General features: G+C 71.3%; 49 protein-coding genes (2 of these 49 only partly in view). 24 read left to right on the top strand and 25 right to left on the bottom strand.

Annotated elements, in window-relative coordinates; all coding sequences use genetic code 11:
- Together U9R90_RS02895 and U9R90_RS02890 are read left to right on the top strand one after the other, a co-directional pair.
- Window positions 1–604, top strand: partial view of an ABC transporter ATP-binding protein gene (locus U9R90_RS02895; protein ID WP_411054774.1) — the 3' end only. 1,148 nt of this gene lie to the left of the window's left edge; the window shows 604 of its 1,752 coding nt (coding positions 1,149–1,752); its start codon lies off the left edge, out of view; the stop codon is at window positions 602–604.
- Complete coding sequence (locus U9R90_RS02890) at window positions 601–2,409, top strand: ATP-binding cassette domain-containing protein (protein ID WP_411054773.1); 1,809 nt, start codon at window positions 601–603, stop codon at window positions 2,407–2,409. Before U9R90_RS02895 ends, U9R90_RS02890 begins: the two co-directional genes overlap by 4 nt.
- Before the next feature lie 106 nt (window positions 2,410–2,515).
- Here the strand turns inward: U9R90_RS02890 and adh are convergent, their stop codons facing one another.
- From adh to xylB, 4 genes are all read right to left on the bottom strand, one after another.
- Window positions 2,516–4,039 carry an aldehyde dehydrogenase gene (gene adh, locus U9R90_RS02885; protein WP_411054772.1) on the bottom strand — a complete coding sequence of 508 codons (1,524 nt, stop codon included), beginning with the start codon at window positions 4,037–4,039 and terminating at the stop codon, window positions 2,516–2,518.
- Window positions 4,040–4,094: 55 nt separating this feature from the next.
- Complete coding sequence (locus U9R90_RS02880) at window positions 4,095–5,381, bottom strand: GAF domain-containing protein (protein WP_411054771.1); 1,287 nt, start codon at window positions 5,379–5,381, stop codon at window positions 4,095–4,097.
- 199 nt (window positions 5,382–5,580) lie between these two features.
- On the bottom strand, window positions 5,581–6,867 hold the full coding sequence (locus U9R90_RS02875; RefSeq protein ID WP_411054770.1) for an ROK family protein: 1,287 nt from the start codon (window positions 6,865–6,867) through the stop codon (window positions 5,581–5,583).
- Complete coding sequence (xylB, locus tag U9R90_RS02870) at window positions 6,864–8,324, bottom strand: xylulokinase (protein WP_411054769.1); 1,461 nt, start codon at window positions 8,322–8,324, stop codon at window positions 6,864–6,866. Before xylB ends, U9R90_RS02875 begins: the two co-directional genes overlap by 4 nt.
- 111 nt (window positions 8,325–8,435) lie before the next feature.
- On the opposite strand from xylB, the gene xylA reads away from it, so the two are divergent.
- Both xylA and U9R90_RS02860 read left to right on the top strand, forming a co-directional pair.
- Window positions 8,436–9,602, top strand: a complete 1,167-nt coding sequence (gene xylA / locus U9R90_RS02865) for a xylose isomerase (RefSeq protein ID WP_411054768.1) — start codon at window positions 8,436–8,438, stop codon at window positions 9,600–9,602.
- A gap of 131 nt (window positions 9,603–9,733) precedes the next feature.
- Window positions 9,734–10,159, top strand: coding sequence for a hypothetical protein (locus U9R90_RS02860; protein WP_411054767.1), 426 nt, complete (start codon window positions 9,734–9,736; stop codon window positions 10,157–10,159).
- A 114-nt stretch (window positions 10,160–10,273) separates the two neighbouring features.
- Here the strand turns inward: U9R90_RS02860 and U9R90_RS02855 are convergent, their stop codons facing one another.
- Window positions 10,274–11,653, bottom strand: coding sequence for an SWF or SNF family helicase (locus tag U9R90_RS02855; RefSeq protein WP_411054766.1), 1,380 nt, complete (start codon window positions 11,651–11,653; stop codon window positions 10,274–10,276).
- Window positions 11,650–14,607 (bottom strand): SNF2-related protein, encoded by a 2,958-nt coding sequence (locus U9R90_RS02850; protein WP_411054765.1) that lies wholly within the window; start codon window positions 14,605–14,607, stop codon window positions 11,650–11,652. The genes U9R90_RS02855 and U9R90_RS02850 overlap by 4 nt, the downstream gene beginning before the upstream one ends.
- Before the next feature lie 234 nt (window positions 14,608–14,841).
- Between U9R90_RS02850 and U9R90_RS02845 the strand changes: the two genes are divergently transcribed.
- Both U9R90_RS02845 and U9R90_RS02840 read left to right on the top strand, forming a co-directional pair.
- Window positions 14,842–15,900, top strand: a complete 1,059-nt coding sequence (locus tag U9R90_RS02845) for a fatty acid desaturase family protein (RefSeq protein WP_411054764.1) — start codon at window positions 14,842–14,844, stop codon at window positions 15,898–15,900.
- A gap of 105 nt (window positions 15,901–16,005) precedes the next feature.
- Window positions 16,006–16,188, top strand: a complete 183-nt coding sequence (locus tag U9R90_RS02840; RefSeq protein ID WP_411054763.1) for a hypothetical protein — start codon at window positions 16,006–16,008, stop codon at window positions 16,186–16,188.
- Between the two features lie 27 nt (window positions 16,189–16,215).
- On the opposite strand, the gene U9R90_RS02835 is transcribed toward U9R90_RS02840, so the two are convergent.
- Window positions 16,216–17,064 carry a hypothetical protein gene (locus U9R90_RS02835; RefSeq protein WP_411054762.1) on the bottom strand — a complete coding sequence of 283 codons (849 nt, stop codon included), beginning with the start codon at window positions 17,062–17,064 and terminating at the stop codon, window positions 16,216–16,218.
- Window positions 17,065–17,219: 155 nt separating this feature from the next.
- Between U9R90_RS02835 and U9R90_RS02830 the strand changes: the two genes are divergently transcribed.
- A complete protein-coding gene (locus U9R90_RS02830) occupies window positions 17,220–17,345 on the top strand; it encodes a hypothetical protein (protein WP_411054761.1) in 126 nt (41 codons plus the stop codon).
- A gap of 434 nt (window positions 17,346–17,779) precedes the next feature.
- Here the strand turns inward: U9R90_RS02830 and U9R90_RS02825 are convergent, their stop codons facing one another.
- Window positions 17,780–18,103 carry a hypothetical protein gene (locus U9R90_RS02825; protein WP_411054760.1) on the bottom strand — a complete coding sequence of 108 codons (324 nt, stop codon included), beginning with the start codon at window positions 18,101–18,103 and terminating at the stop codon, window positions 17,780–17,782.
- Between the two features lie 87 nt (window positions 18,104–18,190).
- Entirely contained in the window at window positions 18,191–18,790 is a 600-nt protein-coding gene (locus U9R90_RS02820) for a class I SAM-dependent methyltransferase (RefSeq protein ID WP_411054759.1), read from the bottom strand.
- Window positions 18,791–18,983: 193 nt separating this feature from the next.
- Here U9R90_RS02820 and U9R90_RS02815 point away from each other — a divergent pair, with 193 nt between their 5' ends.
- The 5 genes from U9R90_RS02815 to U9R90_RS02795 all read left to right on the top strand — a co-directional run bounded on the left by U9R90_RS02815 (window position 18,984) and on the right by U9R90_RS02795 (window position 23,879).
- Window positions 18,984–19,757: an MHYT domain-containing protein gene (locus tag U9R90_RS02815; RefSeq protein WP_411054758.1), complete on the top strand. Its 774-nt coding sequence runs from the start codon at window positions 18,984–18,986 to the stop codon at window positions 19,755–19,757.
- A 72-nt stretch (window positions 19,758–19,829) separates the two neighbouring features.
- Window positions 19,830–22,397, top strand: a complete 2,568-nt coding sequence (locus tag U9R90_RS02810) for a nitrate- and nitrite sensing domain-containing protein (protein WP_411054757.1) — start codon at window positions 19,830–19,832, stop codon at window positions 22,395–22,397.
- Window positions 22,394–22,831, top strand: coding sequence for a roadblock/LC7 domain-containing protein (locus tag U9R90_RS02805; RefSeq protein ID WP_411054756.1), 438 nt, complete (start codon window positions 22,394–22,396; stop codon window positions 22,829–22,831). The genes U9R90_RS02810 and U9R90_RS02805 overlap by 4 nt, the downstream gene beginning before the upstream one ends.
- Before the next feature lie 39 nt (window positions 22,832–22,870).
- Window positions 22,871–23,293: a DUF742 domain-containing protein gene (locus U9R90_RS02800; protein ID WP_411054755.1), complete on the top strand. Its 423-nt coding sequence runs from the start codon at window positions 22,871–22,873 to the stop codon at window positions 23,291–23,293.
- Window positions 23,274–23,879: a GTP-binding protein gene (locus U9R90_RS02795; RefSeq protein ID WP_411054754.1), complete on the top strand. Its 606-nt coding sequence runs from the start codon at window positions 23,274–23,276 to the stop codon at window positions 23,877–23,879. The genes U9R90_RS02800 and U9R90_RS02795 overlap by 20 nt, the downstream gene beginning before the upstream one ends.
- 109 nt (window positions 23,880–23,988) lie before the next feature.
- Here the strand turns inward: U9R90_RS02795 and U9R90_RS02790 are convergent, their stop codons facing one another.
- Window positions 23,989–24,417: a PPOX class F420-dependent oxidoreductase gene (locus tag U9R90_RS02790; protein WP_411054753.1), complete on the bottom strand. Its 429-nt coding sequence runs from the start codon at window positions 24,415–24,417 to the stop codon at window positions 23,989–23,991.
- A gap of 153 nt (window positions 24,418–24,570) precedes the next feature.
- Between U9R90_RS02790 and U9R90_RS02785 the strand changes: the two genes are divergently transcribed.
- Window positions 24,571–25,512 (top strand): DUF6397 family protein, encoded by a 942-nt coding sequence (locus tag U9R90_RS02785; RefSeq protein WP_411054752.1) that lies wholly within the window; start codon window positions 24,571–24,573, stop codon window positions 25,510–25,512.
- Between the two features lie 125 nt (window positions 25,513–25,637).
- Window positions 25,638–26,858 (top strand): D-alanyl-D-alanine carboxypeptidase family protein, encoded by a 1,221-nt coding sequence (locus U9R90_RS02780; protein ID WP_411054751.1) that lies wholly within the window; start codon window positions 25,638–25,640, stop codon window positions 26,856–26,858.
- Window positions 26,859–26,875: 17 nt separating this feature from the next.
- On the opposite strand, the gene U9R90_RS02775 is transcribed toward U9R90_RS02780, so the two are convergent.
- The gene (locus tag U9R90_RS02775; RefSeq protein ID WP_411054750.1) at window positions 26,876–27,535 is read right to left on the bottom strand and encodes a TetR/AcrR family transcriptional regulator; all 660 of its coding nucleotides are present in this window, start codon (window positions 27,533–27,535) and stop codon (window positions 26,876–26,878) included.
- 60 nt (window positions 27,536–27,595) lie between these two features.
- Here U9R90_RS02775 and U9R90_RS02770 point away from each other — a divergent pair, with 60 nt between their 5' ends.
- Window positions 27,596–27,997, top strand: coding sequence for a DUF1992 domain-containing protein (locus U9R90_RS02770; protein ID WP_411054749.1), 402 nt, complete (start codon window positions 27,596–27,598; stop codon window positions 27,995–27,997).
- Window positions 27,998–28,088: 91 nt separating this feature from the next.
- Here the strand turns inward: U9R90_RS02770 and U9R90_RS02765 are convergent, their stop codons facing one another.
- The 3 genes from U9R90_RS02765 to U9R90_RS02755 all read right to left on the bottom strand — a co-directional run bounded on the left by U9R90_RS02765 (window position 28,089) and on the right by U9R90_RS02755 (window position 32,465).
- Complete coding sequence (locus U9R90_RS02765; RefSeq protein ID WP_411054748.1) at window positions 28,089–28,892, bottom strand: aminoglycoside 3'-phosphotransferase; 804 nt, start codon at window positions 28,890–28,892, stop codon at window positions 28,089–28,091.
- A 43-nt stretch (window positions 28,893–28,935) separates the two neighbouring features.
- Complete coding sequence (locus U9R90_RS02760; RefSeq protein WP_411054747.1) at window positions 28,936–29,829, bottom strand: acyl-CoA thioesterase; 894 nt, start codon at window positions 29,827–29,829, stop codon at window positions 28,936–28,938.
- Between the two features lie 62 nt (window positions 29,830–29,891).
- Window positions 29,892–32,465 (bottom strand): DEAD/DEAH box helicase, encoded by a 2,574-nt coding sequence (locus tag U9R90_RS02755; protein WP_411054746.1) that lies wholly within the window; start codon window positions 32,463–32,465, stop codon window positions 29,892–29,894.
- 82 nt (window positions 32,466–32,547) lie between these two features.
- On the opposite strand from U9R90_RS02755, the gene U9R90_RS02750 reads away from it, so the two are divergent.
- Window positions 32,548–33,342: a metal-dependent hydrolase gene (locus U9R90_RS02750; RefSeq protein WP_411054745.1), complete on the top strand. Its 795-nt coding sequence runs from the start codon at window positions 32,548–32,550 to the stop codon at window positions 33,340–33,342.
- 68 nt (window positions 33,343–33,410) lie between these two features.
- Here the strand turns inward: U9R90_RS02750 and U9R90_RS02745 are convergent, their stop codons facing one another.
- Complete coding sequence (locus U9R90_RS02745) at window positions 33,411–35,192, bottom strand: ABC transporter ATP-binding protein (RefSeq protein ID WP_411054744.1); 1,782 nt, start codon at window positions 35,190–35,192, stop codon at window positions 33,411–33,413.
- Window positions 35,189–37,153: an ABC transporter transmembrane domain-containing protein gene (locus tag U9R90_RS02740; protein ID WP_411057614.1), complete on the bottom strand. Its 1,965-nt coding sequence runs from the start codon at window positions 37,151–37,153 to the stop codon at window positions 35,189–35,191. Before U9R90_RS02740 ends, U9R90_RS02745 begins: the two co-directional genes overlap by 4 nt.
- 212 nt (window positions 37,154–37,365) lie before the next feature.
- On the opposite strand from U9R90_RS02740, the gene U9R90_RS02735 reads away from it, so the two are divergent.
- Window positions 37,366–38,148 carry a L,D-transpeptidase family protein gene (locus U9R90_RS02735; protein ID WP_411054743.1) on the top strand — a complete coding sequence of 261 codons (783 nt, stop codon included), beginning with the start codon at window positions 37,366–37,368 and terminating at the stop codon, window positions 38,146–38,148.
- Window positions 38,149–38,570: 422 nt separating this feature from the next.
- On the opposite strand, the gene U9R90_RS02730 is transcribed toward U9R90_RS02735, so the two are convergent.
- Window positions 38,571–40,025 (bottom strand): Gfo/Idh/MocA family protein, encoded by a 1,455-nt coding sequence (locus tag U9R90_RS02730; protein ID WP_411054742.1) that lies wholly within the window; start codon window positions 40,023–40,025, stop codon window positions 38,571–38,573.
- Window positions 40,026–40,259: 234 nt separating this feature from the next.
- On the opposite strand from U9R90_RS02730, the gene hemC reads away from it, so the two are divergent.
- Window positions 40,260–41,195 carry a hydroxymethylbilane synthase gene (gene hemC, locus U9R90_RS02725; protein ID WP_411054741.1) on the top strand — a complete coding sequence of 312 codons (936 nt, stop codon included), beginning with the start codon at window positions 40,260–40,262 and terminating at the stop codon, window positions 41,193–41,195.
- 58 nt (window positions 41,196–41,253) lie between these two features.
- Here the strand turns inward: hemC and U9R90_RS02720 are convergent, their stop codons facing one another.
- Entirely contained in the window at window positions 41,254–44,193 is a 2,940-nt protein-coding gene (locus U9R90_RS02720) for an FAD-binding and (Fe-S)-binding domain-containing protein (RefSeq protein ID WP_411054740.1), read from the bottom strand.
- A gap of 166 nt (window positions 44,194–44,359) precedes the next feature.
- The gene (locus U9R90_RS02715; RefSeq protein ID WP_411054739.1) at window positions 44,360–44,821 is read right to left on the bottom strand and encodes a MarR family winged helix-turn-helix transcriptional regulator; all 462 of its coding nucleotides are present in this window, start codon (window positions 44,819–44,821) and stop codon (window positions 44,360–44,362) included.
- 141 nt (window positions 44,822–44,962) lie between these two features.
- Here U9R90_RS02715 and U9R90_RS02710 point away from each other — a divergent pair, with 141 nt between their 5' ends.
- Both U9R90_RS02710 and mltG read left to right on the top strand, forming a co-directional pair.
- A complete protein-coding gene (locus U9R90_RS02710; RefSeq protein ID WP_411054738.1) occupies window positions 44,963–46,765 on the top strand; it encodes an ABC transporter ATP-binding protein in 1,803 nt (600 codons plus the stop codon).
- Window positions 46,766–46,808: 43 nt separating this feature from the next.
- Window positions 46,809–47,672 (top strand): endolytic transglycosylase MltG, encoded by an 864-nt coding sequence (gene mltG, locus U9R90_RS02705; RefSeq protein ID WP_411054737.1) that lies wholly within the window; start codon window positions 46,809–46,811, stop codon window positions 47,670–47,672.
- A gap of 130 nt (window positions 47,673–47,802) precedes the next feature.
- On the opposite strand, the gene U9R90_RS02700 is transcribed toward mltG, so the two are convergent.
- Window positions 47,803–48,924, bottom strand: coding sequence for an NAD(P)-binding domain-containing protein (locus tag U9R90_RS02700; protein WP_411057613.1), 1,122 nt, complete (start codon window positions 48,922–48,924; stop codon window positions 47,803–47,805).
- Between the two features lie 105 nt (window positions 48,925–49,029).
- Between U9R90_RS02700 and U9R90_RS02695 the strand changes: the two genes are divergently transcribed.
- Complete coding sequence (locus U9R90_RS02695; protein WP_411054736.1) at window positions 49,030–49,452, top strand: secondary thiamine-phosphate synthase enzyme YjbQ; 423 nt, start codon at window positions 49,030–49,032, stop codon at window positions 49,450–49,452.
- Window positions 49,453–49,504: 52 nt separating this feature from the next.
- Here U9R90_RS02695 and U9R90_RS02690 read toward each other — a convergent pair whose 3' ends face one another.
- The 3 genes from U9R90_RS02690 to U9R90_RS02680 form a co-directional block, all read right to left on the bottom strand.
- Window positions 49,505–49,678 (bottom strand): CsbD family protein, encoded by a 174-nt coding sequence (locus U9R90_RS02690; protein WP_411054735.1) that lies wholly within the window; start codon window positions 49,676–49,678, stop codon window positions 49,505–49,507.
- Window positions 49,679–49,759: 81 nt separating this feature from the next.
- Window positions 49,760–49,927, bottom strand: coding sequence for a hydrophobic protein (locus U9R90_RS02685; RefSeq protein ID WP_411054734.1), 168 nt, complete (start codon window positions 49,925–49,927; stop codon window positions 49,760–49,762).
- Window positions 49,928–50,043: 116 nt separating this feature from the next.
- A complete protein-coding gene (locus tag U9R90_RS02680; RefSeq protein WP_411054733.1) occupies window positions 50,044–50,256 on the bottom strand; it encodes a hypothetical protein in 213 nt (70 codons plus the stop codon).
- A 382-nt stretch (window positions 50,257–50,638) separates the two neighbouring features.
- Between U9R90_RS02680 and U9R90_RS02675 the strand changes: the two genes are divergently transcribed.
- Entirely contained in the window at window positions 50,639–50,911 is a 273-nt protein-coding gene (locus tag U9R90_RS02675) for a hypothetical protein (RefSeq protein WP_411054732.1), read from the top strand.
- A 53-nt stretch (window positions 50,912–50,964) separates the two neighbouring features.
- On the opposite strand, the gene U9R90_RS02670 is transcribed toward U9R90_RS02675, so the two are convergent.
- Both U9R90_RS02670 and U9R90_RS02665 read right to left on the bottom strand, forming a co-directional pair.
- Entirely contained in the window at window positions 50,965–51,312 is a 348-nt protein-coding gene (locus U9R90_RS02670) for a hypothetical protein (RefSeq protein ID WP_411054731.1), read from the bottom strand.
- Window positions 51,313–51,364: 52 nt separating this feature from the next.
- On the bottom strand, window positions 51,365–51,889 hold the full coding sequence (locus U9R90_RS02665) for a DUF5994 family protein (protein ID WP_411054730.1): 525 nt from the start codon (window positions 51,887–51,889) through the stop codon (window positions 51,365–51,367).
- 319 nt (window positions 51,890–52,208) lie between these two features.
- Between U9R90_RS02665 and U9R90_RS02660 the strand changes: the two genes are divergently transcribed.
- Together U9R90_RS02660 and U9R90_RS02655 are read left to right on the top strand one after the other, a co-directional pair.
- On the top strand, window positions 52,209–53,573 hold the full coding sequence (locus U9R90_RS02660; protein WP_411054729.1) for an FAD-dependent oxidoreductase: 1,365 nt from the start codon (window positions 52,209–52,211) through the stop codon (window positions 53,571–53,573).
- Between the two features lie 391 nt (window positions 53,574–53,964).
- Window positions 53,965–56,483, top strand: the 5' portion of a protein-coding gene (locus tag U9R90_RS02655) for an Ig-like domain-containing protein (RefSeq protein ID WP_411054728.1). Its footprint extends 847 nt past the window's final position; 2,519 of the gene's 3,366 nt are visible here — the first part of the coding sequence; its start codon is at window positions 53,965–53,967; the stop codon falls past the right edge of the window.

Genomic DNA, 56,483 nt, shown 5'->3' with positions numbered 1-56,483 from the left:
CCAAGGCACGGTCCTGCTCGACGGCGTCGATGTCACCGCGATGGATCTCGACGAGCTCCGCGGCCAGATCGCCTACGCGTTTGAACGACCGGCGCTGATCGGGGACACCGTCGCCGACGCCATCGCCTACGCCCACCCGGCAGCGACCCGGGCCCACGTGGAGCGTGCAGCGGGCACGGCTCGCGCCGACACCTTCATCCGGCGGCTGCCCCAGGGCTATGACACTCCGCTGTCGAGCACACCGCTCTCCGGCGGCGAGGCGCAACGTCTCGGCCTGGCCAGGGCTGCCGCTCAGAACGCGCGGGTACTGGTGCTCGACGACGCCACGTCCAGCCTCGACACGGTCACCGAGGCGCAGGTGACCCGTGCGCTCACCGGCCACTTCCGCGGCCGTACCCGGGTCATCGTCGCCCACCGTGCCGTCACAGCCGCCCGCGCCGACTTGGTCGCCTGGCTGGAGGACGGCCGCATCCGCAGCGTCGCCCCGCACGAGCGCCTCTGGCAGCACCCGGAATACCGCGCCGTTTTCGACATGGCCGACGCGCTCACGACAACCGACCCCGTTGCGACAACCGAACCCCTTACGACAGTGGAGGACCGATGAACCGCAGCGGCTGGCACCTGCTCGTCGAGCACGTGCGACGACAGCGCAGCACCACGGTCCGACTCGCCGGGTGGTCGGCGCTCGAGGCGCTGCCCGCGATGGCCTCCGGTGCGCTGCTCGCCCGTGCGCTGGACCAGGGCTTCCTCGCCCAGCGGCCACTGGCCGGCCTCGGTTGGCTCACCGGGTTCGCCCTGACCATGCTGATCGGAGCCTTTGCAACGCGCCAGATGTTCCCCCACCTCGCCGCGACTGTGGAGCCGCTCCGTGACGCCCTGCTTCACCGTCTGGTCGATGCCCGGCTGACCACCGCAGTGGCTCATCCGGACGGCACCGACGCCGCCGACGCCGCCAGGCTGACCAACCTCGCCGAGGACACCCGCAGACTCGTGACAGCGCTACTGCGGACCCTGCGCCCCCTCGTCTTCAAGCTGCTCGCGGCCCTGATCGGAGTCACGGCGCTCGCTCCCGCCGTCGCTCTGCTGACCCTGCCTCCCCTGCTGCTGGCACTGATGCTCAGCACGGCCCTGCTGAGCGCCGCTGCCCGGCGTCAGCGCGCAGTCCTCCTCGGGGAGGAGGAGATCGCCCGCATAGCGGGAACCACTGTGGCGAGCATCCGGGACGTCCTCGCCTGCGCCGCCGACCAGCGTGCCTTGGCGCATATCGACCGGGCCATCGAGGCGCACGCCCGCAGCGCGGCCCGCCTGGCCTGGTTCGTCTCCCTGCGCACCCTGATCATCACCATCGGCGGACACCTTCCGCCCTTGGCCCTGCTGGCCGCTGCCCCCTGGCTGGTCAGCCACCACAGCCTGACCACAGGCCAGATCATCGGCGCGTTGAGCTATCTCAGCGCCACGCTGGTCCCCGCTCTGAGCTCGCTGGTCGCTACGATCGGCTCGCGCGGCCTGGAACTGGGCGTCGTCCTGCGTCGCATCTCCGAAGCGACCCCCTCGACCGCCGAATGCAACTCCGAGGCCCCCTCCGAGCGCTCTCGCGGCCTGCATGCTCCGGACCTGTCGCTCCACGACCTGACCTTTGCCTACGGGCCCCATGCCGCACCTGTGCTTCAGCACGTGGACCTGAAGGTGCCCCACGGCGACCACCTGGCGATCGTCGGTGCCAGCGGCATCGGAAAGTCCACCCTGGCTCAACTGCTCGCCGGCACCCAGCGCCCGCAGAGCGGGCACGTCCTCCTGGGCGGCACCGCGCTCACCGAGCTGCCCGCGCACACGGTGCGCACCGCCATCGCCGTGATCCCGCAACAGGCCTACGTCTTCTCAGGGACCCTGCGCGAGAACATCACCTACCTCAATCCCCAGGCACCTGAGCCGGACATCGCGGCCAGCGTCGACGCGGTCGGCCTGCGCCCCCTGGTGGAGCGTATTGGGGGATACGACGTCCAGCTCGGCCCGGAGGGCCATCAACTCTCCAGCGGCGAACGTCAGTTGATCACGCTGGCCAGAGCGCACCTGTCCCCGGCGAGCATCGTCATTCTCGATGAGGCGACCTGTCACCTGGATCCGCTCGCGGAGGCTCGCGCGGAACGGGCCTTCGCCGCCCGCCCGGGAACGCTGATCGTCATCGCCCACCGCCTCACATCCGCGGCCCGCGCCCGGCGGGTGCTGGTGCTGTCGGAGGGCTCGTACGCGTTCGGCACCCACGCCCAACTCGTACGAGACAGCGCGCACTACGCCGACCTGGTCGGTCATTTCGATGCGGCCCACATGCGAAAGGAAGCGGCAGTGAGCCCCTGTCAACCTGCGGTTTGCGCTGTCCAGGAGCCTTCGGTTGCACTTGGGAAGTCGTGATCAGTTGTTTGCGCCCTCCCAGCGGACCGGTAGGTCGTGGGAACCATGGGGGCAGTGCCGCAGGTCAGATCACGGATTGTCAGTGCGGTGCCATCGCCAAGTGCCTCTAGAAGAAGCCGAGCTTCTTCGGCGAGTACGACACCAGAAGGTTCTTCGTCTGCTGGTAGTGGTCCAGCATCATCTTGTGGTTCTCGCGGCCGATGCCGGACTGCTTGTAGCCGCCGAAGGCCGCGTGGGCCGGGTAGGCGTGGTAGCAGTTGGTCCAGACGCGGCCCGCCTGGATCGAACGGCCCGCCCGGTAGGCGGTGTTCATGTCGCGGGTCCAGACTCCGGCGCCCAGGCCGTACAGCGTGTCGTTGGCGATTTTGATGGCGTCGTCGAAGTCGTTGAACGACGTCACCGAGACGACCGGGCCGAAGATCTCCTCCTGGAAGATCCGCATCCGGTTGTTGCCCTCGAAGATCGTGGGCTGGACGTAGTAGCCGCCCGCCAGCTCGCCGTCGTACTCGATGCGCTGGCCGCCGGTGAGGACCTTGGCGCCCTCGCGCTGGCCGATGTCCAGGTAGGAGAGGATCTTCTCCAGCTGGTCGTTGGAGGACTGGGCGCCGATCATCGTGTCGGTGTCCAGCGGGTGGCCCGGAAGGATCTGCTCGGTGCGGGCGATCGCCGCGTCCAGGAACTCGCTGTAGTGGCCGCGTTGGATCAGTGCGCGGGAGGGGCAGGTGCACACCTCGCCCTGGTTGAGGGCGAACATGGTGAAGCCTTCGAGCGCCTTGTCGCGGAAGTCGTCGTTGGCGGACCAGACGTCGTCGAAGAAGATGTTGGGGGACTTGCCGCCCAGCTCCAGGGTGACCGGCTTGATGTTCTCGGAGGCGTACTGCATGATCAGCCGCCCCGTCGTGGTCTCCCCGGTGAAGGCGACCTTCGCCACGCGCGGGCTGGAGGCGAGCGGCTTGCCCGCCTCGGCGCCGAAGCCGTTGACGATGTTGACCACGCCCGGTGGCAGCAGATCGGCGACCAGGCTCAGCCAGACGTGCACCGACGCCGGCGTCTGCTCGGCGGGCTTGAGGACGACCGCGTTGCCCGCCGCGAGGGCGGGGGCCAGCTTCCAGACCGCCATCAGGATGGGGAAGTTCCACGGGATGATCTGGGCGACCACGCCGAGCGGCTCGTGGAAGTGGTACGCGACGGTGTCGCCGTCGATCTCGCCGAGCGTCCCCTCCTGGGCGCGGATCGCGCCCGCGAAGTAGCGGAAGTGGTCGATGGCCAGCGGGATGTCGGCGGCCAGGGTCTCGCGGATCGGCTTGCCGTTCTCCCAGGCCTCGGCGACCGCGAGGAGTTCGAGGTTGGCCTCCATCCGGTCGGCGATCTTGTTGAGGATGCCGGCGCGGTCGGTGGTGGAGGTGGCGCCCCAGCCGGGGGCGGCGGCATGCGCGGCGTCCAGAGCGCGTTCCACGTCCTCGGCGGTGCCGCGGGCGATCTCGGTGAAGGGGCGGCCGTTGACCGGGCTGGGGTTCTCGAAGTACTGGCCGCGGGCGGGTGGGACGTACTCCCCGCCGATGAAGTGGTCGTAGCGCGACTCGTAGGAGACTAGTGCGCCGTCGGTTCCGGGTGCGGCGTAACGGGTCATCTCTGCTGGCCTCCCGAGGATGGCTGCCCGCCGTTGGGCAACGCTCGCGGGGAGGCTAGGAGCGCGGAGGTTGCAACCACGTTGCGGCCGACTGCTCCTCGTCGAGGGCGCGGGTGACGGCCTCGGCCGGGGCCCGTTCTGGTGCGCCGTGCTCGGTCGCGGCCACCAGCGCCCGCCAGATGTCGAGGTCATCGCCGCCCCACGGGCTGTGCGCCCAGTCCGCCAGCAGCTGCGGGTCGCCGCGGTCGATCAGGGCGCCGCGCAGCGCGCACGACAGGCGGTCGCGCACTCTGGCCACCTCGGGAGCCTGGGAACAGGGCAGCAGCGGGCCGTTGTACGCGCTCATCGCACCGGACACCGCGCCTGCTGCGAGCCGCCGCTGTACGAGGGTGAAGTCCGCGTCGACGGGTTGCGTGAGCCGGTAGGGGCGTGAGGCGAGCAACTCGGCGCCGAGCAGCACCCGGAGCCGGGACAGTTCCGCGCGCAGCGTCACGGGGGACATCGACTCGTCCTCGTACAGGCCGACCAGCAACTGGTCACCGGTCAAGCCCTCGGGATGGCCCGCGAGCAGGACCACGATCTCGCTGTGGCGGCGGCTGAGGCGCATCTTGCGGCCGTGCGCGACGAGCAGCGCCTCGTTCCTGCCCAGGGCGTGCAGGGCGACGCCTGTGTCCGGGGTCCGGCCGCGGTCCAGGGCGAGTTGGGCCTCGGCCGCGCGGGCCACGGCCTGTACGAAGGCGAGGCTGTGCGGGTGGGCGAGGCGGTCGCCGCCGGTGATGTCGACGGCGCCGAGCAGCCGTCCGGTGTGCGGATCGTGCACCGGCGCCGCGGCGCAGGTCCAGGGCTGGACGGGCCTGCTGAAGTGCTCGGTCGCGAAGACCTGTACGGGGCGGCCGACCGCGACCGCGGTGCCGGGGGCGTTGGTGCCCATCGCGGACTCCGCCCAGCGGGCGCCCGGTACGAAGTTCATCTGCCCGGCACGGGTACGGGTCCCGGTGTGGCCCTCCACCCACAGCAGCCTGCCGTGCGCGTCGCACACCGCCAGGAGGTGCTCGCCGTCCATCGCGAACGTGCTCATCAGTTCACGGAACAGCGGCATCACCCGCGCCAGGGGGTGCTCGGCCCGGTAGGAGCCGAGTTCGCCGTCGGCGAGCTCCACGCGCGCGGTGCCGTCCGGGCTGACCTTGGCGCGGGCCGAGCGCCGCCAGGAGTCCGCCACCACGGGGCGTACGGGTCTGGCGACCATGCCCTGGGTGGTGAAGTCCGTGTGGGCGCGGCGCAGTTCCCTCACTCGCTCGGCGGGGTCGGTGCCGGGCTCCAGGGCCACCCATGGATCTGTCAACTAGGCCTCCCGCTGCGGGCGGTGCTCCGATGCACGCTCAGATGCCCATCGTGGCCCGAGTGGCGCGGGGCGACAACCACTCCCGTAAGCACTCCTGGATGCATTTCCGTAAGCATTTCCGCAAGTACTTCCGTATTTCCGCAAGTACTTCCGTCCGCTTCCGGACACGCTCGGTTACCCGGGTTCCGGACACACCCGGCTACCCGGGCGGCGGCGCGACCGACACCGGATCGTCCAGGACCGCCTGGACCACCGCATGGGCCGCCCCGAGCAGCGGCCCGTCGGAGCCGATCCGGGACACGGTCACCGAGGCGCCGCCTGGGCGTTCCGGGTCCGCGGTGCGGCGCAGCAGCTCCCGTTCCATCGACGGCAGCAGCCAGGGCGCGAGCCGGGACAGCGCCCCGCCGAGCACCACGGTCTGCGGGTCGAGCAGATTGACCGCGCCCGAGACCGCGATGCCCAGCGCGGACCCGGCGCCGCGCAGGGCACGGCGCACCCGCTCGTCGCCGTCCTCGGCGAGCGCGGTGAGCAGCCCGATGCGGCCCTCGCCCGGTGGCAGGCCCGCGGCCCGCAGCACTGCCTCGGCGCCCGCGTACTGCTCCAGGCAACCCCGTCCACCGCACGGGCAGTCGGGCCCTTCGGGACGTACCGGTACATGGCCCAACTCGCCCGCGAAACCGCGCGCTCCGCGCAGCAGTCGGCCGTCCACGACCACCGCGGCACCGATGCCGATCTCGGCTGAGACATGCAGGAAGTCCCGAGGTGCCGCGCCGCCGCCGGTCGCCGGGGCGCCGCCCGTCGCCGGTTCACCATCGGTCGCCGGGGCATCAGCGGCTACCCGTTCGCCGCCGAGCCAGAGCTCAGCCAGCGCGCCCAGGTTCGCCTCGTTGTCGACGCGCGGCGGCAGCGTGTCCCCGAGGTGCCGACCCAGGTCCACCTGCGTCCAGCCGAGGTTGGGCGCCCGGACGACCGTCCGCGCGTCACGGGCGACCAGGCCCGGCACGGCGACACCGAGCCCCGCGGGCCGTAGCCCCGCCGCGCGGGCCGTATCGGTCACCTCTCGGATCAGACGGGCGAGCTCCTTGAGTACGGGCTCCGGGGGACGGCCCCGGTTGTCGCCCTCCAGGACGGCCCTGGCCCGTACGGTGCCGTGCAGGTCCACGGCACAGGCGGCGAGATGGTCCACACCGATCTCGGCACCGATCCCGACCGGGCAGCGCTCGCTGAGCGCCAGGGCGCTTCCGGGGCGGCCCACCGTGCCGGACCGCTGCTCGGGGCCGAGCTCGACCAGCAGGTCCGCGCGGACCAGTTCGTCCACGAGAGTGGACACGGCCGCCCGGGTGAGCCCGATCCGGGAGGCCACGGTGGCACGGGACAGCGGGCCCTGGGCGGCGACGGTGTGCAGGACCAGGGAGAGGTTGCGCCGCCTGATGCCCTGCTGGGTGTGGGGGAGCGGCGAGCCCGGCTGAGGGATGGGGGAGTTCACGCCGACAGTCTGCCAAGGTTGCCGAGGAGCGGTCCCGCGTCGGTCAGCAGTGTGGAGATCCGCTGCAGGGTCTCCTCGTCGCGGGCTACGGGATCGAGCACCGGCCCCCGCGCGCTGCCCCAGCGGCGTGCGACGGCGGCCGGGTCCTCGCCGGTCAGCAGCCCCGCGGCCTGCGCGGCGGCGCCGAGCGCCACGGGTTCGTCGGCGTCCGGCACCTGGACGGGGCGGCCGGACAGTCGGCGTACGGTCTGCTGCCAGGCCGTGCCGCGGGCGCCGCCGCCGATCAGCAGGAGCGGGGCCTCGGGGGCGGGGTCCGCGCCCGCGTCTACGTCGAGCACCAGGTCAAGGGCCTGGAGCAGGGCGAACACCGCACCGTCGTACGCCGCCTGAAGCAGCTGCCCGCCGCTGGTGTCGTGCCGTAGCCCGTGCAGCAGGCCTGACGCGTCCGGCAGGTTCGGGGTCCGCTCGCCGTCCAGGAAGGGCAGCAGCGTGGCGCCGCCGCCCGGCTCCACCGCCTCGCGGTCCAGGCCGAGCAGGGCCGCGATCCGGTCCACGGCCAGGGTGCAGTTCAAGGTGCAGGCCAGCGGCAGCCAGTCGCCGCGCGCGTCGGCGAAGCCCGCGACCGTGCCGGTGGGGTCGGCGGGGCGCTGCCGCGACACCGCGTACACGGTGCCCGATGTGCCCAGGCTGAGGACCGGGGTGCCCGGGCGCAGGCCGAGGCCGAGCGCGGCCGCCGCGTTGTCGCCGGTGCCCGCGGCGACCAGGGTCCCCTTGGCGAAGGGGAGTTCGGGTAGGTCCCGTACGGTCCCGGCCACCTCGCCCGGGCGCACTATGCGGGGCAGCAGGGCCGGGTCCAGGTCGACGAGGGAGAGGATCTCCTCGTCGTACGCCTCGGTGGGCCCGGCCCACCAGCCCGTACCGGACGCGTCGCCGCGGTCGGTGGTGGCGTGCCCGGTGAGCCGCTCGGTGAGGTAGTCGTGCGGCAGCCGGACGGCGGCGGTCGCGGCTGCCGCGTCCGGTTCGTGCTCGCGCAGCCAGACCCACTTGGCCGCGGTGAAGGCGGGCGCCGGAACGCTGCCGGTGCGCTCCGCCCAGGCCTTGGTGCCGCCCAGCTCCTCGATCAGTCGCGCGTTCTGCGGCGCCGGGCGTACGTCGTTCCACAGCAGGGCCGGGCGGACCGGGGCGCCGTCCGCGTCCAGGGTGACCAGGCCGTGCTGCTGCCCGGCCACGGACACCGCCGCGGCCTCGCGCGCCACGTCGCCACACTGTCGTAGCGCCTCGGTGAGCGCGCTCCACCACTGGCGCGGATCGCTCTCCCGGCCGGGCCCGGTCGACACGGTGTGCGGGGCCCGCCCGCGGGCCAGGACCGTGCCCGTCGCCGCGTCGACGACCAGGACCTTGGTGGACTGGGTAGAGCTGTCCACACCGACGACCAGGGGCCCATCGGCTGCTGACATCGCACTCTCCGTTCGACGATCGGGGCTGTCGCGCCCTTCCCTGTGATGCTCCCGGATACTAGTTTGTTAAGTGCTATGACAAAATAACCAGTCGGTGAGGGAGAAGCCGCGATGAGTTACGCACCCACCCCCGAGGACAAATTCAGCTTCGGTCTGTGGACCGTCGGCTGGCAGGGCAGGGACCCGTTCGGCGACGCGACCCGCGCCGCGCTCGACCCCGTCGAGAGCGTACGCAGGCTCGCCGAGCTCGGCGCGTACGGCGTCACCTTCCACGACGACGACCTGATCCCCTTCGGCGCGTCGGACACCGAGCGCGAGTCGCACGTCAAGCGCTTCAGGCAGGCGCTCGACGCGACCGGCCTGAAGGTGCCGATGGCGACGACGAACCTGTTCACGCACCCCGTCTTCAAGGACGGTGCCTTCACCGCCAACGACCGCGACGTACGCCGCTACGCGCTCCGCAAGACGCTGCGCAACATCGACCTCGCCGCCGAACTGGGCGCCGAGGTGTACGTGGCATGGGGCGGCCGCGAGGGCGCGGAGTCCGGAGCGGCCAAGGACGTACGGGTGGCGCTCGACCGGATGAAGGAGGCCTTCGACCTGCTCGGCGAGTACGTCACGGCCCAGGGCTACGACCTGCGCTTCGCGATCGAGCCCAAGCCGAACGAGCCGCGCGGCGACATCCTCCTGCCCACCGTCGGCCATGCGCTCGCCTTCATCGAGCGGCTGGAGCGCCCGGAGCTGTACGGGGTCAACCCGGAGGTCGGCCACGAGCAGATGGCGGGCCTGAACTTCCCGCACTCCATCGCCCAGGCCCTGTGGGCGGGCAAGCTCTTCCACATCGACCTCAACGGCCAGAGCGGCATCAAGTACGACCAGGACCTGCGCTTCGGCGCCGGAGACCTGCGGTCCGCGTTCTGGCTGGTCGACCTGCTGGAGACCGCCGGGTACGCGGGGCCGCGGCACTTCGACTTCAAGCCGCCGCGTACGGAGGACTTCGACGGCGTGTGGGCATCGGCCGCGGGCTGTATGCGCAACTACCTCATCCTGCGCGAGCGCGCGGCCGCCTTCCGTGCCGACCCCGAGGTCCAGGAAGCGCTGCGGGCATCGCGCCTGGACGAGCTGGCGCTGGCGACCGCGGACGACGGGCTCGCCGGGCTGCTCGCGGACCGGGCCGCCTTCGAGGAGTTCGACGTGGCGGGGGCGGCCGCGCGCGGAATGGCCTTCGAACAGCTGGACCAGTTGGCGATGGATCACCTGTTGGGGGTACGTGGCTGAAGGGCGCTCGGCTTACGGGCGCGTGGCTGAGGGGCGCGCCGCTGGTCGGGGGCGCGTGGCTGAGCGGCATGCGCTCACCAACTGCCGTACAGGGGTCGCTTCGTGGCCGGATACGGGTGACTCTGGACGGTATGGGCCCGCCACCCGTGCCGCCACAGCCACCGATGCCGGACGCGACCCCCGACCCGCCACCAGACCCGCCGCCAGACCCGCCGTCAGGTCGTCTCCGCGGCGGCCTGCTGGCGCTGCTGGCGGTGATCGTGGGTGCGGGGGCGATTATCGCGGTCGTGCTGGTGGTCGCCGGTGGCGACGGCGGCACATCGGACGAGAAGCCGACCGGGCCGAGCAGCTCGCCCGCCACGCCGACGCGGGCGCCGAGCCCGCCGTCGCAGCTTCCGACGGAGATCCCGACGGAGCTGCCGAGCGAGTTGCCGAGCGAGCTCCCGACGGGGCTTCCGACCGGGCTCCCGAGTGTGCTGCCCACAGAGCTACCGACGGGGCATCCACCCGGGTTCCCGACGGAGCTCGCCAGCGCGCTGCCGAGCAGCTTGCCGTAACTGCCGTGGTGCACTCCCACGGAGCTTGCCGAGGGCAGCCGAGACGGGCGCGGGCAGCGGTCACTGCCCGCTCAACCCAGCCCCGCCCCGGTTACCCCCATTACCCCTGCCCCGTCACTCCTCGCCCGTCACCACCGCCAGCGCCGTAGCCGGGTCGTGTGTCGCCGGACCGGCCGGAGCCCAACGGCCCCGCTCCTTGCGGTAAGGCCACCAGCGCCCGTCCCGGCCGTGCCGCAACTGGGCCCGCGTGCCGACCACGGTCCACCGGTTGCGCGCGGCGCGCAGCGGCGGACGCTCGTCCTCGTCCCAGGCCGCGTCCAGCGCGGCACGCGCGCGTACCAGCGCATCCCCCTGCGGGGTCCACTCCTCTTCGAGTACGGACAGCGCGGCGGCGCCGCCGAACTCCCACGCCCGTACGGCGAGCGCGAGCCCCTCGTGGTCCCGCCCGGACCCCGTGGCGAACCGCCCGGCGATCGGCGCGGCGGTCCGGGCGGCGGCCCCGCTCACGGCCAGCCGGACCGCGTCCTGCCCCGGAGTCGGCTCCACCCCGACCGGCTGCCCCGCATGGCCGGGCGACAGCGCTTCGGCCAGCAGCTGGTGCGCCGTCGCCGCCGCCCCCGTGGCGAGGAACTCCAGAGCCGCCACATCCAGGCCGGGCGCGGGCTCCGTCTCGGTGTCCAGGGCGGGCGGCGTGCCCGGCGCGTCGGGCAGCGCCGGGGAAGCGGGCAGCGGAGGCAGGATGTCCCCCATCGCGTACGCCTCGTCCGCCGAGACCCCCTCCGGGGCGCTCGGCGGGGCCTCGTCGGCGGCGGGCTCGTCAGGCGCGGCCCGCGCGACGCTGCGCGCCCGCAACTCGTCCAGGAGCTCGCGCTCCCCGCGCCCGCGCATCAGCAGCAGCACAAACGGATCCTGGTCGAGCAGCCGCGCCATCTGGTAGCAGAGCGCCGCCGTATGCCCGCAGTGGTCCCACGCGTCACAGTCGCACTCCGGCTCCAGGTCGCCGATCCCCGGCAGGAGTTCGACGCCCGCGGCCGCCGCGTCCTCCACCAGGTGCGGCGGCATCTCGCGGTCGAGCAGCGCCGCGATATGCCCGGCCCGCTCGACGGCCATGTCCAGGAAGCGGTCCCACGCGTCCTCGCCGAGCCGCTGCAGCAGGACGTCGGAGCGGTGCGTGGCGCGGTCGCGGTCCTGGACGACCGCGGTGATCCGGCCGGGGCGCACCGACACGGCGCCGACCGCCCCGGCCCGCGCCAGCCTGCGCCCCGACTTCACCTGCTGGGAGTCCAACGCCGTGTCCTCCAGCGCCTTCAGCCAGGCCTGACCCCACCAGGAGGTCGCGAAGCCACGGCCGTGGGCCGGGGGCAGTGCGGCGAAGGTGCGCTCGTCGCCGGAAGCGTCCGAGGTCGTGTGCCCCTCGTGCTCCTCGTGCTCCTCGTGCTCCTCGTACGCATCGCTGTACGCGTCACTGTGCCCATCGTTGTACGCGTCGCTCATCGGGCGCCTCCTCGCAGCTCGACCAGGTCGGCCAGTTCCGCGTCGGTGAGTTCGGTCAGTGCGGCCTCGCCAGAGCCGAGTACGGAATCCGCGAGCACCTGCTTGCGCTCCAGCATCTCGGCGATACGGTCCTCGATCGTGCCCTCCGCGATCAGCCGGTGCACCTGTACGGGGCGGTTCTGCCCGATGCGGTACGCGCGGTCCGTGGCCTGCGCCTCGACAGCCGGGTTCCACCAGCGGTCGTAGTGCACGACATGCTCGGCGCGGGTCAGGTTCAGCCCCGTACCCGCGGCCTTCAACGACAGCAGGAAGACCGGGACTTCGCCGTCCTGGAAGCGCTGCACCATCGCCTCGCGCTCGTGGATGGGGGTGCCACCGTGCAGGAACTGCGTCGGCACGCCACGGGCGGCCAGATGCCGTTCGACGATCCGCGCCATCTGGACGTACTGGGTGAAGACCAGCACGCTCGCGTCCTCGGCGAGGATCGTGTCCAGGAGCTCGTCCAGCAGCTCCAACTTGCCCGAGCGACCGACGACCTGGGGTCGCTCCTCCTTCAGGAACTGCGCCGGGTGGTTACAGATCTGCTTGAGCCCGGTGAACAGCTTGACGATCAGGCCGCGCCGCTCCATGCCGCCGGCGGCGGAGATCGCGGCCATCGTCTCGCGCACCACGGCCTCGTACAGGCCGGTCTGCTCCTTGGTGAGCGAGACGGCACGGTCGGTCTCGGTCTTGGGCGGCAGTTCGGGAGCGATGCCCGGGTCCGACTTGCGGCGCCGCAACAGGAAGGGGCGTACGAGCTTGCCGAGCCTGTCGGCGGCGGCCGGGTCCGTGCCGTTCTCCACGGCCCGCGCGTATCGGGAGCGGAAGGTGCCGAGTCGGCCGAGCAGCCCTGGCGTGGTCCAGTCGAGGATCGCCCACAGTTCGGAGAGGTTGTTCTCCACCGGGGTGCCGGTGAGCGCCACGCGCGCGTGGGCACCGATCGTGCGCAGCTCCCTGGCGGTGGCCGAGTACGGGTTCTTGACGTGCTGCGCCTCGTCCGCGACGACCATCCCCCAGGTGACCTGGGCCAGTTGCCGGGCGTCGAGCCGCATGGTGCCGTACGTGGTGAGCACGAACTCGCCGTCCGCCAGGTCGTCCAGGCCGCGCGATGCGCCGTGGAAGCGGCGTACCGGCGTGCCGGGCGCGAACTTCTCGATCTCGCGCTGCCAGTTGCCCATCAGCGAAGTGGGGCACACCACGAGGGTGGGGCCCGCGGACGCCGCCTCGCACTGGCGGTGCAGGTGCAGGGCGATCAGGGTGATGGTCTTGCCGAGCCCCATGTCGTCGGCGAGGCAGCCACCGAGCCCCAGCGAGGTCATCGTGGCCAGCCAGGACAGGCCGCGCAGCTGGTAGTCGCGCAGGGTGGCGGCGAGCGCCTCCGGTTGCGCGAGGGGCGTGTCGGACTCGGCCTCCGGGTTCGCCAGCCGCTCGCGCAGGTTGGCCAGCCACCCTGTGGGGGTTACTTCGACGCGTCGCCCGTCGACCTCTGTGGAGCCGGTCAGCACGGTGCTCAGCGCGTCGATCGGCGTGACCTTGTGGTCCTGCTGGGCACGCGCGCGTCGGGCCTCTTCGGGGTCGATGAGGACCCACTGGTCGCGCAGCCGCACCACGGGGCGGTTGGCTTCGGCGAGTTGGTCGAGTTCGGCGCGGGTCAGTCGCTGCTCGCCCAGCGCGAACCGCCAGTTGAAGGCGAGCAAGGCGTCGGCGGACAGGAAGGACGGGGTGTCGGATGCGGCCTTGGCGGGTTCCTTGCCGTCGGCGTAGTCGGCGTCGTAGCCAGAGCCGCCGATGTCCCCGGTGCCGCCAGAGCCGCCGACGTCGTCGGTGCCGTCGGGCGGCCCGATGGTGGCGCGCGCGGTCAGCTCGCGGGCCAGCTCCCGAGGCCAGTGCACCTCGACACCGGCCCCGGCGAGTGCGCGGGCGGCCGCGCCCAGGAGCTCGGTGACCTCCTCGTCGGCCAGCTCGATCGCGTCGGGCACGGCAGCCGAGAGCAGCGGCGCCAGCGGCGCCCAGGCGCGGGCCGCACGCCGCAGGGCGAGCAGCGCGTCCAGCTCGGTGCGCGGGCCGAAGGACTGCGCGGCCGCTCCCGACCGCGCCCACACCTCGGCGGCGTCGGCGACCAGCGCGGGGTCGCTGACGCTGTGCAGCTGCGGTACGGCGCGGAAGGTCGGCCCGCTCGCGTCGGCGGCGGCGTCGTCCGTGAGCCCGAGTACCTCGATGCGCAGCGAGACCCGTACGCCCGCGTCGTGGCCGGCCGCCACATCCGCGGCCCACGCGCGCTGGTCGGGAATGCGCTGGGGCGACGGTGCCGCGAAGGCCGGATGGCCGGTGGCCAGCGGCGCGGCGGGGGAGCGGGGCAGGGTGTCGGCGACGGCGTCCAGGAAACCGCGCAGCAGCGCCTCAGGGTCCGCGAGGCGCAGCGGGTCCGCTCCCGGCAGGGGTACGGCGTGCGCGGCGGGTGGCATCGCGGCGGCCAGCCCGCGCAGCCGCGCCAGCTCGTCGGTGCCCAGCGGCCCGGCCCGCCAGGCGTCGTGTGCGGTCGCGGACAGGCCGGGCAGCAGCAGGCCGCGCGCGGTGAGCTGCAGGGCGAGGAGCGCGGCCGTACCCCAGAAGGCGGCGGCCGGGTGCGCTCCGGGTACGGCCCGCGCGCGGGTGAGCACGGGCAGCGCGGCCCGCATCTCCAGCAACCGCGCGGGCACCCGCACCGGCGCGACCCCGGCGGCGCCGGGCAGCGCGACGGTCAGCTCGTCCGCCGTGCCCGCCGCGGTGGTCGGCGGCTGTTGGCCGTCGGGGTGCCAGAAGGCGACCTGGCTGGTGCGTGCGGGGTCGGCGGGCAGGAAGACCACGGAGCAGTGGGCGAGTTCGGAGATCTCGGAGAGTGTTGCCGCGGGAAGCGTGGGCACAGTAATGCGCATTCCTCAAGTTTGACTACTGATTCCGGAGTGGCCGAGGGTACATCGTTCGACGGTGCCTGCAGCCCCTTAAAGGCGTGATGCCAGTCACTCTCCTCTGTGGGGGTGTATCCAGTGCCACCCCCTCCGGGGGAAGACCCCCGGAGGGATGCGGGTGGTGGTGCCATGGCTGCGCCAGGTCACCGCTCCGTAGGTTCAAGCAGGTCAGCCCGTCGATCCCACGGACCGGAGACCACCATGCCGCAAGCCGCGCTCGCAGAGCCCCGCGCAGCAGCCCCGCTCGCCGACCAGGCGCCACCCCGCGGCAGTGACTTCGCACCCCTGCTGCGTACGGTCCGCAGCCAGGGCCTGCTGGAGCGGCGCACCGGCTGGTACGCCCTGGGTATCGCCGTCAACGCTCTGGCACTGGGTGCGATCGTGACCGGCCTCGTCCTCATCGGTGCCTCCTGGTGGGCGCTGCTCCTCGCCCCCGTACTCGCCGTGTTCTCGGCCCGTACGGCCTTCATCGGGCATGACGCGGGGCACGCGCAGATAGCCGGGAGCCGCGCGGTGAACCGGGCCATCGGGCTGATCCACGGAAACCTGCTCCTGGGCATGAGCGCGGCCTGGTGGAACGACAAGCACAACCGGCACCACGCCAACCCCAACCACCTGGACAAGGACCCGGACGTCAAGGCCGATGTGCTGGTCTTCAGCAGCGAACAGGCCACCGTCCGCACGGGCTTCGGGCGCTGGCTCACCCGCAACCAGGCCTGGCTCTTCTTCCCGCTCACCCTCCTGGAGGGCATCGCCCTCAAGGTCTACGGATTCCAGGACCTGCGGCGACAGGCCCCGCGCGAGCGGATCGTCGAGGGACTGCTGCTGCTCGGCCATGTCGTCGGCTATGCGGCGCTGCTGCTGACCACCCTGTCCGTCGGGCAGGCCCTCGCCTTCGCCACGATCCACCAGGCGCTGTTCGGCCTCCACCTGGGGCTGGCCTTCGCGCCCAACCACAAGGGCATGGAGATGCCGGACCCGGACGGCGAGGCCTGGGGCCATCTGCGTCGCCAGGTCCTCACCTCGCGCAACATCCGCGGCGGCGCCCTGACCGACTGGTTCCTCGGCGGCCTCAACTACCAGATCGAACACCACCTCTTCCCCAACATGCCCCGGCCGCATCTGCGGCTCGCCCAGCCCCTGGTCCGCGCCCACTGCGCCGAACTGGGCATCCCCTTCACGGAGACCGGGCTGGTGGACTCGTATCGGCAGGCCCTGGGGCACCTGCGCGAGGTGGGTGAGCCTCTCAGGGTTGAGTAGGGGTCGGACTCAGGGTTGCATCAGGGGTACACACTGGAACTACGGCAGACGCGAGGCCGTTCTCACCATCAGAGAGCGGCAGCAGCCGCGAAGGAGGCGACGCACATGTCGAATACCGCGAAGATCGCCGTAGGGGGCGTGGCGCTCGGGCTTTTCCTGTGGATCTGGCTGCCCTTCTGGGCTGTGCTGCTGATCGTGGTCGGGGTGCCCGCGGCGGCGTATATGACGCTCGACCCGTCCCAGCGGCGCAGGCTGCGCCGCGTCAGCCGCAAGGAGATCGGCCACTGACCTCCGCCTGTCCGATCCGACGTCGGCTCAGGAGGGGCGTACGGCCATGAGGTCGAGGGCGGCGAGGAGTCCGGACAGCTCGGGGCCCCGGCCCACCGGCAGTACCTGCCTGGGTTCCTCGTCGAGCAAGACGAACGCGATGTCGTCGGTCCTGGCGACCAGGGACCAGCCGGGGCCGTCGACCCGCAGCGTCCTGGCGTCCTGGCTGGCGAACGAGGAGCGCACACGCCCGAGGGGTGGGGGCGTCACCGTGTACGCGCGAGCCGCGTCCAGGACCTGCCGTACGGTTCGGGGCGCCGCCTCGGCCGCTTCAGAGGTTTCGTTGATTTCGGCGGACTCATCGGTTTCAGCGGCCGGTGTGGTGGAGTCCGAGGCGAAGTCCGCGTCGTCGAGCTGCTCTCGCCACGTCGCCCACTGCCGGGCGATCTCGTCCGCGCCGAGCCTTCGCTGCGCGGGCCCCCAGCCGCCCGCGTCGGGCGGTACGAGCACCGGCCACTCGGCCTCGCCGGGCTCGGGCTCCGGGTCGTGCGGCGCGGGCACACCCGGCGCGGCGACGGCGAGGGGCAGCGGCCAGCCGCCCAGCGTGGCGACCACCGTGTGCTCGTCCGGGGACAGGTCGTACTCCATACCGCAGTCCCAGGATGCGATGGCGACGGCCACCAGCGACACGTCGTCCACCGCCACAGTCCACCGCGCCCCGTGCCCATCCTGGCCGAGCACCAGCCCGTACCCGCCGCTGACCGGCGTCAGGCCGAGCGCCGCGCAGGCCTGCGCGTAGTCGTCGCCCAGCACGCTCGGGAACTGCGCGGGCGTCAACAACACCGCGGTCAGCACATGCAGTGCGTCGTCGACGAAAGCCTCGTCCGCACCGGTCATGGCAGCCTCCTCCGTAAGCAGTCGGCGCACCCTAACCAGCCGGTAACCACGGCGTCGAGGCCCCTGGAGCCTGTCGTCTGGTTCTGTCTGGTCCCGACTGGTCCCGACGAAAATCCGCTCGCCCCAGGCCCAGCGCCACTCGTACGCTGCGCGACATGTCCCGGCACCAGTTCGTCTGCACACCCTGTCGCGCCGCCTACAAGAAGGAGCCCGACTACGCGCGCGTACGCCGCGATGTCTGCCCCCGGTGCGGCGGCGCGTTGCTCAGAGCCTGTCTTTGAACCCCCGCCTGCGCCCCGACGCCCGGCACGCACTCTCGCCGCACGGCGCCGCAGGACAGGTGGCTCCTTCCCCAAGCTCTCGGCTTCGCTCTAGCAGGGGAGACCCCATTCATGACCTGCGACGCCGCACGCCGAGAGCACGCACCGAACGCCGCTGCGCCCGCGCTCCGCGCGGACGACGGGGGTTCAAAGACAGGCTCTCAACGCGGGCTCCGCGCTCGCGGTGCCGCCGCGCCGTGACATCGTGGCCTGGCGTGCCCTGACCGCCGTACTGCAGGCCGGTGTCCGCTTCCCCCAGGGCTGCTGCGGCGACGGCCCCGGCTACCGTCCGCGCACCCCACGCGAGGTCCGCGAACGTCTGGAATTCGCCGCCGCCACCGGGACTCCCGCGTCACAGGCGCTGGTCCGCTACGACCCGGTGCCCTCCACCGACGTCAGGCAGCGGGTAGGCCGAGGAGGGTACGGGCGACGGTCCGCGGCGACTCGTCGTACTCCCGCGCGAGGGCGATGACCGCGCGGCACGCCAGCTCGCTGACGCCGAAGGACAGGGCCTCGGGCGAGACCCACCCCTCGGCCTCGTCCATCTGGTCCCGATCGTCCTCCGCACACGCCGAGACATACGCGGCGGCCGCGTCGAAGAGGTTGTGCTGGGTCTTTCGACCGCTCGGGGGCTTCTTCTCCGGGCCGGGCGCCGACTCCCCTGGAGCCCGCCCGTCCGGCCGGAAAAGCCTGAACAGCCTGTCGAGTCTGCCGAGCATACGGACCACCTACCCCCGGTACGGTCGCCACGGTCGTTCTGCCCAGTGTGCCCTGACGGCGGCACGTTCGGGGGGCGCGGGCGCCGGTCAGTCCTGACGCACCGCCAGCGCCAGGAAGAGGGCGTCCTCGTCGATGTACCGCGTCATCCGCCAGCCGGAAGAGGCCAGCAGCGGGCGGAGGTTGGCCTCGGCCCGCAGATCGCCCGGCGTGATCTGGCGCCCCTGCCGTGCCGCGAGCGCGGCCCGGCCGATGGCGTGGAAGAGCGCCAGGCGCCCGCCTGGGCGCACCACTCGGGCCAACTCCCGCAGGTTCTCGGCCGGTTCCGGAAGGTGGGAGACGAGTCCCGCGCCGAACACGGCATCCAGCGACCGGTCGCGCAGCGGCAGCCGCGCCACATCGGCCAGCAGCAGGTGCCCGTCCGTGTCCCGCCCGGCCCGCACCGCGGCCGCCAGCATGGCAGGCGTCAGATCGGCGCCGATCACCACACCGGACGGGCCCACCGCCCGGCGCAGCGCGGGCAGCGCGCGCCCGGTGCCGCAGCCCGCGTCGAGCACGGCGTCACCGGGCCGCAGCCCGAGCTCGGCGACGCCCGTCTCGAACGCGGGCCCGTCGTCGGGGAAGCGGGCGTCCCAGTCGGCCGCCCGCGCCGCGAAGAACTCCTGCACATCAGTGTGGTCGTTGCTCATACGCCTCATGATTCCGTATCCGCCCCGACGGGCCCCAGGGCGTCCGGGCGTGGGTGCGAAGCGCCGTACATCCGTCTGGGCGCGCACGTTCGACCCTGACGCGATCGTTCAGAAACATATCCATGTCATATTCCGACAGCTTTCGAAATGCGCCCCCGTTGTGCGCCCCTGTCAGGACTAGCGTCCTGGAGTCATGGGACACCTGGACCACGCCACCTTCGGCTGGCTGACACCCTTACTGTCGTACGTGATGGCGTGCATCGGCGCCGCCCTCGGGCTGCGCTGCACGGTGCGCGCACTCGCCGCCACCGGAAGGTCACGCCGCAACTGGCTGATCACCGCGGCCTCCGCGATCGGCACCGGCATCTGGACCATGCACTTCGTGGCCATGCTCGGCTTCGGCGTCAGCGGCACGGACATCCGCTACGACGTACCGCTGACCCTGCTGAGCCTGCTCGTCGCGATGCTCGTCGTCGGCGGCGGCGTCTTCGCCGTCGGCTACGCCCCAGCCCGCGGCCGGGCGCTGGCGCTCGGCGGACTCACCACCGGGCTCGGCGTCGCGAGCATGCACTACCTGGGCATGGCGGCGCTGCGGCTGCACGGCAAGGTGATGTACGACCCCGTACTCGTCGGCCTCTCGGTGCTGATCGCCGTGGTCGCCGCGACGGCGGCGCTGTGGGCAGCCCTGAACATCAAGTCGCCGGTCGCGGTCGGCGTCGCCTCGCTCGTCATGGGCGGCGCGGTGAGCAGCATGCACTACACCGGAATGATCGCGGTGAGTGTGCGGGTCGACCCCTCCAGCGGGGCCCTGGCCGGGGCGACGGCGATGCAGTTCATCTTCCCCCTCGCCGTCGGCCTCGGCTCCTATCTCTTCCTCACCTCGGCCTTTGTCGCGCTCTCGCCCACGGCAGGAGAGCGCGAGGCCTCCGCTTCGGCACAGCGGCCGACCGCGAGCGCCGTCCGCTAGCGGAGCCGCCCCGCCGCCGCGGGCACGACGCCCCGAACCCCGTTTCGAGACCGGATGGAACCGACGGAACCCATGCCTCCCACGCCACCGACACGCGGCCGACGCGCCCACGCCGGCCCACCCGCCGAAGAACCGCCCGATGCGCAGACGCCACCCCCGGCGAGTACGCCGAGCAGCGGACGGATACGGCCGCGCGCCCGGACCGTACGCGCGAAGATCGTCTGCCTGCTGATGGTGCCCGTCGTCTCGCTCCTGGGCCTGTGGGCCTTCGCCACGGTGAACACCGCCCAGGACGTGGCCCGGCTACGGGAGTTGCAGCGGGTTGACGAGCAGGTCCGCGCCCCCGTCGCCGAGGCGGTCGCCGCACTCCAGGCGGAGCGCGTCGCCGCGGTGCGCTACGCCGCCGAACCGGACACCGGCCGCGGTGAGGCACTGAAGAAGCTGGCCAAGACCACGGACCGGGCCGTGGGCGAACTCCGGCTCGGCGAGCAGCACACCATCGCCGACGGCGGCGGCCTCCCGGCCGGTGTGGCGCGCCGGCTCACGTCCTTCGTCGCAGGCACCCAGGAGCTGAAGCCCCTGCGCGCCACGGTCCTGGACCGCAGCACCGGCTGGGACGCGGCGTACGGGCAGTACACCAAGGCCATCCAGAGCGCCTTCGGTGTCGGCGGCGCCCTCACCGGCATCCAGGACGCGGAACTGGGCTCCGACGCGCGCGTGCTGCTCGAGTTCTCCCGCGCCGGTGAACTCCTCGCCCGCCAGGACGCGCTGCTGGCCGCCACCAAGCCGACCGACTCCATCGACGGCGAACGGCTGCGCAGGTTCATCGGCACCGCCGAGGCCCGGCGAACCACGACCGACGCGGCCGTCCAGGATCTGCCCGGACCCGACCGCGCGGCCTGGCGGGACCTTGAGAAGTCCCGCGCCTACACCGCGGTACGCGCCGTCGAGGACCAGCTACTCGCCGCGCCGTCCGGGCGCAAGGCGGCCGACGTGCTCAAGGGCGGCGACTGGGACACGGCGTACGCGACCGTACGGGAAGACCTGCGCGCGATCGAGGCGGGCGCCGGGCGCAGCGCGGCCGACCGGGCCGACCCCCTCACCCGCGGGGTGCTGACCACGGCGGGTGCGGCGGTGCTGCTCGGGTTGCTCGCCGTCGCGGCGTCGCTGGTGATCTCCGTACGTATCGGACGCGCCCTGGTCGTCGAGCTGATCAGCCTGCGCAACAGCGCACTGGAGATCGCCCGGCACAAACTTCCGCAGGCCATGCGCCGGTTGCGGGCGGGTGAAGAACTCGACATCCGCGCCGAGGCACCACCGGGACCACGCGCCGACGACGAGACGGGCCAGGTCTCCGAAGCGCTCGGCACCGTGCACCGCGCGGCCCTGCATGCGGCGGTTGAGCGCGCCGAACTCGCCAGCGGGATCTCCGGGGTGTTCGTCAACCTCGCCCGGCGCAGCCAGGTCCTGGTCCACCGCCAGCTCAACCTCCTCGACTCCATGGAACGCAGGTCCGACGACCCGAACGAGCTCAGCGACCTGTTCCGCCTGGACCACCTGACGACCCGGATGCGGCGCCACGCCGAGAGCCTGATCATCCTGTCCGGTGCCGCGCCCGGCCGCGCCTGGCGGATGCCGGTCTCCCTGACGAACGTCGTACGGGCCGCGGTCTCCGAGGTCGAGGACTACGCGCGCGTGGAGGTACGCCAACTCCCCGAGGCCGCCGTGACCGGCACCGCCGTCGCCGACCTCACCCATCTGCTCGCCGAGATCGTGGAGAACGCCGCCCAGTTCTCGCCGCCGCACACCAAGGTGCGGGTCTCAGGGGAACACGTCGGCAACGGTTACGCACTGGAGGTCGAGGACCGCGGCCTCGGCATGGGCAAGGAGCGCCTGGCCGAGGCCAACCGGCGCATCGAGCAGTCCGAGGCGCTGGACCTCTTCGACAGCGACCGCCTCGGCCTGTTCGTCGTCAGCAGGCTGGCCGCCCGGCACGCCATCAAGGTCCATCTGCGCACCTCCCCGTACGGCGGCACGACCGTGGTCGTCCTGCTGCCCACCGCGCTTCTGCAAGGGGCCATGACCGAGGGCCACGGAGCCGCGCGCGAGCGCCACGAGGCGGCCATACCGCAGGAACACGCGCGGCTGGCCGCAGCGGGGGCGTCGCGGGCAGGCGGCGGCTCCGTGAACGGCGGCCCGGTGCACGGCGATTCCGTGCCCACCGCACCAGCCGTGCCCACCGCACCAGCCTCCCGCCCGGCACTCGCCCCGTCCGCGGAGCCCGCCCCGTCCGCGGAACCCGCGCCGCCGCCCGGCGTGACCGCGCTCAGGCCGCACACCCGCCCCAGCCAGGCGGGCGGCGGGGACGAACCCCAGGCCCCACCGGACCCCCCGGCCGACGACACCGACGCCGAACTCCCGCGTCGAGTACGCCAGACCCACCTCGCGCCCCAACTGCGCGCCGAGCGCCCGGCCGACGACCCGGCGGACCCCGCACCCGACGCGGCCGAGCGCACCCCCGAACAGGCCAGAGACCGGCTGGCCGCCTACCGCGACGGGTGGGCGCGCGGCGGAGGCCGGCCCTCGGGCGTCCGAGGGCCGATACCGGGCAGTGACAGCAGCGAAGGAGACCCCGCATGATCGAGAATCCGCGCGTCGGCACCGCCCACCGTTCCGGCGAGCTCGACTGGCTCCTCGACGACCTGGTGGTCCGCGTGGGCGAGGTCCGACACGCCGTGGTGCTGTCGAACGACGGGCTCGCGGTCGGCGCGTCCAGCGCCCTGCGCCGCGAGGACGCCGAACACCTGGCCGCCGTCGCCTCCGGCTTCCACAGCCTGGCCAAGGGCGCGGGACGCCACTTCGGTGCCGGCGGCGTGCGCCAGACGATGGTGGAGATGGACGACGGCTTCCTGTTCGTGGCCGCCGCGGGCGACGGCTCCTGCCTCGCCGTACTCACTGTCGTACACGCCGACATCGGCCTGATCGCCTACGAGATGGCCCGGCTGGTGAAGCGGGTGGGCGAACACCTCTACACACCGCCGCGGTTCGCCACCCAGCCGCCCGACGCCGGATGACCGGATGTCGCCGGATGACAGAAGGGGGCGGCACAGCCCATGAACACCCACAGCGGCGCCGAAGACGCCGCCCGCCCACGGTCGGGCAGCCAGTGGTACGACGCCGAGGCCGGGCCGCTGGTCCGCCCCTACGCGATGACCGGCGGCCGTACCAGCGCGGGTCCTACCGCGACGCACTTCGACCTGATCGCCCTCGTACGGCTGGACACGGCCGCTCTCGACGCCGCGCACGACACCTCGCTCGGCCCCGAACACCGGGCGCTCATCGACCTGTGCCGGGGCGAGACCCAGTCGGTCGCGGAGCTGGCCGCGGGCGCCGACCTGCCCGTGGGCGTGGTGCGGGTACTCCTCGGCGACCTGCTCGAACTGGGCTGCGTCAAGGTGAGCCGGCCGGTGCCGCCCGCACAGCTACCCGACGAACGAATCCTGAGAGAAGTGATCAATGGGCTCCGAGCGCTCTGAGAGCCAGGGCGGCGAGAGTGTCGCCCTGGCGCTGAAGATACTGGTCGCGGGCGGCTTCGGGGTGGGCAAGACCACCCTGGTCGGGGCGGTCAGCGAGATCCGGCCGCTGCGCACCGAGGAACAACTCAGCGAACTGGGCCAGTCGGTGGACGACACCGGCCAGGTCGAGCGGAAGACCACCACCACGGTCGCCATGGACTTCGGCCGGATCACGATCAGAGACGGGCTGTCCCTGTACCTCTTCGGGACGCCCGGCCAGGACCGCTTCTGGTTCCTGTGGGACGAGCTGTCCCAGGGGTCACTCGGCGCCGTGGTCCTCGCGGACACCCGGCGGCTTGAGGACTGCTTCCCCGCGGTGGACTACTTCGAACACCGGCGCATCCCCTTCGTGGTGGCCGTCAACTGCTTCCCGGGGACGCGTACGTACGGCGCCCAGGAGGTCTCCCGTGCCCTCGACCTCGACCAGGGAACGCCGGTCGTGCTGTGCGACGCACGCGACCGGGACTCCGGCAAGGAGGTGCTGATCCGACTGGTCGAGTACGCCGGGCGGATGCACACCGCCCGGCTGCTCGACACGGTGGGGTGAGCGGCGCGCCGGCCTCCGACCGCTACGCCGGCCTCCGACCGCTACGCCGGTCTCCGTCCGCTAGGCCGTCCTAAGTCAGCCACGCCGTCCTCAGCCCACCACGCCGTCCTCAGTCCGCTACCCCGGACTGGGCGAGCACTTTGTCGATGGTGACCCGGACCAGGAGCTCTCCCGGCACGCCGTTGCGGGCCCCGAACTCCTCGGCGCGCTCCGCGCCCATGTAGCGGGCCGCGATCCGGGTCGCCGCGGCACGCACCTCAGCGAGATCCTCGACCAGCTCGGCGCGGCCCTGGATCACCACGTACGCGAACGGCGGCCGGTCGTCGTCCACACACAGGGCGAGCCGTCCGTCGCGGGCGAGATTGCGGCCTTTCACCGTGTCCTTGCCGGTGTTGAAGAGGAGCTGGTCGCCATCGAGCAGGAACCAGACCGGGGCGATATGCGGGGAGCCGTCGGCCCGGACGGTGGAGAGCTTGCCGGTCCGGGTCCCGTGCGCGACGAAAGCGCGCCATGCTTCATCGGTCATCTTCTTTGCCATGACTCCATGATGGCCGGTCTGGACGCCTCGACCTGCGCTGACCGGCCCGGCGCACCGGCCCGGCGCCAGAGTTATCCACAGGCCGAGCGGAGAGCTGACCTTCCGCGCTACGGTCTTCACCGAGAGTAATCACACCTCACGGGGGAGGCCCTCATGGCCGGAAACACCGCTGTCCGTACGGCCGCTGACAAGCCGTCTGTCGAGAGATCGTACGCGCTGGGCCGAGCGGCCCGGGAGCTCGGGCTGAAGCGCGGGGAGTGCGAACTGGGAATGCGGCTCGGCCATATCCGCAGCGTGCCGGGCCCGGAGCCCGGCAAGCGCCGGGTCCCCGCCCCGGAGATCGACCGATTGCGCACCGCCGAGGGTTTCCCCGGAGCGCTGCGCGAGCGCGTCAGGACGGTGGGCACCACCGAGGGCGCCGCACTGCTGGCCATTCCGACGAGCCGCTTCACCCGCCTGGCCCGCGCGGGCCTGCTGGTCCCGGTGCGCTTCTACCTGAACCGCTACCGCGCGGTGGTCTGGCTCTATCTCGCGGACGATCTGCGGGAGTTCGCCCAGGCGCACGGCGCGCTGCTCACCGGCACCGCCCCGGAGTTCATCCGGCGGCGTCTGGAGGCGGGCGAGGATCTGCGGGCCCGCAACTGGCGCGGCAGGTGCCGAGGCCTGCTGGCGCGCCAGGCGGGTGACGCGTGGGAGCACGCGGCCGTCACCGCGTCGGTGCTGGACCCGGCGCAGCTGGCCGAAGCCGTGCCGGATCCCTACGAACGCGCCTACCTACGGCGGATCGGGCCGGACCCGTACCTCGCCTCAGGCTCACCCGACGCACGCTCCACACAGGTCATCACGCGGATCCTCTTCGCGGACGACCCGGACGAAATCCACTGGCTGCACACGACCCTCGCCCAGGACCTGGCCCAGGCCAGGAGGCAGCGGCCCGCGCCGCGCCCTGAGGGGGCCCGCCCGGTGCTGTCGGCGGCCCCGCCCCCTGTTCCTCAAGCGCCCCCGGCCGATGGGGGCGGCCCGGACCCGGCCGCTGCCCAGGGGCCGCTGGGATGGCTGCGGCGACGGCGACGCCGACGGGTGTCGGCCGGCTGACACCTCTCGGCGCGCACGTAGCGGAGTGCGGGGTGCGGGGTGCCGGGCGAGGCATCCGGGTGCCGTAGGCGCGCCGTCGGCAGGGCATACCCGCACACCAGGGAGGAGGTTTCTACGTTGGCCGAATGACTGTCAGATCAACTGCGCGTGCTGCCGTGGTGGGCACGGTGTCCCTCGCCGTCGGCACACTGCTCCTGGTGCCGGTGTCACCCGCGGCGGCCTCCCACGCCGAGCCGCGGCCACCGCGGCCGATGTCCGCCGACTCCCCGCTCCTGGACCGTGGGGGGACGCAGGTTCGGCTGCGGCAGGAGGCGCCCGCGCTGCCGGGGAGTGTGTCGGCCCTGTCCTGGCTGGTGGCCGACGCCGACACCGGGGAGGTGCTGGCCGCGCGCGACGCGCACCGGCGGCTGCCACCGGCCAGCACCCTCAAGGCGCTCTTCGCCGTCACGGTGCTGCCTAACCTGCCCGGCGGGTTGAGTCACAAGGTGGCCGAGGCGGAGCTGGCCGAGGTGGGCGACGGCAGCAGCCTGGTCGGGGTCATCGCGGGGCGCACCTACCGCGCGGCGGATCTGTGGCGGGGCGTGTTCCTGAGTTCGGGCAACGACGCGGTGCATGTGCTGGCCGAGATGAACGGCGGCTGGCAGCGCACCGCGGAGCAGATGGAGGCCAAGGCCCGAGCGCTGGGCGCCCGCGACACACGGGTGGTGTCGCCGGACGGCTATGACGCACCGGGGCAGGTCTCCTCGGCGTATGACCTGGCCGTCTTCGGTCGCGCCGGGCTGCGGGACCCGGAGTTCGCCCGGTACAGCGGGACCGCCGTGGCCCAGTTCCCCGGCGATGGCTGGTCCTACGCCATCCAGAACACCAACCGCCTGCTCACCGGCGCCGATGGGGTGGGCGTCTACCCGGGGATCATCGGGGTCAAGAACGGCTACACCTCCAAGGCGGGGCACACCTTGATCGCCGCGGCGCGGCGTGCGGGCCGCACCCTGGTGGTTTCGGTGATGAACCCGCAGGCGGGCGGCGGTCGTGCCGTGTACACGGAGGCCAGGTCGCTGCTGGACTGGGGATTCGCGGCGGCCGGGCGGGTGAGTCCCGTCGGGTCGTTGCGGCCACCGGCCCCGAAGGCGGGTCCCGAGGCGCCCGAGGTGCTGCCCGCGGTGGCGCGTACGGAGGCGAAGGGGGGCAGCGTCTGGCCAGCGGTGGGCGCACTCGTGGGCGCGCTGTGCCTCGCGGCGGCGGTGGCCGCCCTGCTGCGACGTGGACGGTTGGGACGACTGGGGCGGCACGGACGGTTGGGGTGGTTGGGGCGGCGCGGACGGCACGCCGGAGTCAGGAGGGGCTGAGGGAGCGGGCGTTGGGTTCAGGAGGGGCTGAGGGAGCGGGCGTTGGGTGCGGCGGCCGCCTGCTCCCCGGTGGGATGGGCGGCGAACAGCCCGTCGAGGTGGTACCGCAGCACCTCACCGGCCTGCTCAGCGGTTCGCTGGCCGACCATCACGCTGGTGCCGAGCCCGTGGTTGAGGGCGAGCAGCCGGGCGGCCTCGGCGTGGGCGTCCAGCCCCGGGTCCAGTTCACCCTGGGCCTGGGCCTGTCGGATGACGTCGGTGAGCCGCTGCTCCAGCCGAGCGGGGCCGTCGACGAAGGACTGCTGGGCCAACTCGGGGTCTGTCATGGCGAGTACGGCATAGGAGGTCCATACGAGGTGGAAGGCGCGGCTGGGTTCGTCGTTCGGCAGCGCCTCGGCGAGAAACGCCTCCAGCAGGAGCCGGGTCGAGGCGGGGCGCGACGAGTGGGCCAGGCGCTGCTCCCAGCGCTGGTGGCTCTGGAGCTCGAGGTGCTCCAGCGTGGCCCGCATCAGCTGCGCCTTGCTCTCGAAGTAGTACTGCACCAGCCGGAGTGAGACACCCGACTCCGCCGCCACCGCCCGCAGGGTGACCGCGTGCAGGCCATCCCGGGCGGCGAGGCGCACAACGCCGTCGGCGATCTGGGCGCGCCGCTCGGCGTGATCGACATACTTGGGCACGCCTTTATGGTACCTGCGTATCATGAAGGTGCAGGACCGCCCCTGGGAAAGGAGCGCACGATGACCGAACGCAAGCCGCCGGGTGTCAGCTTCGAGTCATGGGTCGACAAGCAGATCCGCGAGGCGGAGGAGCGGGGCGACTTCACCGAACTGCCGGGCTTCGGCAAGCCGCTCCCCGATGCCGACGCACCATACGACGAGACCTGGTGGATCAAGCGGAAGATGCACCGCGAGGGTGTCTCCGTCCTGCCCCCGACGCTTGCCCTGCGCAAGGAGGCGGAGGACGCCCTGGCCGCCGCCGAGCAGGCCGTGTCGGAGCGCGAGGCGCGACGGCTGCTGACGGAGGTCAACGAAAAGATCCACGCGGCCCTCGCCCGCCCACTGCCCGGCCCACCGCTGGGCCTGGCCCCGTTCGATGTGGAACGCCTGCTGTCCGAGTGGCGCGCTCGCCGTGGATCCTAGGGTCTGACCGGCGGATCATGCCTGGGACGCGGCGCCCCAGGCATGATCCCCCTTGCCCCGTATCCCCCTTGCCCCGTGCATCCCGCCTCGCTCAGTCCGACAGCGCCCACAACAGCCGGTAGTACATGATCCGCTCCGGGTCCGCCTCGATCCCGTAGGCCTCCAGCAGCGGCTCTTCCCAGCCGGGGCCGTAGTTCCACTGCGTGCTCCAGGTGGCGATGGCGAGGTCGGCCCAGCGGTCGGCGACACCGAGCGCGCCGAGGTCGACGTGCCCGGTGTACGTACCGTCGTCACCGATCAGGGTGTTGGGGGCGCAGGCGTCGCCATGGCAGACGACGGGCGCATCAACCGGCGGGATGTCGGCGAGCACGCCGAGCGCGTGCTCGACGGTACGGAAGTGCTGAAGGTCTTCAGGCCAGTGCGCCGGATCGATCCGGCCCGCGGCCGCCCGTGACCGTACCCTCTCCAGCCGTTGGCTGGCCGACCAGTCGAACGGACAATCCGCGACGGGCAGCTTCTCGTGCAGCGCGCGGAGCCCGGCACCGATCGCGCGTACCGCGGTGTCGGGGTCGCGCTTCCAGTAATCGTCCACCGCCATGCGCCCGGGCAGGCCATCCGTGACGATCCAGGACCCTGTGTCGTCCGCGCCCTCGTCGAGTACGCGCGGCACCACGAGGAACCCCGCCGCCCAGCGCAGGCGTACCACCTCGGCCGACAAGTCGATACCGCTGCCGGTCGGCGTCCACTTCACGAAATGCCGCGCGTCCCCCAGGCCGAGCTGAAACGTCAGGCCACCGAGTCCGTTCTGCCAGACGCCCCGCACCGGCCGGCCGGCCGCCAACTCCGTGACGATCCGTGGAAGCTCGACCGGGCCTTCAGGCGGTATGGCTGTCATTGGATCACTCTCACCGGACCTGCCGGTCGCAGGCCAACCAGTTTCACACGTGCGGACGGAACAACCCCTCCTGGACGACCGACACCAACAGCCGCCCCTCACGGTCATAGATCCGGCCGCGTGCCAGGCCACGGCCGCCCGTCGCGATCGGGGACTCCTGGTCGTACAGGAACCACTCGTCGGCGCGGAACGGCCGGTGGAACCACATCGCGTGGTCGAGCGAGGCCATGTCGAAGCCGCGCTGCCCCCACAGGGGTTCGATCGGGATGCGGACCGCGTCCAGCAGCGTCATGTCGCTGGCGTACGTCAGGGCGCAGGTGTGGATCAGCTGGTCGTCGCCCAGCGGGCCGACCGCGCGCATCCACACGGCGCTGCGCGGCTCCGCGTCCTTGACCTCGTCGGGGGTCCAGCGCAGCCGGTCCACATAGCGCAGATCGAAGGGCTGGCGGCGGGCCATCCGCTCCAACTGCTCGGGCAGCGCGCCCAGATGGTCGCGGATCTCGTCGACGACCTTCGGCAGCGACTCGGGGTCGGGCGCGTCGATCCGCGCCGGCAGCTGGTGCTCGAAGGTGCCCTCCTCCGGCTGGTGGTAGGAGGCGGTCAGATTGAAGATCGTGCGCCCCTGCTGCACCGCGGTCACCCGGCGTGTGGTGAAGGAGCGTCCGTCCCGCACCCGCTCGACCTGGTAGACGATGGGCACGCCCGGAATGCCGGGCCGCAGGAAGTACGCGTGCAGCGAGTGCACCGGCCGGTCCCCGTCAGTGGTGCGGCCCGCCGCGACCAGGGCCTGGCCCGCGACCTGACCGCCGAAGACCCGCTGCAGGGACTCGTTCGGGCTGCGGCCGCGGAAGATGTTGACCTCGATCTGCTCCAGGTCGAGCAGGTCGACGAGTCTCTCGGCGGGGTTTGGCCTGGGCTGCGTCTCAGAATCCGTCATCGCTGCTCCTTGCTGGTCCTTGCCGGTCCTTGGTGTCGGGGCGGGGAACGTACGCGCGGAGGTCAGAGCTGGCCGACGTCCGTGACCCGGACGACGGCGAGGCCCTCGGCGTCCGACGCCACGAGGTCGACCTCGGCGCTGATGCCCCAGTCATGGTCGCCGTTCGGGTCGGCGAACGTCTGCCGGACGCGCCACAGGCCGTCCTCGGGACGCTCCTCGATCTGCAGCAGCTTCGGCCCGCGCGCGTCGGGCCCGGTGCCCAGGTCCTCGTACTCGTCCCAGTACGCGTCCATCGCCTCGCCCCACGCGTCCGCGTCCCAGCCGGACTCGGCGTCCAGCTCGCCCAGCTGATCGACCTGGTCGAGCGCGGCCAACTCGACCCGCCGGAACATGGCGTTGCGCACCAGGACCCGGAACGCCCGGGCGTTGGCGGTGACCGGCTTGACCTGGTCGGCCTTCTCCTGGGCCTCCTCGGCCGTCATCACCTCGGGGTTGGCGAGCTGCTCCCACTCGTCCAGCAGGCTGGAGTCGACCTGGCGGACCATCTCGCCCAGCCAGGCGATCAGATCCTGCAGGTCCTCGGACTTCAGATCGTCCGGGACGGTGTGCTCCAGGGCCTTGTAGGCGCTGGCGAGATAGCGCAGCACGATGCCCTCGGTGCGCGCCAGCTCGTAGTACGAGGTGAACTCCGTGAAGGTCAGCGCCCGCTCGTACATGTCGCGGATGACCGACTTCGGCGACAACGGGTGGTCGCCGACCCAGGGGTGGCTGCGGCGGTACAGGTCGTAGGCGTGGAAGAGCAGCTCCTCCAGCGGCTTGGGGTAGGTGATGTCCTGGAGCCGCTCCATCCGCTCCTCGTACTCGACGCCGTCCGCCTTCATCGCGCCGACCGCCTCGCCGCGCGCCTTGTTCTGCTGGGCCGCCAGGATCTGCCGCGGGTCGTCGAGCGTGGACTCCACCACCGACACCATGTCCAGGGCGTACGACGGCGATTCGGGCTCCAGGAGGTCGAAGGCGGCCAGCGCGAAGGTGGACAGCGGCTGGTTGAGCGCGAAGTCCTGCTGCAGATCGACGGTGAGGCGGACGATCCGGCCCTCGGCGTCCGGTGTGTCCAGCTTCTCGACGACGCCCCCGTCGAGCAGCGAGCGGTAGATGGCGATGGCGCGGCGGATGTGGCGCAGCTGGTTCTTGCGCGGCTCGTGGTTGTCCTCAAGGAGGCTGCGCATCGCGGCAAACGCATTGCCGGGACGGGCGATCACCGCGAGGAGCATGGTGTGGGTGACCCGGAAGCGCGAGGTCAGCGGCTCGGGATCGGAGGCGATCAGCTTCTCGAAGGTGCCTTCGGACCAGCCGACGAAGCCCTCGGGGGCCTTCTTGCGCACCACCTTGCGGCGCTTCTTCGGGTCGTCGCCGGCCTTGGCCAGGGCCTTCTCGTTCTCGATGACATGCTCGGGCGCCTGGGCGACCACCAGGCCCGCCGTGTCGAAGCCCGCGCGCCCGGCGCGCCCCGCGATCTGGTGGAACTCGCGGGCCCGTAGCACCCGTACGCGATTGCCGTCGTACTTGGCCAGCGCGGTGAACAGCACCGTACGGATGGGGACGTTGACGCCGACACCGAGGGTGTCCGTGCCGCAGATGACCTTCAACAGCCCGGCCTGCGCCAGCTTCTCCACCAGGCGCCGGTACTTGGGCAGCATGCCCGCGTGGTGCACGCCGATGCCGTGCCGGACGTAACGCGACAGGTTGCGGCCGAACTTGGTGGTGAACCGGAAGTTGCCGATCAGGTCGGCGATCTGCTCCTTCTCGGCCTTGGTGCACATATTGATACTCATCAGCGACTGGGCCCGCTCGACGGCCTGCGCCTGCGTGAAGTGCACGATGTAGACCGGCGACTGCTTGGTCTCAAGGAGTTCGGTCAGCGTCTCGGTGATCGGGGTCAGCCGGTACTCGTACGACAGCGGGACCGGACGGGTCGCGGAGCGCACCACCGAGGTCTCGCGGCCGGTGCGGCGGGTGAGGTCCTTCTCGAACATCGCGACATCGCCGAGCGTCGCCGACATCAGGATGAACTGCGCCTGCGGCAGCTCCAGGATCGGGATCTGCCAGGCCCAGCCGCGGTCCTGCTCCGCGTAGAAGTGGAACTCGTCCATCACGACCTGGCCGATGTCGGCGTCCTTGCCGTCGCGCAGCGCGATGGAGGCCAGCACCTCGGCGGTGCAGCAGATGACGGGCGCGTCGGAGTTCACGGACGCGTCGCCGGTCAGCATGCCGACGTTCTCGGTGCCGAAGAGCTTGCACAGGTCGAAGAACTTCTCCGACACCAGGGCCTTGATCGGTGCCGTGTAGAAGGTGACCTTGTCCTGGGCGAGGGCGGTGAAGTGCGCCCCCGCCGCGACCAGGCTCTTGCCCGAGCCGGTCGGCGTGGACAGGATGACGTTGGCCCCGGACACCACTTCGATCAGCGCCTCCTCCTGGGCCGGGTAGAGGGCGATGCCCTGCGACTCCGTCCACGTGGAGAACGCCTCGAAGAGGGCGTCGGGGTCGGCGGTCGGCGGCAGCTGATCGATAAGGGTCACCCCCCTATCTTGCCTGCCCGTGGCACCGATCAGGGAACCGGCCGTCAGCACGAAGATCACAAGCGTTACGCTGTGCCGTCAACTGGGCTCTGGTGTACGCGCAACTGGGCCGCTGAGTACGAGGAATGGGGCGGCAACGGCCATGATGGGTCCTGCACACTCACTGTCGGGAGCAGCGGCCTGGCTGGGGGTGGGCGCGATCGCGACCGCCGCCGGTCATGGGATGCCGTGGCCCGTGCTGGTCGTCGGCGCGCTGATCTGCGCGGGCGCGGCCCTGGCGCCGGACCTGGACCAGAAGTCGGCGACGATCTCCACATCCTTCGGCCCCCTGTCGCGCACCTTGGCCGTGTTCATCGACAAGCTCTCGCACGGTGTCTACAAGGCGACCCGCAAGCCCGGCGACCCGGTCCGCCGCGGCGGACACCGTACGCTCACCCACACCGCGGTCTGGGCGCTCCTGCTGGGGGCGGGATTCGCCGCCGGCGCCATGACCGGCGGCCGCTGGGCGGTGCTCGCCATCCTCTTCGTCCATGTGACGCTGGCCATCGAGGGCCTGATGTGGCGCGCCACGCGCGGTACGTCCGCCTCGGTCCTGGTGTGGCTGCTGGCCGCGGCCAGCGCCTGGATTCTGGCCGGAGTCCTGGACATGGCGGGCAACGGCTCGGACTGGTTCGTCACCGGGACGGGTCCCGAGTACGCCTGGCTCGGTCTGCCGATCCTGCTCGGCGCGATGGTGCACAACATCGGGGACAGCCTCACCGTCTCCGGCTGCCCGATCCTGTGGCCGCTGCCGATCGGCCGCAAGCGCTGGTACCCGGTGGGCACCCCGCGGATCATGCGGTTCCGCGCGGGCAGCTGGGTCGAGGTCAAGGTGCTGATGCCGACGTTCATGGTGCTGGGCGGGGTGTGCGGGGTGCTGGCTCTCAATCTCTTCTGAGCCCACGCTCCAGAAGGGGCTGGCCCTCAACCTCTACAAGAGGTTGAGGGCCAGCCCCTTCGGCACACTCACCCGTGCCACGACCGCCACAGCGCCGCATACGCGCCGTCCGCCGCGACCAGCTCGTCATGGCTGCCCAGCTCGGCGATCCGGCCCTGCTCGACCACCGCGATCACATCCGCGTCATGCGCGGTGTGCAGCCGGTGCGCGATGGCGACCACCGTGCGCCCTTCGAGCACCCCGGCCAGCGAGCGCTCCAGGTGGCGCGCCGCCCGCGGGTCGAGCAGCGAGGTCGCCTCGTCCAGCACGAGGGTGTGCGGATCGGCGAGTACGAGCCTGGCCAGGGCGATCTGCTGCGCCTGGGCCGGAGTGAGCGCGACGCCCCCGGAGCCGACCTCGGTGTCCAGGCCGTCCTCCAGCGCCCGCGCCCAATCGTCCGCGTCCACCGCGCCCAGCGCCGCCCACAGCTCGGCGTCCTCGGCGCCCGAGCGGGCCAGCAGCAGGTTGTCGCGCAGCGCGCCCACGAAGACGTGGTGCTCCTGGTTGACCAGGGCGACCTGCTCACGTACCCGCTCCGCTGGCATCTTGGACAGCTCCGCGTCACCGAGCGTCACCCGCCCGGTCCGCGGCGCGTAGATCCCCGCCAGCAGCCGCCCGAGTGTGGACTTGCCCGCGCCGGACGGCCCCACCAGCGCCATCCGCGTACCGGGCGCGACCTGCAGGGACACCTCCCGCAGCACGTCGACGCCCGCGCGGTACCCGAAGTGCACCTCGTCGGCCTGTACGGCGCGGCCCTCGGGCGTCACCGACGCGTCGCCCGCGCCGGGCTCGATCTCCCGGACGCCCACCAGGCGGGCCAGCGACACCGTGGCGACCTGCAACTCGTCGTACCAGCGCAGAATGAGCCCGACCGGTTCGACCATCATCTGCGCGATCAGGACGGCCGTGGTCAGCTGGCCGACGCCGATCCAGCCTTGCAGCACGAACACGCCGCCGATGATCAGCATCGAGGCGAGCACTGTCGTATGGGTGAGGTTGATGACCGGGAAGAGCACCGACCGCAGCCACAGCGTGTACCGCTCCCAGGCGGTCCACTCCTTGACCCGCTGGTCCGAGAGCGCGATCCGGCGCGCGCCGAGCCGGTGCGCCTCCACGGTGCGTCCGGCGTCCACGGTCTCGGCGAGCGCGGCGGCCACGGCCGCGTACCCGGCGGCCTCGGAGCGGTAGGCGCCGGGCGCCCGCTTGAAGTACCAGCGGCACCCGGCCACAAGCAGCGGCACCGCGAGCAGCACGGCGGGCGCCAGGGGCGGTGCGGTGACGACCAGTCCGCCGAGCAGCAGGGCGATCCACACCACGCCGATCGTCAGCTGCGGCACCGCCTCGCGCATCGCGTTCGCCAGCCGGTCGATGTCGGTGGTGATCCGCGACAGCAGGTCACCGGTCCCGGCCCGCTCCAGCACACCAGGCGGCAGCCCCACGGACCGTACGAGGAAGTCCTCGCGCAGGTCCGCCAGCATCTGCTCGCCGAGCATCGCGCCGCGCAGCCGCACCAGCCGGACGAACACCGCCTGGACCACCAACGCGAGCGCGAACAGCGCCGCTGAGCGCTCCAGATGGAGGTCCGACGCGCCGCTGGCGGCCTTCTCGACGAGCGGGCCGAGCAGTGACGGACCGACCATCGACGCGCACACGGCGATCACGTTCACACCGACGAGCAGCAGGAAGGCGTGGCGGTGCCGCCGCAGCAGCTCCCGCACATACGCCCGTACGGTCGCGTGCCCGCCCACCGGCAGGGTGGTCGCGGTCCGGGGTGCCGCCGGGTCGTACTCGGGCGGCGCCACGCCGATCATGCCGTCTCCTCGATGTCGTAAGCGTCGTCGAAGGTGATGCGGAGTTCGCTGCGGTACGCCGGTCCGTCCTCGGCGTGTTCGGGTGTGTCCCGTTCGACGGCGTCCCGTTCGACGGCGGCCCGCTCCGTCTCGGCCCGCTCCGTCTCGGCCCGCTCCATCGCGGCCCGCTCCGTCTCGACCTGCTCGTCCTCGGTCTCACGGGTGACCACGGCCCGGTAGCGCGCGTGGGTGTGCACCAGTTCGCGGTGCGCGCCCACGGCCGCGACGGATCCGTCGTGGACGAGGACGACCCGCTCCGCGCGGTCAAGGAGCAGCGGCGACGAGGTGAACACCACGGTCGTACGTCCCTGCCGGAGCGTCCGTACGCCATCGGCGACCCGCGCCTCGGTGTGCGAGTCGACGGCCGACGTCGGCTCGTCGAGTACCAGCACCTCGGGGTCGGTGACCAGCGAGCGGGCCAGCGCGAGCCGCTGCCGCTGCCCACCGGACAGTGAGCGGCCGCGCTCGGTGATCGGCGCCTCCATGGCGTCGTCGTCCACCGAGGCCTGGGTGAGCGCGTCCAGCACATCGGCGCACTCGGCCGCGTCCAGTGCCTCCTTGGCGGAGACCTGTCCCGATGCCGGTACGTCGAGGAGTTCCTGGAGCGTGCCGGACAGCAGGACCGGGTCCTTGTCCTGGACGAGTACGGCGCTGCGGGCCACGTCCAGCGGCAGGCCGTCCAGGGCGACGCCGCCGAGCAGCACGGAGGGTGCGAGCTCCTGTTCGCCGTTCTCCTTCTCCGGCGCGGCGGGCTCGTCCTCAAGTGCGGCGTGCCCGCCGAGGCGCTCCGCGAGGCGGCCTGCCTCGTCCGGGTCGCCGCAGACGACCGCGGTCAGCCGTCCCGCGGGAGCCAGCAAACCGGTGGCCGGGTCGTACAGGTCGCCCTGCGGGTGCGCCGTCTCCTGGGCGCCGCCATCCCCGTACGAGGTCCGCTCCAGGGACAGCACCCGGGCGGCTCGGTCAGCCGACGGCCGGGAGAAGGAGTACGCCATGGCGATCTCCTCGAAGTGCCTGAGCGGATAGGACAGGAGCATCACCGCGCTGTAGACGGTGACCAGTTCACCGACCGAGATCCGGCCGTCCTGCACCAGACCGATGCCGTACCAGACCACGCTGATCAGCAACAGGCCAGGCAGCAGCACCTGAACGGCGCTGATCAGCGCCCACATTCGGGCACTGCGGACGGCCGCCTTGCGCACCTCCTGCGAGGCACGCTGGTAGCGCCGCAGGAACAGTTCCTCGCCGCCGATGCCGCGCAGCACCCGCAGTCCGGCGACGGTGTCCGAGGCCAGCTCGGTGGCCCGGCCCGCCTTCGCGCGCTGGGCGTCCGCGAGCTTTGTCGCGCGGGGCAGCAGCGGCAGTACGCCGAGCGCCAGTACGGGCACGCCCACGGCGACCACGACCCCGAGCGCGGGCTGGTACACGGTGAGTGCCACACAGACCAGCACCACCGTCACGGCCGCGGCGGCGAACCGCGACAGCGCCTCGACGAACCAGCCGATCTTCTCCACGTCCCCGGTGGACACCGCGATCACCTCACCCGCTGCGACCCGCCGGGTGAGCGCGGCGCCGAGCAGCGCCGTCCTGCGGGCCAGCAGCTGCTGGACGCGGGCCGCCGCGGTGATCCAGTTGGTGACGGCCGTACGGTGCAGCATCGTGTCGCCGAGCGCGATGGACACCCCGGCTACCGCGAGCAGGCCGCCCGCCACCGCGAGCCGCCCACCGGAGCCGTCCACCACGGCCTGCACGGCGAAACCGACACAGAACGACAGCGCCATCACCGAGCTGAAGTGCAGCAGCCCCCAGGCCAGCGACTTGAGCTGACCGGCCAGCTGGTTCCGCTCAAGCCACAGCAGGAACTTCAGGCCCGAGCGTGCGTCAGGCACGCCCGGATCGGCATACGGAAGGTTGCGGATCTGCATGACATCCCAGAGCTCGGCGGCGACGGTCGGGGGAGAACGGAGGACAACGGAGGACAACGGGAGAGGAGAACGGGAGGAGAAACTGAAACCTTGCAAGGCTGACGCCCGGAACAGGAGGAAAGCAAACGATTTTCCTCATCCGGGCAGCCCGCGGGGAGGTTCCGGCCGCGGGCCGCGGGGGAGTCGTACGAGGCCGAGCGTGAGGTGCGACGATGGTCCGTATGCGGATATCCGGCACGGTGCGTTCCGTGATCGCGGCCCTCGCCTGCTGCGTGGCCCTCACCTCCTGCGGCGGCGCGGTGAGCGGCAGTTCGGACGCGGGGACCCGGCGCGGCGAGCAGCCGACACCCAGCTCCTCCGAATCGAGCGCGGAGCCGACCGCCGAGCCGAGTGCCGAGCGCACCACCGGCCTCACCCGCATCCCCGACGTCGGCGACCGGCTGCACCGGCGCATCCCGGACCGCTCCCGCCAGGTGGTCGCGGTCTACGGCGAGGGCGAGAACTCCGCCGACTCCACCGTCGCCCTCTACACCAAGCACGGCTCCACCTGGGATCTGACCCGCAGTTGGCCCGCCCACAACGGCAAGAAGGGCTGGACCCCCGACCACCGCGAGGACGACAAGCGCAGCCCAGTGGGGGTGTTCACGCTGACCGACGCGGGCGGCGTCCTGGATGACCCGGGCGCGCGCCTCCCGTACACCAAGTCCTCGTCTTTCGCCGCCCCGCGCTTCTGGCCCAAGACGCACTGGAACGACTTCGACCTGGTCATCGCGATCGACTACAACCGCGTCAAGGGCACTCCGCCGAACGACCCGACGCGGCCCGAAGGGCAGTCCAAGGGCGGTTCGATCTGGCTGCATATGGACCATGGCAGTGGCACATCCGGCTGTGTCAGCCTCGCCAAACCGGCCATGGAGTACCTGCTGCGCACTCTCGACCCGAAGCAGCACCCGGTCGTGGTGATGGGCGACAAGGCGCACCTGCGCGCGTCCTGAGACAGGGCCTGAACAGGAGTCCGACACAGGGTCTGAGCAGGGGCCCGACACAGGGTCTGAGCAAGGGGCCCGACACAAGGCCTGAGCAAGGGGCCGACATATGGCCTGAGCAGGGTCTGACCACGCGCCGGTCGCGGCGCGGTCCGGCGGCCGATCGGCCCGCCGAACCGCGCCGTACGCGCCCAGGGCGGTGGGGTCGCGGCGGCCGGGTGGCTGGACTCCGGCGGCACGCGGGCGCCCCGGGCGCATCGGGCCGCCGGCGAGAGGACGGGATCAGCGGCCCGGCACCGCGCGGAAGAGGCCGGGAGCACGCGGTGCGTACGTCCTAGTGGACCGCACGATTTCGGCCACGGCGAGGGCGCGTACGTGATCGGGGCGTGCGTGCGGTTCACACGGGGTGTGCGCGGCGGTCCGGCGCGCGCTCAGCTCCCCGGTTTCCCGGAGTCCACACCCGGCCGGGACCGCTTCCAGCGCCCCCGGGTGAAGTCCGGGATCGCCTGGGGCGCGCCCTTCGCCCTGATCGACGCGTGGCTCAACGGCACTGGCGCGGTCCAGACGGCGGCGTCGTACACGTCGAAGTCGGGGACCAGACCGAGCCGCATGCACTGCATCAGCCGGAACAGCATGATGTAGTCCATGCCGCCGTGCCCGCCCGGCGGGTTGGAGTGCTCCTTCCAGAGCCAGTGGTCCCACTCGGCGTACTCGGCGAAGTCCCCCCACTGGTGGCCGCTGTGGTCCGGCTCCAGATAGATGCGCGAGGGATAGTCCTCGAACAGGCCCTTGGTGCCCCCGAGGCTGTTGATACGGCTGTAGGGGTGCGGGGTGGACACATCGTGCTCCAGGCGGATCACCCGGCCCTTCGCGGTCTGGACGAGGCTGATCGTCCGGTCGCTCCCGATGTACGTCTCCTTCCAACTCGGGTCGCCAGGCGGCATATTGGCCTCGCGGTACTCGGCCAGGCCGAGCGCGGGGGTGCCGAAGCTGGAGATGTGGGTGACGCGGTCACCGCGGTTGACGTCCATGTAGTTGGCGACCGGGCCGAAGCCGTGGTTGGGGTACAGGTCGCCGCGCAGCCGGGTGTGCCACAGCCGCCGCCAGGGGCCCTCGTAGTAGTCGGGGTCGAACATCAGGTCGCGCAGGTCGTGGTTGTAGGCGCCCGCGCCGTGCAGCAGGTTCCCGAACAGACCGGCGTGCGCCATCCGCAGCACCCGCATCTCGTTCTTCCCGTAGCAGACGTTCTCCAACTGCATGCAGTGTCTGCGGGTGCGTTCCGAGAGGTCCACCAGCTTCCACAACTGGTCGAGCTCCATCGCGACCGGGCACTCCACACCGACGTGCTTGCCGTTGAGCATCGCGCTTTCGGCCATCGCGAAGTGCCAGTCCCAGGGCGTCGCGACGTACACGAAGTCGATATCGCCGCGCTCGCAGAGCTTCTCGAAGTCGTGATCGCCCTTGGTGTACGTCGCCGGGGCGGGCTGGTCCGCGTCGGTGACCTTCTTGGCGGCCGCGGCGGTCTTGTCCTTCACCGGGTCGCAGAGCGCGACAACCCGCACGCCGGGTATCGCGAGAAACAGGTCGATCATGCTGTTCCCGCGGTTGCCGAGCCCGATGATCCCGACGCGGACCGTGCCGCGCTCCTCGAAGGGCACGCCGATCATCGTGTCGCCCTGCGGCTTCGGGGCGCCGGCCGCTGCGGTCGCCGCGGGGGAGGCGTCCGACGGGCTGGCCGCGTGTGCCGTGCCTCCGCCCAGGACGCCGAGCCCGAAGCCGAGCCCGGCGCCCGCGACACCGGCGGTGCGCAGGACGTCACGGCGTGAGTGGTCGGTGGGCTCGGGGGCGGTCGCGTCGGGCTCCGGTGTCGCGTTCTCGTCGTGCATCGGTCCTCCGTCGTCGAGGGGTGTGCAACGGCGGAGCCACCCTGACGGCGCGCGGATCGGGTGCGCAAGAGACGGAAGTGGCCGGGGAGTTGGACTTATGTACGAGGCACGGGGTGCGCGCCGGGTGGCGGCGCTCTCTTACCTGCCCGACACCCCAACCCCCCTACCCCATCACTGAATTGGACCTCAGAGTTGTCCATCGCGGCTAGAGCCGGACGCCCTACCCTGTACGGCATGTCCACCCCTGACCTGATCCGCATCGTCTCCCGCGACTCGCCGATGGCCCTGGCTCAGGTGGAACGCGTGCGGTCCGAACTGGCCGCCCACCACCCCGGCCTGCGCACCGAGGTCGTCCCGGTCAAGACCAGTGGCGACAAATGGATGGGCGCGCTCGCCCAGCTCGGCGGCAAGGGAGCCTTCACCAAGGAAGTCGACGCCGCCCTGATCGCCGGCGAGGCCGACCTCGCGGTGCACTGCCTCAAGGACATCCCCGGAGACCGGCCGCTGCCCGCGGGCACGGTGTTCGCCGCCTACCTGCCCCGCGACGACGTCCGTGACGCCCTCATCCACCCCGCGGGCCTCACCCTGGCCGAACTACCCCCTGGCACCCGCATCGGCACCTCTTCGGTACGTCGTGTCGCCCAACTCGCCGCCGCCCACCCGGACCTGGAATGCGTCCCCTTCCGCGGCAACGCCAACCGCCGCCTGGACAAACTCGCCGCCGGCGAAGCCGACGCGCTCCTGTTGGCCGTGTCCGGCCTCGAACGCATCCACCGCACCGACGTCATCACCGAGATCCTGCCCACCGACAGCATGTGCCCGCCCATCGGCGCCGGCATCCTCACCCTGCAATGCCGCGAGACCGACCACGACACCATCGCCGCCGTCGCCCCTCTCAACGACCCGACCACCTACCGCGAAGCCGCCGCCGAGCGCATGTTCCTGCACGTCCTGCAAGGCCACTGCAACAGCCCCATCGCCGGCTACGCCCACACCGACGACACCGGCCAACTCGCCCTGCGTGGCCAGGTCTTCACTCCCGACGGCAAACGCGTCCTGGAGGCCACCGAAACCGCGGGACCTCTCGACCCGGACACCCTCGGCATGTCCGTCGCCGTCACCCTGCTCCGCCAGGGCGCCCGCGAGCTCATCGACGCCATCGCCCACTGAGCTGGGCGGGGAGCCGGATCCACCTCGGAGAGTGGGACTCACTTACCGGGAGTTGGGCTCACTTACGCGGAGCGCGCCGGGTGGCGCGCTCCAGTTCCAGGAGTACGGAGTAGTAGCCGCGGCCCGTGGCATGGTCCATGCCCACCTCGCACATACGGTTGGCCGACAGATGCGCGTCAAAGTGCCGTGCCGTCACCTCGGCGGCCTCACGGGCCGTCGCCGACTCGGTCAGTTCCCTGTGCAGCATGCCGCGGTCGCCCGCAAAGGCGCAGCATCCGGCGTCGTCCGGCACGATGACCTCGTCCGCGCAGGCCTCGGCGACCGTCCGCAGCCGCGCCTCGTGGCCGAGGTGGCGCATGGAGCAGGTGGGGTGCAGGACGGCGGAGCCGATGGTGCGGTGCACTGTGAGGTGGGGGAGTAGCTCGTCGGCGGCCCAGACGAGGGAGTCGACGACGTTCAGCTCCGCGTGCAACTCCCGGTTGGCTTCGGTGAGATGGGGCACCACTTCGTGGGCGATGCCGAGGGTGCAGGAGGAGGCGTCCACGACGAGGGGGAGCCTGCCGCCCGCGGTCCAGCCCCAGGCGGCCTCCACGATGCGGTTGGCCATCACGGCGTTGCCCGCCTCGTACCCCTTGGAGTGCCAGATCGTCGCGCAGCAGGTGCCGCCGACGTCGTCCGGAATCCACACCGGGCGGCCCGCCCGCGCCGACACGGCGACCATGGCCTGCGCGAGGGACGGGCCGCGGTGTCCTTCGGGGCTGCCGAAGATGCGGTTGACGCAGGCCGGGAAGTAGACGGCCCGCGCGCCGACCCGGGAAGTGCGCGGGAGCCTGCGGGGTGCGGCGCCGGGGATCCGCGGTAGCCACTCGGGGACGAGGTCGGGGCGTACGGCCTTGCGGGCGGCCCGTGTTGCGGCGGTGAGCAGCCGGTCGCTGATCTTGTCGGCGGCGGCCACGGCCAGTCGCGTGGAGGCCTCGACGCCACGGAAGTTCCTGGCGGCGAGCGCGGCGATCCGCTCCTCGCGCGGGGAGTGCCTGGCGTGCCGGAAGTCCCTCATCATCGCGCCGGTGTCGATGCCGACGGGGCAGGCCAGCTTGCAGGTCGAGTCGCCCGCGCAGGTGTCCACGGCGTCGTAGCCGTACGCCTTGATCAGCTCGTCCTGCACCGGGGAGCCGTCGGGCTGGCGCATCATCTCCCGGCGCAGCACGATGCGCTGGCGCGGAGTGGTCGTCAGGTCGTGGCTGGGGCAGGTCGGTTCGCAGAAGCCGCACTCGATGCACGGGTCGGCGACCAGCTCGACCTTGGGGATGGTCTTCAGGCCGCGCAGATGGGCCTCGGGGTCGCGGTCCAGGACGATACGCGGGGCGAGCACGCCGTCCGGGTCGATGACCTGCTTCGTACGCCACATCAGCTCGGTGGCCTTGGGGCCCCACTCCAGTTCCAGGAACGGCGCGATGTTGCGGCCGGTGGCGTGCTCGGCCTTGAGTGAGCCGTCGAACCGGTCGACGGTGAGGCGGCAGAACTCGTCCATGAAGGCGGCGTACCGTGCGACGTCCTCGGCCTTGGCCGCGTCGAAGGCGAGCAGGAAGTGCAGGTTTCCGTGGGCGGCGTGGCCCGCCACGGCCGCGTCGAAGCCGTGCCTGGTCTGCAGTTCGAGCAGCGCCGTGCAGGCGTCGGCGAGTTGCGAGGGCGGTACCGCGAAGTCCTCGGTGATCAGGGTCGTCCCGGAGGGGCGGGAGCCGCCGACCGCCGTGACGAAGGCTTTGCGGGCCTTCCAGTAGCCCGCGATGGTTCCCGCGTCACGGGTGAACTCGTTGGTCACCGACGCTACGGGCGCGACGAGTTCCAGCCCCTCCAGCGCGCGGGCCGCCGCCTGCTCGTACGCCTCCTGACCCGCCTCGTCGGGTGCCCGGAACTCCACCAGGAGGGCCGTGGTGTCCTTGGGCAACTCGGCCCAGTCGGCGGGTACGCCCCGCACGCTGACCGAGGCCCGCAGCGTGTTGCCGTCCATCAACTCGACGGCCAGCGCGCCCGCTTCGTTGAACAACGGCACCGCGGCGGCTGCCGCGGGCAGCGAGGGGAAGAACAGCAGCGCGGACGTCACCCTCCGGTCCAGTGGCAGGGTGTCGAACACGACTTCCGCGATGAAACCGAAGGTGCCTTCGGATCCCACCATCAGTCCGCGCAGGATCTCCACCGGCGTCGAGCCGTCCAGATAGGCGTCCAGGCGGTAGCCGTTGGTGTTCTTGATCTCGTACTTGGCGCGGATGCGGCGGACCAGGTCCGGATCGGCCTCGATCTCCCGCTTGATCGCCAACAGGCCTTCGCAGAGCGCTGGTTCCGCGTGCGCCAGCTGTTCGTCGGCGTCCGGCTCCGCGGTGTCGACGACCGTGCCGGTCGGCAGGACGAAGGTGAGCGAGGCGAGGGTGCGGTACGAGTTGCGGGTGGTGCCGGCCGTCATACCGGAGGCGTTGTTGGCGACGACTCCGCCGAGGGTGCAGGCGATGGCGCTCGCCGGGTCGGGGCCGAGCACCCGTCCGTACCGGGCGAGGGCGGCGTTGGCCCGTACGACGGTGGTGCCCGGGGCGATCCTGGCCCGCGCGCCGTCGTCGAGCACCTCGATGCCCGCCCAGTGCCTGCGCACGTCGACCAGGATGTCCTCGCCCTGCGCCTGGCCGTTCAGGCTGGTTCCGGCGGCCCGGAACACCACGTCGCGGCCCTGGCCGTGCGCGTACGAGAGCACGGCGGTCACATCGTCGAGGTCCTCGGCGATCACCACCACCTGGGGCAGGAAGCGGTACGGGCTGGCGTCCGACGCGTACCGCACCAGGTCCGAGACCTTCCACAGCACCTTGTCCTCGCCGAACACGGCGAGCAGGTCGCTGCGGAGGGGCTCCGGTGTGCCGCGCGCCTGCCGGTCCTGCACCCGGTCGGGTGACGGGGCTGCCCGCCGGGCGTCGGGACGTAGTGCCTCGGGCTTCGGCTCCAGCAGGGGCATGGCGGACTCCTCGGCGTCGTCGGCTCACACGTCGTCGCGAACAGTCTGTGTCACCGGCAGGCTGATTCAGCGGCAGTCTGCGTCGCCCATCAGTCTGTGTCACCGGCAGTCTGTGTCAGTGGCAGTCTGCGTCACCAGCAGTCCGTGTTGCTGACAGCCCGTGTCGCTAACAGTCGGTTTCGCCCCGGTGATCCAGCAGCGCGGACAGCAGGCCGCCGAACACCTCGCGCTGTTCGGTGGCCAGTGGAGCCAGGATCTCCTCCGCGGCGGCCCGGCGCGCGCCGCGCAGCTTGTCCAGTGCCACCCGGCCGGTGTCGGTGAGCTCGATCCTTATCACCCGGCGATTGGCCGGATCGGGCACCCGGCGCACGCAGCCGCTGTTCTCCAGGCCGTCGACCAGGGTCGTCACGGCGCGCGGGACCACCTCCAGACGCTGGGCCAGATCCGCCATCCGCGGCGGCGTGTCGTAGTGCACGACGGTGCGCAGCAGCCGGGACTGGGCGGGGGTGATGCCGATGCCGGACTTCTCGAGGTGGCGCTTGTGTACGCGGTGCAGCCGTCGGGTGAGCCGCAGCAGCTGTTCGGCGAGCAGGCTGTCGGGATCGGAAAGTGTCGGGCCCGGTGTCATGCCCGGAGACTAGCAGGACAAAGCTCATTGTGCATATAGGTAACAATGAGCTATGCTCCCCTGACGGTCATGGATTCCGCGATTCCGCACACCCCGCAGGAGTCCTCACGTCGCCTTCGCGTCGTCCTCAAGGAGCCGCCCGTGCACCCTCCTGATGCCCCCGAGTGGGTCCCACCGCCACCCGACCCCGAGCAGCCCCGCCAGCTGCGGCGCATCCTCGGCCTCTTCCGCCCCTACCGCGGCCGCCTCGCCATCGTCGGCCTGCTGGTCGGAGCCTCCTCGCTGGTCTCGGTCGCCACGCCGTTCCTGCTGAAGGAGACCCTCGACACCGCGATCCCCGAGGGCAGGACCGGACTGCTCAGCCTGCTCGCCCTCGGCATGATCCTCAGCGCCGTACTCACCAGCGTCTTCGGTGTCGTACAGACCCTGATCTCCACGACGGTCGGCCAGCGCGTCATGCACGACCTGCGCACCGCCGTGTACGGCCGCCTCCAGCGTATGTCGCTCGCCTTCTTCACCCGGACCCGCACCGGCGAGGTGCAGTCACGGATCGCCAACGACATCGGCGGCATGCAGGCCACGGTCACCTCGACCGCCACCTCGCTGGTCTCCAACCTCACCAGCGTCGTCGCGACCGTCGTCGCGATGCTGGTGCTCGACTGGCGGCTCACTATCGTCTCGCTGCTCCTGCTGCCCGTGTTCGTCTGGATCAGCCGACGCGTCGGCCGCGAGCGCAAGCGGATCGCCACCCAGCGGCAGAAGCAGATGGCGACCATGGCCGCCACCGTCACCGAGTCGCTCTCCGTCAGCGGCATCCTGCTCGGCCGCACCATGGGCCGCTCCGACTCGCTCACCCAGTCCTTCGCCGACGAGTCCGAACGCCTCATCGACCTGGAAGTCCGCTCGAACATGGCGGGGCGGTGGCGGATGTCCGTCATCGGCATCGTCATGGCCGCCATGCCCGCGGTCATCTACTGGGCGGCGGGTATGGCCCTCCAGTTGGGCGGCCCCACCATCTCGCTCGGCACCCTCGTCGCCTTCGTCTCGCTCCAGCAGGGCCTGTTCCGGCCGACCGTGAGCCTGCTCTCCACCGGCGTGCAGATCCAGACCTCGCTCGCCCTCTTCCAGCGCATCTTCGAGTACCTGGACCTGCCGGTCGACATCACCGAACCGGAGCAGCCGGTCCGGCTCGACCAGGCCAGGGGCGACATCCGCTTCGAAGGCGTCACCTTCCACTACGACGACACCAGCGGACCGATCCTCGACGCCATCGACCTGCACATACCCGCGGGCGGCAGCCTGGCGATCGTCGGACCCACGGGCTCGGGAAAGTCCACGCTGAGCTATCTCCTGCCACGGCTGTACGACGTCACCGACGGCCGCGTCACCCTCGACGGCGTGGACGTACGCGACCTGGACTTCGACACCCTGGCCCGGTCGATCGGCGTCGTCTCCCAGGAGACGTACCTCTTCCACGCCTCGGTCGCCGACAACCTGCGGTTCGCCAAGCCCGACGCCACCGACGAAGAGCTGTACGAGGCGGCGCGGGCGGCCCAGATCCACGACCACATCGCCGCCCTGCCCGACGGGTACGACACGGTCGTCGGCGAGCGCGGCCACCGCTTCTCCGGAGGCGAGAAGCAGCGCCTGGCGATCGCCCGCACCATCCTGCGCGACCCGCCCGTCCTCATCCTCGACGAGGCGACCAGCGCCCTGGACACCCGCACCGAGCGGGCGGTCCAGCAGGCCATCGACACCCTGTCGGCCAACCGCACCACGCTCACCATCGCTCACCGGCTCTCCACGGTGCGCGGCGCCGACCAGATCGTGGTGCTCGACTCGGGCCGTCTCGCCGAACGCGGCACCCACGAGGTGCTCATGGAGCGGAACGGCCGGTACGCCGCCCTCGTCCGCCGAGATGCCCAACTTGAGCCCGCGAAATGACGATATGCGTCATTTCGCGGCATTGGCGCGTTAACGTGCCCGCATGCAGATGAACAGTCCACGTCAGGGCAAGATCCGGCTCACCCGCCGTGGCTGGGTGGCGCTGCTGACGACCGCGACCGTCATGGTCGCGGCGGCGGTGGCCGTACCCCTGCTGATGCGCGGTGACGACACCCAGCGGCCAGAGTCCCTGCTGATCCCCGAGGGTTGGCGCAGCAACCAGGTGTACGAGGCGGTCGACAAGGCCCTCGGCGTCCCGGCGGGCACCGCGAAGAAGGCCGCGGGCAAGGCCCGTCTCAAGCTGCCCGGCGACGCCGGCGGCAACCCCGAGGGCTACCTCTTCCCGGCCACGTATCCGATCGGCGGGCAGTCGACACCGACCTCGGTGCTGTCGTACATGGTCAACACCGCCAACAAGAAGTTCGGGGCATCCGCCGTCATCCAGGGCGCCGACCGCAACGCGGTGTCCGTCTACCAGACCGTTACCATCGCGAGCATCGTGCAGGCCGAGGCCGAGACCAAGGAGGACATGGGGAAGGTCGCCCGTGTCGTCTACAACCGGCTCGACCGCGGCATGCCGCTCCAGATGGACTCCACGATCAACTACGCCCTGAACCGCTCCACGCTGGACACCACGTCCACGGACACCAAGATCGAGAGCCCGTACAACACCTACGCGCGGATGGGCCTCCCGCCGACCCCGATCGCCAATCCGGGTGACGACGCGATCAAGGCGGCGCTCAATCCGACGGAGGGCGACTGGTTGTACTTCGTCACGGTGAAGCCGGGGGACACCCGCTTCACGGCGGACTACGCGGAGCAGCAGCGCAACGTCGACGAGTTCAACCGCAACCGCAAGAACGCGAAGGACTCCCAGGACGCGAAGGAAGCGAGCGCGGCGCGCTGAGCCGGGCGGGGGCGGGTCTTCCGACCTGTCCGGCCGGGCATGTGCGGGCCGCGAGGTGCGGGTGTGCGGTCACGGGGCGGCGGGCCCTCAGGCCACGAGGAGCCGGTGCGCGGCCCACGAGGCGCTGTCCTTAGGCCACGAGCTCCCGGCCCTCCGCCACACGGACCCCGTCCCCGTCCCTGTCCCCGGACAGGAGTCGGCGGATCTCCCGTACGGCCGCCCGGCCCGCGCGGTTGGCGCCGATGGTGCTCGCCGAAGGCCCGTACCCCACCAGATGCACTCGCGGATCGCGCACCGCGCGTGTGCCCTCCACGCGGATGCCGCCGCCCGCCTCGCGCAGCCGCAGCGGCGCCAGATGGCCGATCACGGCCCGGAACCCGGTGGCCCAAAGGATCACATCGGCCTCGACGCGCCGCCCGTCGGCCCACTGCACGCCATCGGGAGTGATCCGGTCGAACATCGGGAGCCGGTCCAGCGTCCCGTCCGCGCGCCCTCGCCGGACGGCATCCGTCACGGCCAGTCCGGTCACCGAGACGACGCTGCGCGGCGGCAGGCCCCGCCGCACCCGCTCGTCGACCAGGGCCACGGCGGCCCGCCCCTGCTCGGCGTCGAACGGCCCTTCGTGGAACACCGGCTCGCGCCGCGTCACCCAGGTCGTCTCCGCCGCGTACGGCGCGACCTCCAGCAGATGCTGGACCCCCGACGAGCCACCCCCCACCACGACGACCCGCTGCCCGGCGAACTCCCGCGGCCCCGGGTACTGGGCGGTGTGCAACTGACGCCCCCGGAAGGTCTCCTGTCCCGGGTAGCGGGGCCAGAACGGCCGGTCCCAGGTGCCCGTCGCGCTGATCAGCGCCCGAGTCGACCACACCCCGACCGAGGTCTCCACCAGCAGCCGCCCGCCCTCGCCCTCGCGCACCGCCCGCACGTCGACCGGCCGCCGCACCCGCAGATCGAAGGCGCGCTCATACGCGGCGAAGTACTCGCCGATCACCTCGGACGAGGGCCGCGCCTCGTCCGCGCCGGTCAGCTCCATGCCCGGAAGCTGGTGCATCCCGTGCACCCGGCCGTACGTCAGCGTCGGCCACCGGAACTGCCAGGCGCCCCCGGGGCGCGGGGAGTGGTCGAGCACGACGAAGTCGCGCTCGGGCTGGTATCCCGTACGCCGCAGGTGATACGCGGCGGACAGCCCGGCCTGCCCGGCTCCGACCACCACGACCTCGACGTTCCGTACGGCGTCTGCTGCCCCGATATAGTTCACGCTTCTACTAACTAGCTCGGCGGCCGGGTTCTTCCCGTACGACGGCAGCGGTGCCGGCTGGTGCCCACCGGCGTCCACCAGTGCGAGGATGGCTCCATGTCCGATGCCTTCACCACCCGCATCCTGCATGTCGCCACCGGCTCCCGTGAGAGCGTCGTCGACCTCACACGCGACTGCGAGGCCTTCCTCAGAGAGGCGGCAGCCGGACGCGACGGACTCCTCAACGTCTTCGTCCCGCACGCCACCGCCGGAATCGCCGTGATCGAGACGGGCGCGGGCAGCGACGACGACCTGCTCGCCGCCCTGCGCACCCTGCTGCCCGCCGACGACCGCTGGCAGCACGACCACGGCAGCCCGGGCCACGGCCGGGACCACGTGCTCCCCGCGCTCGTACCCCCGCACGCAACTCTGCCGGTCATCGGCGGCAGCCTGGAACTCGGCACCTGGCAGTCCGTCTGCCTCGTTGACACCAACGTCGACAATCCGAATCGCCAGGTGCGGTTCTCATTCCTCGGCTGAATCGCCCGCGGCGCCGGCGATCGTGTAACAACTGAGGTTGGGGCGTCTGGGGTCAGCGCCTGAATGCGTTCTTGGCCTTGTCGCCAGCCTGCTTGAGGCTTCCGGAGATCCGGTCGGTCCTACCTTCGCGCTGCAGTCGCCGATTGCGGGTGGTCCGTCCGATGCGTTCGGTGATTCGGCCCTTGAATTCCTGTGTCTTGTACTTGATTGTCTGTCCGACGCTCATGACTGTCCTCTGCATGTCGACTTGAGGGACTCCCGCGCGTGATCGCCGTACGGGTATCGGTCGTATCGGTCGTGGAGCGGATTACCTGCGGCCGCGACGGTACCGGCGGTGGCCACCGCCGCGCCCGCGCTGGACGAAGCCGACGATCCAGAGGACCAGCAATACTGCCGCGACCCACCACAGGATCTGCAGGGTGAAACCGAATCCGAATACCACCAGGATCAACAGAAGGAGAAGAATCCAGAACATTGCCGGGCCTCCAGATCACGGGAATTTCCTGATTCCGCGGGGTCCTGGCGAAGTGGGAGGGTGGAATGCTGCGGCCGAATGCTCCGGAGCGGCATAACCCCGCGCCGTGTCGCCAGTCAACGCCCGGCAACGCTCCTTGTCAACGCGGCGTCGACACTGAGGAGTTCTGAGAGCTGGGCAGGGCCCGCTGGGGTGAATGGAGCCTCGGCCGGGGCTTTGTCCGGTTCGGTCGGCGGCGTCGGCAGGATGTGGTCCTCCCACCAGGACAGGCCCAGCACGGTGGCGAGCAGGACGAAGGGGGTCGAAGCGGGAACGATCAGCGCGTACATGTGTACCGCCTGGTGTGGGATGCGTACGACGCGGCGGGCAGCGGATCGGTGCCCGCTCGGGGCGCATCAGAGTGCGCCGTGATCACGTGACGACGGGTGTGCGCGGGAACGGCCTCGCTCGTGGCGCGGCGGGTTCCGGCACCGATGCGCAGGGTGCGCCCTGTTGGGGAGCGCGCTGGCGGTGCGACGCTGCCGGGGGCAGGGGCGGCACGTCGCACGCTAGCCCCTGCGGCAGTTTCCCGACAGGTGTCAAGCAGCCATCTACGTCGGGCAGGACGCGCTGACGCCGCACGGTATCCGCAACCTTGCCGCAGGACTACGCTGCGGGGTGAGGCCCCGGACCCCGGTATCGAAGCTGTGTCGCGCTCTCGGGGAGGACACCGTGTTCGTCCTGGTTCTCATCCTCATCGTCATCGTGGTCCTGTTCGGCTTCGGCTTCCTCAATCCCATCTGGTGGGTGGCCGCGGCGGTGCTGGTCTACGTCGCCACCCGCTACGGCCGTGATCGCGGCGCGGGCCGGAGCCGTGGCGGCGGTTCCGATCTCGGGGACTACCGGGACTACCGGGAGCGCCGGGATCGTCAGGAACGCTGGGACCGCCGCTACAGGCGCCAGAACCGGGCGCGCTGGCGGCGCGAGGAGCATCGGGACCGCTAACACCACGTGGTGATCGCGATCACCACGTGGTACATGCCATCGAGGTACATGCCCTAGATGCGGAGCAGTCGTTGGGTGATTTCCCGGTACTCGCGCAAGGCGTGCCGGAGTTCGTCGGACTGTGTTCCGGAGTCCTGCTCCTCACAGGCGGCGCGGAGGAGATGCCGCCGTTGCGCGAGGGCGTTCACGAGCTGGGTGGTGGCTTCGTCGTAGGCGCTCTCGGCCTCTTCGAGTGCCTCGCGCGGAGCGTCGGCGAACGTGTTGAGGGCGTGCCGGAGGCGCAGGACGATCTTGTCCCGTTCGGCCGATGGGAGCAGCGGTTCCGGGCCCGGGGTTCGGCGTTCGGCGGGGCCGCGGATTTGGCCCGCGGGCTGCTGGGCGCGTGTCTGGTCGTACATCATCGAGTGTCGATTCCGTTCTGCCCGAGGGCGTCCTTGGTCTTCCGTACGAACGTCACATCCCCACCGCCAGCCGGCCGGGCCGGTCAGCGGTGGTCTCGTACGACGAGGAAGTGCCGATGGCCTGTTCCGCCGTGATGAGCGCGGTCGCGGTCATCGGCGGGCCGGCGCCCGCGCTGGCGGCGGCCATCAGCCGGGCGGCCGAGGGGGCGCTGGTCTCCGGGGGTATCACCAGGAGGTCCCAGCGGCCCGCCGTGTAGGACAGCAGCAGGATCGTGTGCGGATCCAGCTCCGAGGTGAACCAACCGACCTTCACCACATGGCCGTTGACGTAGAACTTGGGCGGGAGGATCGGCCAGTAGCGGGGGTTGACGGCGATCCGGGTGATGCGGCCCCACAGCGGGTCCAGTACGTCCGCCAGCGCGGCGAGTTCGTGTGCCAGGTCACGTGAGCGGGGCCACCAGGCGCCGTCCAGTTCGGCACGTCCCGGTGAGGGACTCACCGGTTTGAGGGCGAGGCGCGCGGTCGGGGCCCTGAAGGGCACGGCTCGTAGCGGCGGACGGTGGATGGTCGCGGACATCGCGCGAACCTGTCTCCGGACCTCTGCGTGTGGGCAGTTGCCCGGTGTCGTTGCTCACCGGGAACGACACCGGCATCGGGGCCGGCGTGCGAAATGCTCCTGATGGGTTCACGTTACTCCCCGAAGCGGCCGAAGGGCCCTGAGAACCTCCGCGACGCTACGCGCGACCTCGACCCGGACAGAGTCACACTGATGCTTGGTGAACCCATAAGTTGGCCTTATGAGGTCATAGATCCGACCCGGCTACTAACTAAGGTTTGCCTTAGTTTAGGCTTCCCAACGAGTCCTCGCAGTTCACCGCTCGAAGGGAAACCTGATCATGCCTCGCCCTCTGCGGGTAGCCATTGTCGGAGCTGGCCCGGCCGGGATCTACGCCGCCGACGCGCTGCTGAAGTCCGCAGTGGCCACCGAGCCCGGCGTCTCCATCGACCTCTTCGAGCGGATGCCGGCCCCGTTCGGCCTCATTCGCTACGGCGTCGCCCCCGACCACCCGCGCATCAAGGGCATCATCACGGCCCTGCACCAGGTGCTCGACAAGCCCCAGATCCGCCTCTTCGGCAACGTCGACTACCCGGGCGACATCAGCCTGGACGACCTGCGCGCCTTCTACGACGCGGTGATCTTCTCCACGGGCGCGACGGCCGACCGGGCACTCGACATCCCCGGCATCGACCTCGACGGTTCGTACGGCGCGGCGGACTTCGTCTCCTGGTACGACGGGCACCCGGATGTGCCGCGGACCTGGCCGCTCGAGGCGGAGAAGGTCGCCGTCCTCGGGGTCGGCAACGTCGCGCTCGACGTGGCCCGCATCCTCGCCAAGACCGCGGACGAGCTGCTGCCCACGGAGATCCCGCCGAACGTCCACGAGGGCCTCAAGGCCAACAAGGCGCTGGAGGTCCACGTCTTCGGCCGCCGTGGCCCGGCGCAGGCCAAGTTCAGCCCGATGGAGCTGCGCGAACTGGACCACTCGCCGAACATCGAGGTCATCGTCGACCCCGAGGACATCGACTACGACGACGGCTCGATCGCGACCCGGCGCGGCAACAAGCAGGCCGACATGGTCGCCAAGACCCTGGAGAACTGGGCCATCCGCGACGTCGGTGACCGCCCGCACAAGCTGTTCCTGCACTTCTTCGAGTCGCCGTCCGAGATCCTCGGCGAGGACGGCCAGGTCATCGGCCTGCGCACCGAGCGCACCGCCCTCGACGGCACCGGCAACGTCAAGGGCACCGGAGAGTTCAAGGACTGGGACGTCACCGCGGTCTACCGTGCCGTGGGCTACCTGTCCGACGAGCTGCCCAAGCTGCCCTGGGACATCGACTCGGGCACGGTCCCCGACGAGGGCGGCCGGGTGATCGAGGACACCGGCGAGCACCTGCGGTCGACGTACGTCACCGGCTGGATCCGCCGCGGCCCCGTGGGCCTGATCGGCCACACCAAGGGTGACGCCAACGAGACGGTCGCCAACCTGCTGGACGACCACGCGAACGGCCGTCTGCACGCTCCCACCGCGCCCGAACCGGAGGCCGTGGACGCCTTCCTCGGTGAGCGGAACGTCCGCTTCACCACGTGGGAAGGCTGGTACCAGCTGGACGCCGCGGAGAAGGCCCTGGGCGAACCGCAGGGGCGCGAGCGCGTGAAGCTCGTCGAGCGCGAGGACATGCTGAAGGCAAGCGGCGCCTGAGCTCGTTCGTATCGTCTGTCGTTGAGCCGGCCGCAGGAGGAGATCCTGCGGCCGGCTCTTCGCTGTGCACCCCCGGCCTCCGAATGGGCCAGCCACTGCGCCAGACGCGGCGCCCCCGGTACGGAATCCCGGTGAATCTCCCCAACCCGCCCCGGCGAAGCCCCGGTGTTCTCCCGTGCGCGTGGCACAGTCCGCACGCCAAAAGCACAGGTCCGTACGCCTGTACGACGGCGGCTCGCGGAGGAGGCGATCGGTGCACGAAGACGGATCGGTGGACGACGTCAGGGCGAGACCGGGACCGAGACCGAGGCTGCGACGGCGAACGCGACGGATCCGGGAGAAGCGGGCCAGGACGCGCGCCGCCCTCGGTCTCGTCGCCAGCGTGCTCCTGGTGCTGCAATCCCTCGTGGCGCTCGCATCGGCGCCCGCGTGGGCGGGCGAGGACAAGCAGGTCAACTCCAACACGCGCCGAGAGCCGCACAACGCGGTGGTGAATCCCCGTGATCCCTCGCAGGTCGCGGTCATGCAGGGCTGCACGGTCTACATCGACAACAACTACGGCGAGGACGGCTTCCCGATCAGGCGGTCGACCTCCATCTCAGGCTGTTTCGGGGACCCGTCCCTCGCCTTCGACTCGCAGGGGCGGTTGTTCGCCACCCACCTCTCGACGTCCTTCAACGCCGACGGCGCCAGCAGGTTCGGGGTGGGGGTCGGTGAGATCACCGACCTGACGACCACGGGGAATCAGCAGTACACCCCGACCCAGGTGAGTGCCGACACCACCGCGAACAACGACAAGCAGTGGCTGGTGGCCGACGCCAACCCGTCGAGTCCGTACGCCGACAACCTCTACATCGTCTGGACCCGCCTGGGCGGACCGCGCCGGGTGATGTTCTCGCGCTCCACCGACTCCGGTGCCAACTGGTCGACGCCGGTGGAGGTCTCCGAGGCCGGAGAGGGGGCGGCGTGGCCCGCTCACCTTGCCGTGGCGGCCAACGGGGACCTCTACGTCGCGTACCACACCAATACCTGCGAGGACGAGGACCGGACGACGGCCGAAGGGCCGATCGAGACCGTCCCCCTCATCCGGGACGGGTCCGGTGGCGCCGATCTGGCCGCCGGTACGATCGCGCAGCGGACCGACGCGTTCGGGCCCGGGGAAGCCAGCGTCACCTGCAACGTGCAGGGCACGGGTGACGAGATCCCCCGTACCGACTTCTGGATGCAGGGCAGCAACCAGGCCTGGGTGCTGCCCGACCCGGCCCGCCCCGGCCATGTCTACGTGGTCGCCAACGACAACCCGGACAACGTGTTCGGGACCTGCTCGGGCGATGTCGCCAACAACATCTGCGACGGTGTGGTGCAGGACCCGGGGGACGACGCTGACGTGGTGATCGCCCGTTCGGCCAACAACGGCCTGGACTTCACCACGAGCAGGGTCGATCACGGACCGGGCGAGACGTTCGCGGTGCTGCCCACCGCCCATATCGACCAGGACGGCACCATCGTCGCCACCTGGTACGACAACCGCCTCGGCACGACGAACGGCGGCAGCGGGCCGAACGGGAACGACAACTTCCTGCTGGAGCTGTACGGAACGACCAGCCGGGACGGCGGACAGACCTGGTCGCCGGACTTCAGGATCAGCGACGACCCGTTCGACCCGGACGTCGGTGCTTCGTGCCGCTTCGGTTCCAACACGAACTGCGGGACCGTGACCACGGAGCCCCAGCAGACCCTGCGCATCGGCGAGTACAACGGCCTGTGGACCGCCAACGGGATCGGCTACGCGACGTGGACGGGCAACACCACGCCCCCGGGCGCCGGTGGCGCCGGAGCGGCGGCGCCGCACACCATCTACTACGACGTGTTCTCGCTGCTCGGTGCCTCGCCCGACGCGCTGGAGCCGAACGAGTCGATCGACACCGCGGTCGCCGCGGGGCTCGGCAACAACGACAAGTTCAACAAGCGGCGCCTCACCCTGCACAGTGCGACCGATGTCGACTTCTTCCGGGTCGAGCCCCGGCACACCGGACACCTGCGCGTCGAGATCGACTTCAGCGAAGTGATCTCCGACCTTCAGGTCCGCGCGTACGACAGGTTCGGTAACGAGGTCGCCACCGGCACGGTCGGCACGACCAGGACCGGGAGCTCGACCAGCGAGTTCGCGATCCCGGTCGTCGAGGACGGCAAGTACTTCATCGCGGTCGGCGACGCGGGGATCGGCGACCCGACCAGCCCCGGTGACGCATCGCCCAGCGATCCGCCGCAGGCGACGTACGACCTCACGGTCGTCAACCGCGCGGCCCCCGAACCGTTCGGCATCGACCTCACGCGCGCGTCGGACTCGGGCCGCTTCGACAACGACGACGTCACGGGCGACACGGGACCGGTGCTCCGCCTTCGGGTCGACGACTCGGCGCTGCTGGGCGCGGGCATCAAGCTGTCGCCACAGAACGCCACCGCCGATGACTTCACCGACGACGACGCGGGATTCAAGGTCGCGGTCGAAGCGGACGGGAAGCGCGTCGGCCTCGCCCAGCCGGTAGACCCGGCCGACAAGCCCGGGATCTACGAAGTCACCCTGGACCAAGTGCTGTTCGAGGGGGAGAGCCTGATCACCGCCGAGGTCGTGATCGTCGACCCGTCCGACGACCCGGCGACCACGGACGTCGACCACGACACCGATTCGGGCAAGGAGAGCGCACACCGGCTGGGGCTCACCCTCGACACGACCCCACCGGGCGCGCCGGGCGCGCCTGACCTGCTGCCCTCCAGCGACACCGGCGGGATCACGATCGACAACATCACGACGCTCACCACACCCGCCTTCCAGGGCTCGGGCGTCGAACGGAACACGCTGGTGCGGCTGCTGGCCGACCCGGCGGGACCGGAAGGGCCGTTCGTGGT

It is taken from the genome of Streptomyces sp. E11-3, from assembly GCF_046540415.1.
GTDB lineage: Bacteria > Actinomycetota > Actinomycetes > Streptomycetales > Streptomycetaceae > Streptomyces.
Note: the sequence above shows the minus strand (reverse complement) of the source record. Positions and strands in the feature narration are given on the sequence as shown.

Excerpts from the sequence above, each read along its gene's own strand:
- U9R90_RS02680 (WP_411054733.1), bottom strand. The coding sequence starts at position 50,256 with ATGTACGCGCTGATCGTTCCCGCTTCGACCCCCTTCGTCCTGCTCGCC.
- U9R90_RS02715 (WP_411054739.1), bottom strand. The coding sequence starts at position 44,821 with ATGACACCGGGCCCGACACTTTCCGATCCCGACAGCCTGCTCGCCGAA.
- U9R90_RS02860 (WP_411054767.1), top strand. The coding sequence starts at position 9,734 with ATGGGCCCGCCACCCGTGCCGCCACAGCCACCGATGCCGGACGCGACC.
- U9R90_RS02785 (WP_411054752.1), top strand. The coding sequence starts at position 24,571 with ATGGCCGGAAACACCGCTGTCCGTACGGCCGCTGACAAGCCGTCTGTC.
- U9R90_RS02730 (WP_411054742.1), bottom strand. The coding sequence starts at position 40,025 with ATGCACGACGAGAACGCGACACCGGAGCCCGACGCGACCGCCCCCGAG.
- U9R90_RS02850 (WP_411054765.1), bottom strand. The coding sequence starts at position 14,607 with ATGCGCATTACTGTGCCCACGCTTCCCGCGGCAACACTCTCCGAGATC.
- U9R90_RS02735 (WP_411054743.1), top strand. The coding sequence starts at position 37,366 with ATGGTCCGTATGCGGATATCCGGCACGGTGCGTTCCGTGATCGCGGCC.
- hemC (WP_411054741.1), top strand. The coding sequence starts at position 40,260 with ATGTCCACCCCTGACCTGATCCGCATCGTCTCCCGCGACTCGCCGATG.
- mltG (WP_411054737.1), top strand. The coding sequence starts at position 46,809 with ATGCAGATGAACAGTCCACGTCAGGGCAAGATCCGGCTCACCCGCCGT.
- U9R90_RS02780 (WP_411054751.1), top strand. The coding sequence starts at position 25,638 with ATGACTGTCAGATCAACTGCGCGTGCTGCCGTGGTGGGCACGGTGTCC.
- U9R90_RS02740 (WP_411057614.1), bottom strand. The coding sequence starts at position 37,153 with ATGCAGATCCGCAACCTTCCGTATGCCGATCCGGGCGTGCCTGACGCA.
- xylA (WP_411054768.1), top strand. The coding sequence starts at position 8,436 with ATGAGTTACGCACCCACCCCCGAGGACAAATTCAGCTTCGGTCTGTGG.
- U9R90_RS02800 (WP_411054755.1), top strand. The coding sequence starts at position 22,871 with ATGAACACCCACAGCGGCGCCGAAGACGCCGCCCGCCCACGGTCGGGC.
- U9R90_RS02695 (WP_411054736.1), top strand. The coding sequence starts at position 49,030 with ATGTCCGATGCCTTCACCACCCGCATCCTGCATGTCGCCACCGGCTCC.
- U9R90_RS02685 (WP_411054734.1), bottom strand. The coding sequence starts at position 49,927 with ATGTTCTGGATTCTTCTCCTTCTGTTGATCCTGGTGGTATTCGGATTC.
- U9R90_RS02745 (WP_411054744.1), bottom strand. The coding sequence starts at position 35,192 with ATGATCGGCGTGGCGCCGCCCGAGTACGACCCGGCGGCACCCCGGACC.
- U9R90_RS02845 (WP_411054764.1), top strand. The coding sequence starts at position 14,842 with ATGCCGCAAGCCGCGCTCGCAGAGCCCCGCGCAGCAGCCCCGCTCGCC.
- U9R90_RS02770 (WP_411054749.1), top strand. The coding sequence starts at position 27,596 with ATGACCGAACGCAAGCCGCCGGGTGTCAGCTTCGAGTCATGGGTCGAC.
- U9R90_RS02750 (WP_411054745.1), top strand. The coding sequence starts at position 32,548 with ATGATGGGTCCTGCACACTCACTGTCGGGAGCAGCGGCCTGGCTGGGG.
- U9R90_RS02830 (WP_411054761.1), top strand. The coding sequence starts at position 17,220 with ATGTCCCGGCACCAGTTCGTCTGCACACCCTGTCGCGCCGCCTACAAG.
- U9R90_RS02820 (WP_411054759.1), bottom strand. The coding sequence starts at position 18,790 with ATGAGCAACGACCACACTGATGTGCAGGAGTTCTTCGCGGCGCGGGCG.
- U9R90_RS02840 (WP_411054763.1), top strand. The coding sequence starts at position 16,006 with ATGTCGAATACCGCGAAGATCGCCGTAGGGGGCGTGGCGCTCGGGCTT.
- U9R90_RS02760 (WP_411054747.1), bottom strand. The coding sequence starts at position 29,829 with ATGACGGATTCTGAGACGCAGCCCAGGCCAAACCCCGCCGAGAGACTC.
- U9R90_RS02855 (WP_411054766.1), bottom strand. The coding sequence starts at position 11,653 with ATGAGCGACGCGTACAACGATGGGCACAGTGACGCGTACAGCGATGCG.
- U9R90_RS02665 (WP_411054730.1), bottom strand. The coding sequence starts at position 51,889 with ATGTCCGCGACCATCCACCGTCCGCCGCTACGAGCCGTGCCCTTCAGG.
- U9R90_RS02805 (WP_411054756.1), top strand. The coding sequence starts at position 22,394 with ATGATCGAGAATCCGCGCGTCGGCACCGCCCACCGTTCCGGCGAGCTC.
- U9R90_RS02720 (WP_411054740.1), bottom strand. The coding sequence starts at position 44,193 with ATGCCCCTGCTGGAGCCGAAGCCCGAGGCACTACGTCCCGACGCCCGG.
- U9R90_RS02890 (WP_411054773.1), top strand. The coding sequence starts at position 601 with ATGAACCGCAGCGGCTGGCACCTGCTCGTCGAGCACGTGCGACGACAG.
- U9R90_RS02690 (WP_411054735.1), bottom strand. The coding sequence starts at position 49,678 with ATGAGCGTCGGACAGACAATCAAGTACAAGACACAGGAATTCAAGGGC.
- U9R90_RS02790 (WP_411054753.1), bottom strand. The coding sequence starts at position 24,417 with ATGGCAAAGAAGATGACCGATGAAGCATGGCGCGCTTTCGTCGCGCAC.
- U9R90_RS02815 (WP_411054758.1), top strand. The coding sequence starts at position 18,984 with ATGGGACACCTGGACCACGCCACCTTCGGCTGGCTGACACCCTTACTG.
- U9R90_RS02660 (WP_411054729.1), top strand. The coding sequence starts at position 52,209 with ATGCCTCGCCCTCTGCGGGTAGCCATTGTCGGAGCTGGCCCGGCCGGG.
- U9R90_RS02835 (WP_411054762.1), bottom strand. The coding sequence starts at position 17,064 with ATGACCGGTGCGGACGAGGCTTTCGTCGACGACGCACTGCATGTGCTG.
- U9R90_RS02810 (WP_411054757.1), top strand. The coding sequence starts at position 19,830 with ATGCCTCCCACGCCACCGACACGCGGCCGACGCGCCCACGCCGGCCCA.
- adh (WP_411054772.1), bottom strand. The coding sequence starts at position 4,039 with ATGACCCGTTACGCCGCACCCGGAACCGACGGCGCACTAGTCTCCTAC.
- U9R90_RS02825 (WP_411054760.1), bottom strand. The coding sequence starts at position 18,103 with ATGCTCGGCAGACTCGACAGGCTGTTCAGGCTTTTCCGGCCGGACGGG.
- U9R90_RS02765 (WP_411054748.1), bottom strand. The coding sequence starts at position 28,892 with ATGACAGCCATACCGCCTGAAGGCCCGGTCGAGCTTCCACGGATCGTC.
- U9R90_RS02670 (WP_411054731.1), bottom strand. The coding sequence starts at position 51,312 with ATGATGTACGACCAGACACGCGCCCAGCAGCCCGCGGGCCAAATCCGC.
- U9R90_RS02795 (WP_411054754.1), top strand. The coding sequence starts at position 23,274 with ATGGGCTCCGAGCGCTCTGAGAGCCAGGGCGGCGAGAGTGTCGCCCTG.
- xylB (WP_411054769.1), bottom strand. The coding sequence starts at position 8,324 with ATGTCAGCAGCCGATGGGCCCCTGGTCGTCGGTGTGGACAGCTCTACC.